Annotated in this window: 48 protein-coding genes and 1 pseudogene (2 of these 49 running past the window's edge); 14 read left to right on the top strand and 35 right to left on the bottom strand. The window is 67.4% G+C overall.

What is annotated here, in order from left to right:
- From BLS66_RS14925 to BLS66_RS14915, 3 genes are all read left to right on the top strand, one after another.
- Positions 1–623, top strand: the 3' portion of a protein-coding gene (locus BLS66_RS14925; protein WP_053461389.1) for a glucokinase family protein. 394 nt of this gene lie to the left of the window's left edge; only the last 623 of its 1017 coding nucleotides appear in the window; the start codon falls outside the window, past its left edge; the stop codon is at positions 621–623.
- Positions 624–771: 148 nt separating this feature from the next.
- The gene (locus BLS66_RS14920) at positions 772–3435 is read left to right on the top strand and encodes a TonB-dependent receptor (RefSeq protein ID WP_057494989.1); all 2664 of its coding nucleotides are present in this window, start codon (positions 772–774) and stop codon (positions 3433–3435) included.
- A gap of 111 nt (positions 3436–3546) precedes the next feature.
- Positions 3547–5904, top strand: a complete 2358-nt coding sequence (locus BLS66_RS14915) for a beta-N-acetylhexosaminidase (protein WP_074726189.1) — start codon at positions 3547–3549, stop codon at positions 5902–5904.
- A 135-nt stretch (positions 5905–6039) separates the two neighbouring features.
- Here the strand turns inward: BLS66_RS14915 and BLS66_RS14910 are convergent, their stop codons facing one another.
- Together BLS66_RS14910 and BLS66_RS14905 are read right to left on the bottom strand one after the other, a co-directional pair.
- Positions 6040–6432: a VanZ family protein gene (locus BLS66_RS14910; protein WP_074726188.1), complete on the bottom strand. Its 393-nt coding sequence runs from the start codon at positions 6430–6432 to the stop codon at positions 6040–6042.
- Entirely contained in the window at positions 6429–7613 is a 1185-nt protein-coding gene (locus BLS66_RS14905; protein ID WP_049466698.1) for a class I SAM-dependent methyltransferase, read from the bottom strand. The genes BLS66_RS14910 and BLS66_RS14905 overlap by 4 nt, the downstream gene beginning before the upstream one ends.
- Positions 7614–7672: 59 nt before the next feature.
- On the opposite strand from BLS66_RS14905, the gene BLS66_RS14900 reads away from it, so the two are divergent.
- The gene (locus BLS66_RS14900; RefSeq protein ID WP_049466695.1) at positions 7673–8410 is read left to right on the top strand and encodes a pteridine reductase; all 738 of its coding nucleotides are present in this window, start codon (positions 7673–7675) and stop codon (positions 8408–8410) included.
- A gap of 58 nt (positions 8411–8468) precedes the next feature.
- Here the strand turns inward: BLS66_RS14900 and folK are convergent, their stop codons facing one another.
- A complete protein-coding gene (gene folK / locus BLS66_RS14895; protein WP_074726187.1) occupies positions 8469–8954 on the bottom strand; it encodes a 2-amino-4-hydroxy-6-hydroxymethyldihydropteridine diphosphokinase in 486 nt (161 codons plus the stop codon).
- A 91-nt stretch (positions 8955–9045) separates the two neighbouring features.
- On the opposite strand from folK, the gene BLS66_RS14890 reads away from it, so the two are divergent.
- Positions 9046–9789 carry a proteasome-type protease gene (locus BLS66_RS14890; protein ID WP_053505139.1) on the top strand — a complete coding sequence of 248 codons (744 nt, stop codon included), beginning with the start codon at positions 9046–9048 and terminating at the stop codon, positions 9787–9789.
- Between the two features lie 1663 nt (positions 9790–11452).
- Here BLS66_RS14890 and BLS66_RS14885 read toward each other — a convergent pair.
- The 4 genes from BLS66_RS14885 to BLS66_RS14870 all read right to left on the bottom strand — a co-directional run bounded on the left by BLS66_RS14885 (position 11453) and on the right by BLS66_RS14870 (position 15800).
- Positions 11453–12964 (bottom strand): ATP-binding response regulator, encoded by a 1512-nt coding sequence (locus tag BLS66_RS14885; RefSeq protein WP_049467923.1) that lies wholly within the window; start codon positions 12962–12964, stop codon positions 11453–11455.
- A gap of 4 nt (positions 12965–12968) precedes the next feature.
- Positions 12969–13409, bottom strand: coding sequence for a response regulator (locus tag BLS66_RS14880; RefSeq protein ID WP_053461396.1), 441 nt, complete (start codon positions 13407–13409; stop codon positions 12969–12971).
- A complete protein-coding gene (locus BLS66_RS14875; RefSeq protein WP_074726186.1) occupies positions 13406–15223 on the bottom strand; it encodes a sensor histidine kinase in 1818 nt (605 codons plus the stop codon). Before BLS66_RS14875 ends, BLS66_RS14880 begins: the two co-directional genes overlap by 4 nt.
- 193 nt (positions 15224–15416) lie before the next feature.
- Positions 15417–15800, bottom strand: a complete 384-nt coding sequence (locus BLS66_RS14870) for a BON domain-containing protein (RefSeq protein ID WP_049467929.1) — start codon at positions 15798–15800, stop codon at positions 15417–15419.
- Between the two features lie 171 nt (positions 15801–15971).
- Here BLS66_RS14870 and BLS66_RS14865 point away from each other — a divergent pair, with 171 nt between their 5' ends.
- Positions 15972–17015, top strand: a complete 1044-nt coding sequence (locus BLS66_RS14865) for an oxidoreductase (protein ID WP_074726185.1) — start codon at positions 15972–15974, stop codon at positions 17013–17015.
- A gap of 231 nt (positions 17016–17246) precedes the next feature.
- Here BLS66_RS14865 and gnd read toward each other — a convergent pair whose 3' ends face one another.
- The 7 genes from gnd to BLS66_RS14830 all read right to left on the bottom strand — a co-directional run bounded on the left by gnd (position 17247) and on the right by BLS66_RS14830 (position 24612).
- A complete protein-coding gene (gene gnd, locus BLS66_RS14860) occupies positions 17247–18152 on the bottom strand; it encodes a phosphogluconate dehydrogenase (NAD(+)-dependent, decarboxylating) (protein WP_057494984.1) in 906 nt (301 codons plus the stop codon).
- 10 nt (positions 18153–18162) lie between these two features.
- Positions 18163–19401, bottom strand: a complete 1239-nt coding sequence (locus BLS66_RS14855; protein WP_143025177.1) for a hypothetical protein — start codon at positions 19399–19401, stop codon at positions 18163–18165.
- A 17-nt stretch (positions 19402–19418) separates the two neighbouring features.
- A complete protein-coding gene (locus tag BLS66_RS14850; RefSeq protein ID WP_057494982.1) occupies positions 19419–20015 on the bottom strand; it encodes a DUF2242 domain-containing protein in 597 nt (198 codons plus the stop codon).
- 191 nt (positions 20016–20206) lie between these two features.
- Positions 20207–22384, bottom strand: coding sequence for a carboxy terminal-processing peptidase (locus BLS66_RS14845; protein WP_049467942.1), 2178 nt, complete (start codon positions 22382–22384; stop codon positions 20207–20209).
- Positions 22385–22607: 223 nt separating this feature from the next.
- On the bottom strand, positions 22608–23618 hold the full coding sequence (lipA, locus tag BLS66_RS14840) for a lipoyl synthase (protein ID WP_049467944.1): 1011 nt from the start codon (positions 23616–23618) through the stop codon (positions 22608–22610).
- A 17-nt stretch (positions 23619–23635) separates the two neighbouring features.
- Positions 23636–24346 carry a lipoyl(octanoyl) transferase LipB gene (gene lipB, locus BLS66_RS14835; protein WP_049467946.1) on the bottom strand — a complete coding sequence of 237 codons (711 nt, stop codon included), beginning with the start codon at positions 24344–24346 and terminating at the stop codon, positions 23636–23638.
- Positions 24334–24612 carry a YbeD family protein gene (locus BLS66_RS14830; protein WP_049467948.1) on the bottom strand — a complete coding sequence of 93 codons (279 nt, stop codon included), beginning with the start codon at positions 24610–24612 and terminating at the stop codon, positions 24334–24336. Before BLS66_RS14830 ends, lipB begins: the two co-directional genes overlap by 13 nt.
- A 354-nt stretch (positions 24613–24966) precedes the next feature.
- Between BLS66_RS14830 and BLS66_RS14825 the strand changes: the two genes are divergently transcribed.
- Entirely contained in the window at positions 24967–26025 is a 1059-nt protein-coding gene (locus tag BLS66_RS14825) for a lipid A deacylase LpxR family protein (protein ID WP_080355554.1), read from the top strand.
- Between the two features lie 224 nt (positions 26026–26249).
- On the opposite strand, the gene BLS66_RS14820 is transcribed toward BLS66_RS14825, so the two are convergent.
- The 9 genes from BLS66_RS14820 to BLS66_RS14780 all read right to left on the bottom strand — a co-directional run bounded on the left by BLS66_RS14820 (position 26250) and on the right by BLS66_RS14780 (position 37989).
- A complete protein-coding gene (locus BLS66_RS14820) occupies positions 26250–27464 on the bottom strand; it encodes a D-alanyl-D-alanine carboxypeptidase family protein (protein WP_074726183.1) in 1215 nt (404 codons plus the stop codon).
- A gap of 100 nt (positions 27465–27564) precedes the next feature.
- Positions 27565–28836 (bottom strand): septal ring lytic transglycosylase RlpA family protein, encoded by a 1272-nt coding sequence (locus BLS66_RS14815; RefSeq protein ID WP_057494980.1) that lies wholly within the window; start codon positions 28834–28836, stop codon positions 27565–27567.
- Positions 28833–29978, bottom strand: a complete 1146-nt coding sequence (mltB, locus tag BLS66_RS14810) for a lytic murein transglycosylase B (protein WP_049468725.1) — start codon at positions 29976–29978, stop codon at positions 28833–28835. Before mltB ends, BLS66_RS14815 begins: the two co-directional genes overlap by 4 nt.
- Positions 29979–30982: 1004 nt before the next feature.
- Positions 30983–32077, bottom strand: coding sequence for a rod shape-determining protein RodA (gene rodA, locus BLS66_RS14805; RefSeq protein ID WP_208596526.1), 1095 nt, complete (start codon positions 32075–32077; stop codon positions 30983–30985).
- A 60-nt stretch (positions 32078–32137) separates the two neighbouring features.
- The gene (gene rodA / locus BLS66_RS14800; RefSeq protein ID WP_057494977.1) at positions 32138–33250 is read right to left on the bottom strand and encodes a rod shape-determining protein RodA; all 1113 of its coding nucleotides are present in this window, start codon (positions 33248–33250) and stop codon (positions 32138–32140) included.
- On the bottom strand, positions 33247–35322 hold the full coding sequence (mrdA, locus tag BLS66_RS14795; protein WP_049470241.1) for a penicillin-binding protein 2: 2076 nt from the start codon (positions 35320–35322) through the stop codon (positions 33247–33249). The genes rodA (BLS66_RS14800) and mrdA overlap by 4 nt, the downstream gene beginning before the upstream one ends.
- Positions 35323–35325: 3 nt before the next feature.
- Entirely contained in the window at positions 35326–35811 is a 486-nt protein-coding gene (mreD, locus tag BLS66_RS14790) for a rod shape-determining protein MreD (RefSeq protein ID WP_049470244.1), read from the bottom strand.
- Entirely contained in the window at positions 35808–36821 is a 1014-nt protein-coding gene (mreC, locus tag BLS66_RS14785; RefSeq protein WP_064239209.1) for a rod shape-determining protein MreC, read from the bottom strand. Before mreC ends, mreD begins: the two co-directional genes overlap by 4 nt.
- A 121-nt stretch (positions 36822–36942) precedes the next feature.
- A complete protein-coding gene (locus BLS66_RS14780) occupies positions 36943–37989 on the bottom strand; it encodes a rod shape-determining protein (RefSeq protein WP_005419402.1) in 1047 nt (348 codons plus the stop codon).
- 283 nt (positions 37990–38272) lie between these two features.
- Here BLS66_RS14780 and BLS66_RS14775 point away from each other — a divergent pair, with 283 nt between their 5' ends.
- Positions 38273–39211, top strand: coding sequence for a carbohydrate kinase family protein (locus BLS66_RS14775; protein ID WP_005411078.1), 939 nt, complete (start codon positions 38273–38275; stop codon positions 39209–39211).
- 144 nt (positions 39212–39355) lie between these two features.
- On the opposite strand, the pseudogene BLS66_RS20955 reads toward BLS66_RS14775, so the two are convergent.
- The 6 genes and pseudogenes from BLS66_RS20955 to ubiE all read right to left on the bottom strand — a co-directional run.
- Positions 39356–39445: pseudogene (locus BLS66_RS20955) on the bottom strand (HAD family hydrolase); the annotation flags it as partial.
- A gap of 36 nt (positions 39446–39481) precedes the next feature.
- Positions 39482–40117 (bottom strand): HAD family hydrolase, encoded by a 636-nt coding sequence (locus BLS66_RS14770; protein WP_074726181.1) that lies wholly within the window; start codon positions 40115–40117, stop codon positions 39482–39484.
- Complete coding sequence (locus BLS66_RS14765) at positions 40105–40836, bottom strand: hypothetical protein (RefSeq protein WP_074726180.1); 732 nt, start codon at positions 40834–40836, stop codon at positions 40105–40107. Before BLS66_RS14765 ends, BLS66_RS14770 begins: the two co-directional genes overlap by 13 nt.
- Positions 40837–41074: 238 nt before the next feature.
- Positions 41075–41845 (bottom strand): hypothetical protein, encoded by a 771-nt coding sequence (locus BLS66_RS20600; protein ID WP_143025174.1) that lies wholly within the window; start codon positions 41843–41845, stop codon positions 41075–41077.
- A 322-nt stretch (positions 41846–42167) separates the two neighbouring features.
- Positions 42168–44099: a M1 family metallopeptidase gene (locus BLS66_RS14755; protein WP_074726178.1), complete on the bottom strand. Its 1932-nt coding sequence runs from the start codon at positions 44097–44099 to the stop codon at positions 42168–42170.
- A 183-nt stretch (positions 44100–44282) separates the two neighbouring features.
- Positions 44283–45044, bottom strand: a complete 762-nt coding sequence (gene ubiE, locus BLS66_RS14750) for a bifunctional demethylmenaquinone methyltransferase/2-methoxy-6-polyprenyl-1,4-benzoquinol methylase UbiE (protein WP_005411082.1) — start codon at positions 45042–45044, stop codon at positions 44283–44285.
- 80 nt (positions 45045–45124) lie between these two features.
- On the opposite strand from ubiE, the gene BLS66_RS14745 reads away from it, so the two are divergent.
- From BLS66_RS14745 to BLS66_RS14730, 4 genes are all read left to right on the top strand, one after another.
- Positions 45125–45577, top strand: coding sequence for a nucleoside deaminase (locus BLS66_RS14745; protein WP_005419409.1), 453 nt, complete (start codon positions 45125–45127; stop codon positions 45575–45577).
- 199 nt (positions 45578–45776) lie between these two features.
- The gene (locus BLS66_RS14740; protein WP_049464600.1) at positions 45777–46037 is read left to right on the top strand and encodes a hypothetical protein; all 261 of its coding nucleotides are present in this window, start codon (positions 45777–45779) and stop codon (positions 46035–46037) included.
- Between the two features lie 74 nt (positions 46038–46111).
- Complete coding sequence (locus BLS66_RS14735; protein ID WP_049464602.1) at positions 46112–46438, top strand: hypothetical protein; 327 nt, start codon at positions 46112–46114, stop codon at positions 46436–46438.
- 77 nt (positions 46439–46515) lie between these two features.
- On the top strand, positions 46516–46938 hold the full coding sequence (locus tag BLS66_RS14730) for a low affinity iron permease family protein (protein WP_049464604.1): 423 nt from the start codon (positions 46516–46518) through the stop codon (positions 46936–46938).
- A gap of 79 nt (positions 46939–47017) precedes the next feature.
- Here the strand turns inward: BLS66_RS14730 and smeF are convergent, their stop codons facing one another.
- From smeF to smeD, 3 genes are all read right to left on the bottom strand, one after another.
- On the bottom strand, positions 47018–48418 hold the full coding sequence (smeF, locus tag BLS66_RS14725) for a multidrug efflux RND transporter outer membrane subunit SmeF (protein ID WP_143025173.1): 1401 nt from the start codon (positions 48416–48418) through the stop codon (positions 47018–47020).
- A 109-nt stretch (positions 48419–48527) separates the two neighbouring features.
- On the bottom strand, positions 48528–51650 hold the full coding sequence (gene smeE, locus BLS66_RS14720) for a multidrug efflux RND transporter permease subunit SmeE (protein WP_074726176.1): 3123 nt from the start codon (positions 51648–51650) through the stop codon (positions 48528–48530).
- A 12-nt stretch (positions 51651–51662) separates the two neighbouring features.
- Entirely contained in the window at positions 51663–52847 is a 1185-nt protein-coding gene (smeD, locus tag BLS66_RS14715; RefSeq protein WP_074726175.1) for a multidrug efflux RND transporter periplasmic adaptor subunit SmeD, read from the bottom strand.
- 208 nt (positions 52848–53055) lie between these two features.
- On the opposite strand from smeD, the gene smeT reads away from it, so the two are divergent.
- Both smeT and BLS66_RS14705 read left to right on the top strand, forming a co-directional pair.
- Entirely contained in the window at positions 53056–53715 is a 660-nt protein-coding gene (smeT, locus tag BLS66_RS14710; RefSeq protein WP_005411090.1) for an efflux transporter SmeDEF transcriptional repressor SmeT, read from the top strand.
- 45 nt (positions 53716–53760) lie between these two features.
- Positions 53761–54753 (top strand): Gfo/Idh/MocA family protein, encoded by a 993-nt coding sequence (locus tag BLS66_RS14705; RefSeq protein WP_074726174.1) that lies wholly within the window; start codon positions 53761–53763, stop codon positions 54751–54753.
- 96 nt (positions 54754–54849) lie between these two features.
- Here BLS66_RS14705 and hslU read toward each other — a convergent pair whose 3' ends face one another.
- The 3 genes from hslU to xerC all read right to left on the bottom strand — a co-directional run.
- Positions 54850–56223 carry an ATP-dependent protease ATPase subunit HslU gene (hslU, locus tag BLS66_RS14700; protein WP_049464617.1) on the bottom strand — a complete coding sequence of 458 codons (1374 nt, stop codon included), beginning with the start codon at positions 56221–56223 and terminating at the stop codon, positions 54850–54852.
- Positions 56224–56326: 103 nt separating this feature from the next.
- Positions 56327–56878 (bottom strand): ATP-dependent protease subunit HslV, encoded by a 552-nt coding sequence (hslV, locus tag BLS66_RS14695; RefSeq protein ID WP_049464619.1) that lies wholly within the window; start codon positions 56876–56878, stop codon positions 56327–56329.
- Positions 56879–56963: 85 nt separating this feature from the next.
- Positions 56964–57349, bottom strand: the end of a protein-coding gene (gene xerC / locus BLS66_RS14690; RefSeq protein ID WP_074726173.1) for a tyrosine recombinase XerC. Its footprint extends 511 nt past the window's final position; the window shows 386 of its 897 coding nt (coding positions 512–897); its start codon lies beyond the right edge, outside the window — the gene reads right to left on this strand; the stop codon is at positions 56964–56966.

The raw sequence follows: 57349 nt of genomic DNA, 5'->3' as shown, positions 1-57349 counted from the left end.
CCAGCGGCGTGCTGCACCTGTGCGGCCCGGACACCGCCGCGCGTGGCCCGACCCTGGTGGTCGGCCCCGGCACCGGCCTGGGCGCCGCGCTGTGGATCCCCACCGCGCACGGCCCGGTGGTGCTGCCCACCGAAGCCGGCCAGCCGACCCTGGCGGCCAGCACCGAACTGGAAATGGCCATCGTCCGCCACATGCAGCGTGATCGCGCCCATGTGTCGATCGAGCATGCGATCTCCGGCCCGGGCCTGATGAACCTGTACCGCGCGGTCTGCGCGCTGCAGGGGCAGGCGCCGACGCTGGCCAGCCCCGATGCGGTCACCGCTGCGGCCATGGCCGATACCGATGCACGCGCGCGCCAGGCGCTGGATGTGTTCTGCGGCCTGCTCGGCAGCACCATCGGTGACATGGCGCTGTTCTACGGCGCGCATGGGGGCGTCTACCTGGCCGGCGGCATCCTGCCGCAGATCCGCGAATACCTGCATGCCAGCACGTTCGTCGAGCGCTATCTGCAGAAGGGACCGATGGGCGAAGCGCTGGCACGCATTCCGGTGAAGGTCGTCGAGCACGGCCAGCTGGGCGTGGTCGGCGCGGCCAGCTGGTACCTGCAGCAGTCCGCGGCCTGACACCGCAACAGGCTTCAACGCAATCGCAGCACGCAGTACGTGGCACGCCAACGCAACGCACGGGACTTCGCCGCCGCCCCGCGCATGTCATCGCAACCGTTATCGAACACCGCCGCCGGCATCCAATCGAGTGATGAGGAGAGACATCATGAACACCCGCAAGACCCTGCTTTCGGCCGCCATCGTCAGCTGCATCGCCTTCAGTGCGCACGCGCAGCAGGCTGCCCCGACCGCCACCGACCTGGACACCGTGACCGTTACCGGCATCCGTGGCTCGATGGAAAAATCGCTGGACACCAAGCGCGAAGCCAATGCGCGCGTGGAAGTGGTCACCGCCGAAGACGTGGGCAAGCTGCCGGCGCACAACGTTGCCGACACCCTGCAGCGCCTGCCGGGCGTCAACATCAGCTCGTCCAGCGCCGATGAAGGCGGCTTCGACGAAGCCGACCGTGTCAGCCTGCGCGGCACCAGCCCGAGCCTGACCCAGACCCTGATCAACGGCCACACCGTCGGTTCGGCCGACTGGTTCGTGCTCAGCCAGGGCAACAACGTCGGCCGCAGCGTCAGCTACTCGCTGCTGCCGTCCGAACTGGTCAGCTCGGTGGAAGTGAACAAGTCCTCGCAGGCCAAGCTGCAGGACGGTGGCACCACCGGCACCGTCAACATCATCACGCGCAAGCCGCTGGAGTTCTCCAAGCCGTTCACCGCGGAAGGCTCGATCGGCCTGGTGCGCTCGGACCAGGCCAAGTCGAACGACCCGCAGTATTCGGCGCTGTTCAACTACAAGAACGACGAAGGCACCTTCGGCGTGATGGTGCAGGGCTTCAGCCAGAAGCGCGAACTGCGCCGTGAAGCGCAGGAAATCCCGGGCGGCTTCTTCAAGATCGGCGCAAACGATCCGGTCGCCAGGACCAATCCGGACCTGATCGGCGTCAACGTTCCGGGCCTGCTGGGTTCGACCCTGTTCGAACAGACCCGCGAGCGCAAGGGCGGCCTGGTCTCGCTGCAGTTCAAGCCGAGTGACAGCCTCACCCTCGGGCTGAATGGTTTCAGCTCCGAGCTGAAGGCGAACAACTACAACCGCAACTTCATGATGTTCGGCAACAGCTTCGCCAAGTCGCAGGCGCCGGATCCGGGCTATGTGGTCAAGGATGGCGTGCTGACCAATGCCACCTACCGGGGCGTGCCGGGCACCGACTACGCGGTGTACGACATGATCTACCGTGAGTCGAAGGCCAAGTCGAGCTATGTCACCTTCGATGCCGACTGGCAGATCAACGACAGCCTGACGGCAAAATTCCAGGCCGGCAGCACCAAGGGCACCGGCGAAACGCCGCGCCAGTACATCGCCGAAGTCACCCTGGCCAACGGCGGCGGCGCCAGCTGGGCCACCCACGGCAATGGCTCGCCGATCGACTGGAACGTCGGCGGCGACATCTCGCCCAACGGCGTGACCAGCTTCGGCACCTGGGGCAACCAGCAGGTCACCGCCGAAGACAAGGAGAAGTGGGCCACGCTCGACTTCAACCAGTACTTCAACGATGGCGGCGTGCTGAGCTCGATCGACTTCGGCCTGCGTTTCGCCGACCACAAGCGCGAAGCACTGTCGCCGGAAGGCGCAACGCCGGGTGACATCTGGAGCGCACTGAAGAACGGCGCGACGGCCAACTATCCCAGCGGCTTTGCCGGTGACATCGGCGGCACCTTCCCGCGCAACCTCTGGTACTTCACGCCGGGCGCGCTGAAGGACGCGGTGACCAACAACTCCACCTGGCTGGCCGGCAATGATGGCCCGACCGGTCGCCACAACTACGGCGCCGAATGGAAGGTGAAGGAAAAGAACTTCGCCGGCTACGTGCAGGCCAACTTCCGCGGCGACTGGTGGAGCGGCAACGTCGGCCTGCGCTACGTCAACATCAAGCAGGACATCGACACCTACAACGCCGTCAGCAAGGCCGCCGATGCCGATGTCAGCAGCCTGTTCGGCATGTGGGAGCGCCTGGCCTTCCAGAACAAGCGCAACCGTGTGCTGCCCAGCGCCAACATCAAGTTCGACCTGGACGACTCGCTGGTGCTGCGCGTCGCCGCCTCGCAGACCCAGACCCTGCCGGACTACTCGGCACTGGGTGCCTCCTCGTACGGTTCGGACCTGAACCGCACCGGCGGCGGCGGCAATCCGAACCTCAAGCCGACCCTGTCCACCAACCTGGACGCCAACCTGGAGTGGTACTTCATGCCGCGCGGCCTGCTGTCGGTGGGCGCGTATCACATGGACCTGAAGGACTACATCGCCTTCGACGTGGTCTCGCGCCAGCTGTACAGCGAACTGACCAACCAGCTCGAGACCTACCAGATCTCCACCCCGATCAATGCCGACGGCAAGGTCACCGGCGTGGAAGTGGCCTACGAGCAGCCGATCGGCGAGTACTTCGGCATCAATGCCAACTACACCTATGCCAACGGCACCACCTCGCATACCTGGTCGGATGGCTCGCACAACCTGCTGGGCACCTCGAAGAACACCTACAACGTGGGTGCCTACTTCGAGAACGAGCGCTTCGGTGCCCGCGTCAGCTACACCCGCCGTTCCTCGTTCCTGATCAGCCTGTCCGGTACCAATCCGTACTACCAGGATGACTTCGGCACGCTGTCGGCATCGCTGAGCTTCAAGGCCACCGATTGGCTGAGCATCAGCCTGGATGGCCTGAACCTCAACAACCCGACCTACAAGTACTACCAGACCGCGGCCATCCCGACCTCGTTCTACAGCAACGGTCGCCAGTACTACCTCAACTTCCGCTTCAAGTACTGATCCAGCGGCAGCAACATCGCCGAGTCGTGCACGCACGCCGGGCCTGGGTCATTCCGGGCCCGGCGTTTTTCATGTATAGCGTTCATCGCACCGTTCCAAGGAGTCGTTCCGATGGTCAAGCCTTCCCGCGCCCGGATGCGCAGCGCGCTGCTGCTGGGCAGCCTGATCGCCCTGCTGCCGGCACTGCCGGCGCTGGCCGCCGATCCAACGCCCGCCACCGAAGCCCCCGGCCCGCAGCTGCGCACCGGCAGCCTGATGCTGATTCCCGCGCCAGCCACTGTGCAACGCGGCCAGGGCAGCGGCATCACCGTGCGCGGCGATACCGTGCTGCTGGCCGAAGGCGAGGCCGCACAGCGCGTCGCCAGCCAGTTCGCCGACCTGCTGGCGCGCAGTGGCGGCCCGCGCCTGGCGCTGGCCAAGGGCAAGACGGCGGCCAGGACCGGTGGCATCCGCTTCCAGATCGTGCCCACCTTCCGCGACAGCGGTGAGAGCTACACGCTGGAAAGCACCGCACAGGGCGTAGTGGTACAGGCCGGCAACGAAACCGGCCTGTTCTATGGCGCAACCACCCTCGCCCAGCTCGCCACCGGCGGCAGCAACGGCGTGCTGCCGGCAGTGCAGATCCAGGACGCGCCACGCTTCAGCTGGCGCGGTTTCATGCTCGACTCGGCACGGCATTTCCAGAGCCTGGACGAGATCAAGCGCGTGCTCGATGCGATGGCCGCGCACAAGCTGAACACCTTCCATTGGCACCTGACCGATGACCAGGGTTGGCGCATGGAGATCAAGCGCTATCCGAAGCTGACCGAAGTGGGCAGCTGCCGCCTCCCGGCCGGCGACGGTGGCATCGATCCGCTCACTGGCAAGGAGCATCCGTATTGCGGCTTCTACACGCAGGACCAGATCCGCGAAGTGATTGCCTATGCCGCGAAGCTGCATATCCAGGTGATTCCGGAAATCGATGTGCCGGGGCACGCGACCGCAGCGATTGCCGCGTACCCGGAACTGGGTTCGATCAATACCCCGCTGAAGCCGATCAGCGAATGGGGCGTGTTCCCCAACCTGTTCAACGTCGAAGACAGCACTGTCACCTTCCTCGAAAACGTGCTGGAAGAGGTGATTGCGCTGTTCCCGGCCAGGTACGTGCACGTCGGCGGCGACGAGGCGGTCAAGGACCAGTGGGAAGCCTCCAGGCAGGTCCAGCAGCGCATGCGTGCGCTGGGCATCAAGGATGAAATGGCCATGCAGAGCCACATCATCAAGCACCTGGAGACCTTCCTGGAGGAGCACGACCGGCGCCTGATCGGCTGGGATGAAATCCTCGAAGGCGGGCTGCCGCCGCAGGCCACGGTGATGTCCTGGCAGGGCACCGAAGGTGGCCTGGCCGCGGCCAGTGCCGGCCATGACGTGGTCATGTCGCCGGTGGGGTACCTGTATCTGGACTACCTGCAGACGGCCTCGCCGAACGAACCTCCCGGCCGCCCGACCCAGGTCAACCTCGGCAAGCTGTACAACTTCGAACCGGTGCCGGCCGAGCTTGCGGCCGACAAGCGCCAGCACATCCTGGGCCTGCAGGCCAACATGTTCACCGAACACACGCGCACCTACGCGCGCCTGCAGCACAACCTGTTCCCGCGCCTGGCCGCAGTGGCCGAGACCGGCTGGAGCACGCCGGAACATCGCGACTTCCGCGATTTCCTCGCGCGCCTGCCCGCGCAGCTGCAACGCTACCGCGCCTGGGGCCTGGCCTACGCGCAGACGCCGTTCGAAGTGGGCGTTGACTACACCGATGATCGCGCGAAGAACTCCGTGACCGTGTCGCTGGCCAACCCGCTGGGCTATGAAGTGCGCTACAGCACCGATGGCCAGCCGGTGACGGCGCAGTCGCCGCTGTACCAGCAGCCGCTGACCGCGCAGCTGCCCGCTACCGTGCAGGCCGCCGCGTTCTACCAGGGCCAGATGCTGGCGGCGAAGCCGACGGTCGCGGCGTTCAGCGCACAATCGCTGCTCAGCCGCCGCAGCGATGAACTGCTCAGCTGCGTGGGCAGCAAAGGGCTGGTGCTGCGCCTGGAAGACGATGGCCCGCGCGAGGGAACGCGTGCGGTGTTCAACGTGGACATCTTCCAGCCGTGCTGGCGCTGGCCGCAGGCGCAGCTGGACGGCATCGGCAGCGTGGAAGTCCGCGCGGGGCGCATTCCGTACTACTTCCAGCTGGCCCACGACGAGCCCAAGCGTCGCTTCGAAAAAGCGAGGCGCGCGCATGGCGAAATGCAGGTGCGTCGCGGCGATTGCAGCGGCAAGGTACTGGCGGAAGTGCCGTTGCCGGCCAAGCCGGATGCCGATGGCTTCGTGACGCTGCGTGCGGCGCTGCCGAAGGGGACGCAGGGCACCGCTGACCTGTGCATCAACTTCACCGGCGACACGCGCCCGGCGATGTGGGTGCTGGATGAGGTCACGCTGGGGAAATGACGGCAGGCCTGTCCGGGTGGGTGCCGACCTTGGTCGGTACCTCGGACAGTTCATCCACGCATGGCGTGGATCTACTGATTCCATCCACGCATGGCGTGGATCTACGGTTAGGTGCCAACCTGCGTTGGCACGACCCTACCCGCGCCAGCGCAGCAGCAGGTCGCGCATGGGGGTCAATGCCGTGCCCATGCCCGCCAGCACGCCCACCGTGTTGGCGATGGCGTCCATCGGATCGGCCATGCGGTCATCGGTAAATGCACCCTGCGCGAACTCGATGCCAATCCCCATCAGCACCAGGCCCACGGCCACCCACAGCAGCGGACGACCGCGACGGAACAGCTGCACCGCGCTGCCGGCCAGAATGAAGTAAGCGAGGACGTGTTCGCCCTTGTCGCCGTTTTCCGGCAGCGGGATCGGCGGCGGCGGGATCAGGCAGACCACGATCACCAGCAGCACCGCGCTGAACCACAGCGCGGTCCACAGCCGCGGCCGCCGCAGCGGCTTGATCAGCGGCAGCGCATCGCTCACAGGCGCCAGCTCAGGTCACCCAGCTCGAAGGCGGGCTCGAAGTCGACGCCGCGCTGCAGCCCGATCGCCTGGAAGCGCTCCCCCATCTCGGTCGGCAGGGTCAGCTTCTTCACCTGGTCGCGCAGCTGGATACGGCCGACTTCATCGGTCCGCTCCTCGGCCAGCGACAGCACCTGGTCCAGGCCGTTGCCGAGCAGGAAGCTGGCCTGGCTGCAGTAGCCCGCCAGCTCGAAACCGCCGTGCATGCCGGCCTCGGCCATCGCGGTGAAATCCACCGACGCGGTGATGTCCTGCAGGCCCGGCCAGCGGTGCACGTCGTTGTGCACGTGGTGGCGGTAGAACGCGCGCACGGTGCCCTCATCACGGTCGTGCTGGTAGAACTCGCCACGGTTGTAACCGTAGTCGATGAACAGCATCGCGCCGCGCTGCAGGCCGCCCGCCACTGCCTGCAACCAGTACGGCAGCTGCGGCAGCACCTCGGAGCGGTAGCCCTCGGCGAAGGGGCGCTCCAGGTAGCGCTCGATGTGGCGCACCGCACCGTTGAGCAGGATGTCGGCCGGCTGCGCGCCACGGATGAAGTTGCCTTCGGCGTCCAGTTCCACGGTTTCCTCGTAGACCTCGCCATCCCGGATGAGGAAGCGCGGCGTCGGCAGCGCGTCGATCACTTCGTTGGCAAACACCACGCCCTCCCAGTCCTCTTCGAACGGGCGGTCGACCCAGTCCACGCGCGCGGCCAGCTCCACCGGCAGGTTCTGCTGCAGCCGTTGCTGCTGGCGCTCGCGCAGGTCGGCGCTGGGTTCAAGGATGGCGTAGCGCGACGGCAGTGCATCAAGTTCCGCCAGGCGCAGCAGCACCGCCTCGGCGAACGCACCGGTGCCACCCCCCAGTTCCAGCAGGCGCGCCTGCGCGCCCAGCTGTGCGAATACCGGCGCCAGCGCATTGGCTACGCTGCCGGCGAACAGGCTGCCGAGCTCGGGCGCGGTGGTGAAATCGCCACTGCCACCAAACTTGCTGGCACCCGCGCTGTAATAGCCCCAGCCGGGCGCATACAGGCACAGCTCCATGAAGCGGGAAAACGGCATCGCCCCGCCCTGGGCAAGGATTTCGGCGCGCAGGGCGGCCGCCAGCTGGTCGCTGTGGGCCAGGGCATCGGCTTCGGGCAGGGGGAAGGTGGGCTGCATGGCGTCTTCGAATGCGGTGACAATGGTGCACAGGATAGCCGAGCCTTGGAGGACCCTCGATGAGCGACACCCACCCCGTGGTCCTGATCACCGGCAGCGCACGCCGGATCGGTGCGGCCATCGCCCGCCAGTTCCATGCCTGCGGCTGGTCGGTGGTGCTGCACGCCCACACCTCCAGCGCCGAGCTGCAGCAGGCCGCGTTCGATTTCGACAACGTGCGCCCCGGCAGCGTGCTGGCCCTGCAGGCCGACCTGCGTGACGCCGACGCCCTGCCCGACCTGGTGGAACAGGCGGTTACCCACTTCGGCCGCCTGGATGCGCTGGTCAACAATGCTTCCAACTTCTTCCCCACTCCACTCGGCCAGGTCACCGCTGAGGCGATGGACGCGCTGTATGCGGTCAACGCACGCGCGCCATTGCTGCTGTCACAGGCGGCGGCGCCCTACCTGCGCCGCCAGCAGGGCTGCATCGTCAATTTGACCGACCTGCACGGCACCGACCCGATGCGCGACCACATCGCCTACACCATGGCCAAGGCCGCGCTGGAGATGGCCACCCGCGCGCTGGCGCTGGAGCTGGCACCGAAGGTGCGGGTCAATGCGGTCGCGCCGGGGGCGATCCTGTGGCCGGAACAGGGCAAGGACGATTTCGCCCGCGAGGCGCTGCTGGCACGCACGCCGCTGGCGCGGATCGGCACGGTCGAGGAGATCGCCGAAGCGGTGTACTGGCTGGTGGCCGAAGCCAGCTTCGTGACCGGCCATACCCTGCGCGTGGATGGCGGGCGTACGGTCAGCTGAGGGATTGCCGGCCAGCGGCCGGCATACCGGTAGTGCCGGCCGCTGGCCGGCAGCCCCATCATTCCAGGTCAACCACCTCGAACACCTCGCCAAACTGCGGGTGCGCGCGCCACAGCGTGGCCAGGTCCAGTCCGCTGACCGGATCGATGAAGTCCGGCGCGATGTCGGCCAGCGGCTTCAACACGAACGCGTGCTTCAGCTCCGGCCGCGGGATGCGCAGGTGCCCCGGCCCTTCCACCACCAGGTCGCCATAGAACACCACGTCGATGTCCAAGGTGCGGTCGGAGAAGCGCGGCCCGCTGCGGTCGCGGCCATGCGCATCCTCCAGCGCATGCAGCCAGTCGTCCAGTTCCTGCAGCGGCAGGCCGGTCTCGATCGCCACCGCGTTGTTGAGGAAGGCCGGGCCATCAAAGCCGACCGCGGCAGTACGGTAGGCGGGCGAGACCTGCAGCGCGCCGAAGCGCTCGCGCAGGGCCGTCACCGCGGCGTGGAGGTAGCGGCGGGGCTGGACGTTGCTGCCCAGGCTCAGGAGCACGGTGGTCATGCGGTTCAGGTGACGGCACTTGGGGGGCGTGGACATGCCGTCGTCACGGCGGCCTGCCTACAATCCGGGACGCACATGATAGGGCACCGACATGACCTATTGCGTTGGAATCGAGGTGGACGAGGGCCTGGTCTTCGCTGCCGACACCCGGACCAATGCCTCGCTGGACGATGTGCGCGTGCATCGCAAGCTGCACGTGTTCGAGTATCCCGGCCAGGCAGCCTACGTGCTGATGGCGGCTGGCAACCTGGCCACCACCCAGCTGCTGGTGTCGCGCCTGGGCCGCGACGCCGCAGAGCGACGCGTGCCCAACCTGCGCGACATGACCCACCTGTTCGAAGCCGCCGCGTATGTGGGCCAGTTGCTGGTGGACAGCCAGGTGCACAGCAGCCACAGCGAACACGGCCATGACGGGGTCAACACCCAGGCCACGCTGATCTTCGGCGGCCAGATCGCCGGCGAGCGGCCCGGGCTGTACATGATCTACCCGCTCGGCAACGCCATTGCCGCCTCGCCGGAGACGCCCTACCTGCAGATCGGCGAATCCAAGTACGGCAAGCCGATCCTCGACCGCATCCTCAGCCCGGCCACGCATTTGGAGGATGCCGCGCGTACGGCGATCGTGTCGCTCGATTCCACCATCCGTTCCAATCTGTCGGTGGGCCTGCCGATCGATCTGGCGCTGCTGCGCGACGGCGAACTGCGCATCGGCCAGCAGCTGCGGCTGGGCGCGGATTCCACGCTGTATGCCGACATCCACCAGAACTGGTCGCGGCGGCTGGAACAGGCGGTGGACGCGCTGCCGCGCTTCCCCTGGGAAACCCTGGACCGGTAGTGCCGGCCGCTGGCCGGCAACCGCGTTGACCCGACCCCAGGGATGCCGGCCAGCGGCCGGCACTACCGTGGCATCAGCCCAGCGCTTCGGCCACCGCGCGGAACACCTGCTGCATCTACTGCAGCTGGAACAGGCGGTGGACGCGCTGCCGCGCTTCCCCTGGGAAACCCTGGACCGGTAGTGCCGGCCGCTGGCCGGCAACCGCGTTGATCCCACCACACAGGGATGCCGGCCAGCGGCCGGCACTACCGTGGCATCAGCCCAGCGCTTAGGCAACCGCGCGGAACACCTGCTGCATCTGCAGCGGCTGGAACAGGCAGTGGACGCCTTGCCGCGCTTCCCTCCCCTGGGAAACCGCCGGACGGTAGTGCCGGCCGCTGGCCGGCAACCGCATTGACCCGACCCCAGGGATGCCGGCCAGCGGCCGGCACTACCCTGGTATCAGCCCAGCGCTTCGGCCACCGCGCGGAACACCTGCTGCATCTGCTGCGGCTGGAACAGGCGGTGGACGCCCCGCCACGCTTCCCCTGGGAAACCGCCGGACGGTAGTGCCGGCCGCTGGCCGGCAACCGCATTGACCCGACCCCAGGGATGCCGGCCAGCGGCCGGCACTACCCTGGTATCAGCCCAGCGCTTCGGCCACCGCGCGGAACACCTGCTGCATCTGCTGCGGCTGGAACAGGCGGTGGACGCCCCGCCACGCTTCCCCTGGGAAACCGCCGGACGGTAGTGCCGGCCGCTGGCCGGCAACCGCATTGATTCCACCGCACAGCGATGCCGGCCAGCGGCCGGCACTACCGTGGCATCAGCCCAGCGCTTCGGCCAGCGCGCGGAAGACCAGCTGCATCTGCAGCGGCAGGAACAGGTAGCCGCGCTTCCCCCTGGGAAACCCTGGACCGGTAGTGCCGGCCGCTGGCCGGCAACCGCGTTGATCCCACCACACAGCGATGCCGGCCAGCGGCCGGCACTACCGTGGCATCAGCCCAGCGCTTCGGCCACCGCGCGGAACACCTGCTGCATCTACTGCGGCCGGAACAGGCAGTGGATGCCTTGCCGCGCTTCCCTTGGGAAACCCTGGACCGGTAGTGCCGGCCGCTGGCCGGCACTACCGCGAGATCAGCCCAGCGCTTCGGCCACCGCGCGGAAGATCGGCTGCATCTGCTGCGGCTGGAACAGGCAGTGGATGCCTTGCCGCGCTTCCCTTGGGAATCCCTGGACCGGTAGTGCCGGCCGCTGGCCGGCAACCGCATTGATTCCACCGCACGGGATGCCGGCCAGCGGCCGGCACTACCGTGGCATCGGCCCAGCGCTTCGGCCACCGCGCGGAAGATCGGCTGCATCTGCAGCGGCTGGAACAGGCAGTGGATGCCTTGCCGCGCTTCCCTTGGGAATCCCTGGACCGGTAGTGCCGGCCGCTGGCCGGCAACCGCATTGATTCCACCGCACGGGATGCCGGCCAGCGGCCGGCACTACCGTGGCATCGGCCCAGCGCTTCGGCCACCGCGCGGAAGATCGGCTGCATCTGCAGCGGCTGGAACAGGCAGTGGATGCCTTGCCGCGCTTCCCCTGGGAAACCCTGGACCGGTAGTGCCGGCCGCTGGCCGGCAACCGCGTTGATCCCACCACACAGGGACGCCGGCCAGCGGCCGGCACTACCCTGGCATCAGCCCAGCGCTTCGGCCACCGCGCGGAACACCTGCTGCATCTGCAGCGGCTTGCGCAGCACATGCACCTCCACGCCGGGCGGGAACGCATCGGCGGGCACGGCCACCGCGGCATCCTCCAGCACCAGCGCCGGCCCGCGATAGCCCAACGCGGCCATCTCGCCCAGCAGCTGGCTGGCCGGCAGCAGCTTGGAACCGGCATCGGCGATCACCAGGGCCGGCATCGCCTCCTGCTGCATCCAGCGCAGCGCCGCCGGGCCGTCGGACGCCAGCTGCAGCTGGTAGCCCTGGCTGGACAACGCATTGCCGAGCAGCGACAGGCGCGTGGCTTCGCCGTCGACGACCAGGATCGACTGGCCACTGCCCAACGCCACCAGCTGTTCGATCGGCTCGCTGCCGTCGCTGGCTTCGTGCATGGGCAAGCGCAGTTCGAAGCAGGTGCCCTGCCCCGGCTGGCTGCTGACATGGATGCTGCCGCCGGCGCCTTCCACGATGCGCTTGCAGGAAATCAGGCCCAGGCCGGTGCCATCGGCCTTGGTGGTGAAGAACGGATTGAACAGGTGCGACAGCGTGTCCGCGTCCATGCCGATGCCTTCATCGGCCACGCAGATGCGCATCCAGTCCACGCCATCGCGCTGGCCGGCATGGCTGGCGGTCAGGCTCAGGCGGCCACCGTTGGGCATCGCCTGGATCGCGTTGAGCGCCAGGTTCAGCATCACCTGCTGCAGTTCGGTGTAGTTGGCGTCGACCACCAGGCCTTCATCCTGCACCTGCAGTTCCAGGCGCACGGCGTCGGGCACGTTGCTGCGCAACAGCAGGGCCACCGCATCGAACAGGCCCTTGATCTCGATGCGCTCGCTCGGCTTGCGCGATCCGCGCACGAACGACAGCATCGATTCGGCCATCTCGTGGCCACGGCGGCCACACTCGGCGATGACATCGGCCAGGTGGTGCAGCTGCGGATCGTCGGTACGGGCCTTCAGAAGGTCCGGCATGATCAGCAACGGCTGCAGGATGTTGCGCAGGTCGTGGCTGAGCCCGGCGGCAAGCAGGGACAGGCTTTCCAGGCGCTGCGCACGCATCAGTTCGGTTTCCACGCGTGCGCGCTCGACCGCACTGCGTGCATCGCGGATCGCACGCGCGACCGCCGAGGGCAGGCGTGCCGGCAGGTGCTTGATGATGTAGTCGTTGGCGCCCTTCTGCAGCGCCGCCACCGCGTTCTCCTCGCCCATGGTGCCGGAGACGAAGATGAAGGGCACTTCCGGCGAGGTCTCGCGCACGATGCGCAGCGCATCATCACCGGAGAACCCCGGCATGCTCAGGTCGGACAGCACGATGTCCGGCTGGAACGCGGCCAGTGCCTGGCGCAGCTCAGCCTCGCTCTCGACGCGCTCGAAACGGGCGTCCAGGCCCGCATCGAGCATCTGTTCGGACATCAGCTCGGCATCTTCCGGTGAATCCTCCACCAGCAGGATGCGCAGCGCCCCCAGGGCGGGACCGGTCAGGGGCATGGGCTCACTCGAGTTCCGGTGCCTGGTTGATCAACGCCCAGAACTTGCCCAGGGTCTGCACTGCGCCGAAGAACTGGTCCACATCCACCGGCTTGACCACGTAGGCGTTCACGCCCATGTCCCAGCTGCGGGCCAGATCGCTTTCCTCGCGCGAGGACGACAGGATCACCACCGGCAGGCGCTTGAGCTCCTCGTGCTCGCGGATCTGCCGCAGCACTTCCAGGCCATCCATGCGCGGCATCTTGATGTCCAGCAGCAGCACCGCCGGCAGGCCTTCCTCGCGCTCGGCGAAGGCGCCGCGACGCAGCAGGTAGTCCATCACTTCCACGCCGTCTTCGACGTGCACGATGGGATTGGCCAGGCGCGCCTCTTCCAGGGCATCGATCGCCATTTCGGCGTCGGCCGGGCTGTCTTCGGCGAGAAGGATGGTGCGCAGAGTGGTCATGCAGAAGGCCCTTGTTTGTCCGCGTCGTTCGCGGGAGGCAGGTAGAAGTGGAAGGTGGCGCCGACGTCCGGCTCGGCCTCGGCCCAGATGCGGCCGCCATGGCGGGTCAGCACGCGGCGCACGCTGGCCAGGCCGATGCCGGTGCCCGGATAATCGCTGGCCTTGTGCAGGCGCTGGAACACACCAAACAGTTTGCCGGCGTAAGCCATGTCAAAGCCTGCACCATTGTCGCTGACCGTGAACTGATGGCCGCCATCGGGCTGCGGCTGGTAGTCCACGCGGATCTTCGCCGGTTCACGGTTGCCCGAGTATTTCACCGCGTTGCCAAGCAGGTTCAGCCAGACCTGGCGGATCATGTTCTCGTCGCCCACCACGATCGGCAACGGCGCGATGCTCCACTCCACCCGGTGCGCATGACCGCTGTTCTCGGCCTCGGTCTGCAGGTTGGCATCGAGCATGGCGCGGGTATCGGCCACCAGCGACTGCATGTCCACGGCCTGCTGGCGCATCGCCGCACGGCCCAGGCGCGAGTAGACCAGCAGGTCGTCGATCAGCGCCGCCATGCGACGGGCGGAACTGGAGATCACCTCCAGGTAGTGGCGGCTCTTGTCATCGGCAGCATCGCCAAGGTGGCGCGACAGCTTGTCGGAGAATCCGGCCACGTGGCGCAGCGGCGCGCGCAGGTCGTGCGAGACCGAATAGCTGAAGGCTTCCAGCTCGCGGTTGACCTCGGACACCTGCGCGACCTTGCCTTCCAGCTGGCGGTTCAGCTCTTCCACGCGCAACTGCACTGCGCGCTGCAGGGTGACGTCGCTGATGGTCAGCAGCACCACCTCGTCATCGGTGTCGGGCAGCGGCATGCGGCGCGCATTGAGCATCATGTAGCGCACCATGCCATCGGCGGTACGCTGCTCATGCTCGAAGTCCCAGAGCTCGCGGCCACGCGACAACACATCGGCCAGGCGCTGGCGCACCACCGTATCCCGCCAGGCGCCGTCGCCGAGGTTTTCCAGCAGCAGGCCATCGGCACGCTCGTCCTGCAGGTCGTACAGTTCGGCGAACGCCGGGTTGTGCAGCTGCACGCGCAGGTCGCGGTCGAGCAGCACGATGGGTTCGCGCACGGTCTGCAGTACCGACGCCGCACGCGCGGCCGAGCGCAGCGACTGGCGTTCGGCATGCAGGCGGCGGCCGATCTGCCGCTGCAGCAGCCACAGCACCAGGCCCAGCAGCGCCAGCTGGATCACCAGCGAGCTCCACGCGACCAGTTCGGTCTGCTTGCGCTGGCGCGCGGCCTGCTCTGCACGCCGTGCCAGCAGCGTCTGCTCGCTGGCCTGCAGTTCTTCCACCAGGCCCCGGATCGGGTACCGCGTGCTCAGGTCCTGCACCAGTTCGCGCTGGTCGCTGTTCGGTTCGGACCGGGCCAGTTCGCGCGCCACCGCCAGGCGGCCGTCCAGCATCGATTCGATGCGGCCAATGCGGATCAGCTGCTCGGGGTTGTCGCGGGTCATCCGCCCCAGCTCGGCCAGCCGTCCGGGAATGTCGTTGGCCTTGGCCATGCGCTCGCGCAGGCCGGGCGCATCCACGCCCTTGGACAGGGTCAGGGCGGCCGATTCGACGTCGCGCACATCGGCCTGCAGCTGTTGCAGTGCCACGCCCACGGCCTGGGTATGGTTGACCCAGGCCATCGCCTCTTCGCTGTCCTGCTGCAGTTTGCGCAGCGTCAACCACGGCACCACGATGATCGCGGCAGCCGCCAGCGCCAGGGCCGGCAACCGCCAGCGGTCCCAGATGTCGTCACTGAAAACCAGCGCCATAGTTCCTCGTCAGCACGGCCGCGGAGCGGGACCCGGGGCGGAGCCCGGCTGCGGCGGAACCGGCAATATAGCGCAGGCGGTCACAACTCTGGAGCCGGAAGCGCGGCAGGCTGAACGGGCTCACGCAGCCGGCCCCATACGCGAGTGGGCGCCCCTTGCGGGGCGCCCACCCTGTTCAACGCGTGGTGGCTGTTCAGCGCTTGGCGGCGGCGCTGACCTTCAGCGCGGCGGCATCGACGCGGGTCACGCCCTTGATGCCCTTGGCGGTATTGACTGCCTTGTCCTTCTCCGCCTGCGTGGCGACGGCGCCGCTCAGGCTGACCACGCCGTTCACGGTTTCCACCTTGATCTCGGTGCCCGGAACGTTGCTGCTGGCCAGCAGGTCAGCCTTCACCTTGGTGGTGATCCAGGTGTCGGTCACCGGCTCATTGGAGTCATGGCGATCGGCATGGGTGGTCGGGTGGGCACTGGTCGGCGGGCTCTTCGCGGCCGGATCCTTGGCGAATGCGGCCGAGGAGGACATGGCCAGGCCCAGCGTCAGGGCCGAGGCAATCAGCGTGCGGGTCGTATTGCTCATCGTGTCGTACTCCTTCGGAATGTGCTGCCAGTCTGGACAAGCGCACGTGGAGCAGGCGTGGCGTTGCGGTCATGCTGCCGTGAATCGGCAGCCCGGCGATGCCAATGGTTCAGTTTGGGCTCGTCCGCCATCGTCGTTTACCCTGCCCTTCCCCATTGCCGGAGCCCTGCCATGCGCCCCGACCTGCAACTGGCCCTGATCGGTTACGGCTTCGCCGGCCGCGTCTTCCATGCGCCGCTGATCCAGCACACGTCCGGGCTGGCGCTGCACAGCATTGTCAGTTCACAACGCGACACGCTGCTGCGGACGTTCAGCGATGTGCACGTGCGTGCCACGCCGCAGCAGGTATTCGATGATCCGGCCGTGGATGCCGTAGTGATCGCCACGCCCAACGAACAGCATGCGCCACTGGCCATCGCGGCGCTGGCGGCAGGCAAGCATGTGCTGGTCGACAAGCCGTTCGCACTGGACGTGGCCGAAGCGGAAACGGTGCTGGCTGCGGCACGCGACGCCGGGCGCATCGCCACCGTGTTCCAGAACCGGCGTTTCGATGCCGACTTCCTCACCCTGCAGTCGCTGCTGGCCGAAGGCACCTTGGGCGACGTGGCCGAGTGCCACGCGCACTTCGACCGCTACCGGCCACAGGTGCGCGACCGCTGGCGCGAACAGGACGGGCCCGGCAGTGGCCTGTGGTACGACCTCGGTCCGCACCTGCTGGACCAGATGCTGGTGCTGTTCGGCTGGCCCGACGCCATCGATGCCGATCTGGCCGTGCAGCGCGAAGGCGGCGGCGGCATCGATTACTTCCACGCGATACTGCACTACCCGCGGCATCGGGCGATCGTCCACGCCGGTTCACTGGTGGCAGCGCAGACGCCGCACTTCAGCGTGCATGGCAGCACCGCCAGCTGGATCAAGCACGGACTGGACGTACAGGAGGCGCAGCTGCGCCGCAGCGTTGCGCCGGGCGCACCGGGCTGGGGCATTGATCCGCGGCATGGCGAGCTGGTGCGCTGCGATGCCGAAGACAACGTGCAGCGCAGCACCGTCGACAACCTGCCCGGCGACTACCGCCGCCTGTATGCACAGTTCGCCTCGGCGATGCACGGTGACGGCGAAGCCACGGTCAGCCCGGTGCAGGCCCTGCAGCTGATGCGGTTGCTGCAGGCCGGCATGGACAGCGCGCGCGAAGGGCGGCGGATCGCGTTGGGGTGATCGGCAGGGCTGCGCCCTGCACCCGCAGAAGCGGTAGTGCCGGCCGCTGGCCGGCAACCTCAACAGCAACAGCAAAAGGCGGCTATCCGTGAGATGGCTCTTGTAGAGTCGAGCCATGCTCGCCTGGCTGCATGGGTCAGAGCCCTTTCCTGCGGAAAGGGATCCGACCCCGATCTGCCTGGGGTCGGATCCCTTCGGCAACGCCGAAGGGCTCTGACCCCACCGCAGTGCTTACGACTTCTTGATCGCGTGCCCGCCGAATTCATTGCGCATCGCCGACAGCAGGCGGTCGGTGAACGAATTGGATTCGCGCGAACGCAGGCGTTCCAGCAGCGACAGCGTGATCACCGGTGCAGGCACGTCCAATGCGATTGCTTCGGCTACGGTCCAGCGGCCTTCACCGGAATCCTCGACGTACGGTGCGATGCCATCCAGCGACGGATTGCGCTTGAGGGCTTCGGCACTCAGGTCCAGCAGCCACGAACGGACCACGCTGCCGTGGCGCCACACCTCGGCGACCTGGGCCAGGTCCAGTTCCATTTCCTGCTTGCGCTCCATCAGCGCGAAGCCCTCGGCGTAGGCCTGCATCATTCCGTACTCGATGCCGTTGTGGACCATCTTGGTGAAGTGGCCAGCGCCGGACGGGCCGACACGACCCCAGCCCCGGTCCTCGGCCGGTGCCAGCGTGCGCAGCAGCGGTGCGATCTGCTCCACCACCGACGCTTCGCCACCGACCATCAGGCTGTAGCCTTCCTGCAGGCCCCACACGCCACCGCTGGTGCCGCAGTCGACGTAGCCCAGATCGTCCTCGGCCAGCGCCCTGGCGCGGCGGATCGAGTCCTGGTAGTTGGAGTTGCCGCCGTCGATGACGATGTCACCTTCGGCCAGGTGCGGGGTCAGCTGGCCCAGCGTCTGGTCGACGGTTTCACCGGCCGGCACCATCAGCCACACCACGCGCGGCACCGGCAGCGCGGCCACGGCGGCGGCCAGCGAATCGACCACCTCCAGGCCCGCCTCGGCGGCGCGCTCGCGGGCGCCTTCGCCCGGGTCGTAGCCGACCACGCGGTGGCCGCCGCGATGCAGGCGCTGGGCCATGTTGGCCCCCATGCGGCCAAGGCCGATCATTGCAATGTCCATTGTTTCACCTTCAGTTGGGGTCTAGGGTCAGGCTGCCTGGCCTGCCGGTAGCCGCGCAGTGGCGCAGTTGCGCCTCGCGCCAACGCCGGTAGAGCGTGGTGTGCAGATTGTGCACCGCCAGGTCGATCGAAAACGGGGTTCGCGGGTTGCGGTCGAGCAGCCGGGCGATGTGGTAGCCGATGGGACGTATACCGCGTGGATGCACGTAGATCACGAACTGCTGGTAGAACGGATCGTCCAGCAGCTGGTCCATGCGTGCCAGCGCCGCGTGGTAGCGCGGCGCCAGCCGTGCGCGCAGCTGTGGATCGCGCTCGTACAGCAGCCGCTCGAAGTAGCGCTGGCCGGTACGCGGTATGTCCTGCGCCAGTGCCCACACCTCGGCATTGCGCTGGTCATACCAGGCCAGTCCGCCGTGCGTGGCCAGCGCCCGCGCAGCATCCTCGCCCACCTCGACCACCACGAAGTTCTCGGCCTGGTTGCTCAGGTCGTCCAGCGTGCCTTTGTCGTACACATGTTCGATGAAACCGGGCACGCCGACGAACGCCTGCCGTCCCATCGCCGAGGTGCGCACTGCCTTGCCATCAGCGAAGAAATCACCCGCGTGCGCGCCAAGCAGAATGCTGTCGGTCCGGTGGAGCGCGAGGAAGGTGCCGATCGACAGTTCATCCGCCGCAAAGCCGGCGTCGAACGCAGCGTCGCCGTACAGCTCGCGCTGGGTGGCCAGCTGCGCAACCTGGCGACCGACACCGCATTCGGCACGCACGGCCCCGCTGTAGAACGCCTCCAGTGCGCGGCTGTTGCCCGCACTGGGCATGAAGCCACGGCCGAGGCTGCGCGTGCGCTGCCACCCCTGTGCCGGCGCACCGCGCACGCCGAAGCCGATCCAGCCCAGCTGCAGGCCGGAGAACCGGAATCCGGGATTGCCCTCAAGCGCCTGCGTCGCACGCCGCGTGGCTGCGCCCAGCTCGAACGCGTAGGCGCAGACCGTGGCCGGATCATCCAGCAGCTGCTGCAGCAGCGCCTGCCGTGCGGTCGGGGCGAGGGCCGCTGGCCAACGCACCTGCAGATCGCCGGCGGCCTGCGCCGCAGCCAGCGACGCACGCGTGCACACTGCGCCACCGTGTAACTGCGGTGCACTCACGGCCGCGTCCTCGAAGCGCCAGCCCAGCCGTTGCAGCAGGCCCTGTGCACAGTCCAGCGACGGCGCTGCCACGACCCACGATGGCACCAGCAGCAGGGCCACGCTCAGCCACCTGCCGCGCACGCTCAGCCCTGGTCCGTCGCCGCCGGTGCGGGTTCCGGCGCTGTGGCCGGTGATGGCGATGGCGAAGACGCGCCCGCTGCAGCGGGAAGGTACTGCTGCAGGCGCTGGAAGAAGCGGCGATAGAACTCGGCATCGGTGACCGTGCTGCTGGCCACCTTCACCAGCGAGTCGTCGTTGCTGCCGAACGGCAGCGACACCGAGCCCAATGCGCCCACGCCGACACTGGCCGACGTCGGGCTCTTCTTCAGCGCGTAACGGTCCTGCACCGCGCTGACAAACACCAGCGCCTGGCCGCCACGCGGCGCACACGAGATGCGCAGCACCAGCTGCTCATGATCGTCCTCGCGCGGCTGGAAGTTCTTGTTGCCTTCCACCTGGGCATCATCGGCACGGGCGATGGCATAGCCCTGGCTGAGCAGCGTGCGGCGCGCCGCCTCGCAGGCCTCCGCAGGGCGTCCCTCGACGGTACGCGAGAAGGTGTCGCCGGAGTCGAAGGACTCGCGCAGCACGGTGCTGTCGGCGGCGCGGCCACCACAGGCCGACAGGATCAGGGCGCTGGCACAGGCGACGGCAGCGCTGGAAAGACGGGAGGCCCGCATGGGTGCTCCTGCGAGGACGGTAGCAGCAAGGGTAGTCCCGCCGCCGTGTGCGGCAGGTCGACATCGCCGCCCATGTTGCTCCCGGTTCATGCGTCGGCAGCGCCACGGACGCGGGTCCTCAAACAGACGGGACCCCAGACAGAAAGGGGCCGGCAATGCCGGCCCCTCGGGGATCGCGTGGGACGCCCGGTTCAGTCCGCCCAGCGACCCGCGCCGGTGGACTGCGGCAGCACCTGTGCCGACAGCGGGCGGTCGTTGGCCAGCAGGTTCACCGCGTCGGCCAGGATCGACGCCGACTCGCGCAGCAGCGGGTCCGGGCGCTTCTCGGCAGCCTTCTCGCGCGCCGCATCCTTGACGATGTCACGCTCGTTGCCGGTCAGGCCATCATCGCTGCTGTCATCGGCCAGCGGGTCCAGGGCCAGGCCCAGTGCCTTGCGCTGCACCTGGCGCTCCTTGCGCTGGGCATCCTGGCGCTCACGCTCGGCGCGGCGGGTGGCCTCGTTGAGCGAGATGTACTTCTTGGCCGCCTCGGCACGGAACTGCTCCACGTCCTCGTTCCACCACTGGAATTCCTTGTCGGTCGCGATGCGCGCGTCATGACGGGTTTCCAGCTTCGGCAGCAGCGGCGCGAAGTTGCCGTACTGGGTATGCGGCACGGCCGCGATGCGGGTCCACGGCAGTGCGTTGTCGTAGGTGCTTTCGCCGAACTCGGTGGCATCGACGCTGGCCGGGAACGCCAGGTCCGGCACCACCCCCTTGTGCTGGGTGCTGCTGCCGCTGATGCGGAAGAACTGGGCGATGGTCAGCTTGACCTGGCCGAAGCGCTGGGTTTCGCCGCTCGGCCAGCGATCGAGGTCGACGATGTTCTGCACGGTGCCCTTGCCGAAGCTGGTTTCACCGATCACCAGGCCACGGCCGTAGTCCTGGATGGCACCGGCGAAGATCTCCGAAGCCGAGGCCGAACCGCGGTTGATCAGCACCGCCAGCGGGCCGTCCCACGCCACGCCCTGGTTGCGGTCGCTGTTGACGGTGACGCGTCCGCCGGACTCGCGCACCTGCACCACCGGGCCCTGTTCAATGAACAGGCCGGTCAGTTCGATCGCTTCATCCAGCGAGCCGCCCCCGTTGTTGCGCAGGTCCAGCACCACGCCGTCCAGCTTGTCGTTCTTGAAGCCGGCCAGCAGCTTGGCCACGTCGCGGGTAGCCGAGGCGTAGTCGGCGGCATTGCGGCGACGGCCTTCAAAGTCCTGGTAGAAGGTCGGCAGCTTGATCACGCCGATCCTGCGCGCCGGTTCGCCGTTGGCGGCCGGGATGCTCATGGTCTCGCCCTTGGCGGCCTGTTCGGCCAGGCGCACCTTCTGGCGGGTCAGCACCAGCGTGTGGTGCTTGCCGTCCACGCCCTCGGCGGCCGGGATGAACTCCAGCTTGACCTGGGTATCCTTGGCACCGCGGATCTTGGCCACGACGTCGTCGATGCGCCAGCCGATCACGTCCTCGACCGGCCCGGACTTGCCCTGGCCCACGCCGACGATGCGGTCGCCCGGTTTCAGGGTGCCGTCCACTGCGGCCGGACCACCGGCGATGATCTCGCGGATCACCACCATGTCGTCCTGCCGCTGCAGCTGCGCACCGATGCCTTCCAGCGACAGCGACATCGCCTGGTTGAAGTTCTCGGCGGTGCGCGGGGTGAAGTAGTCGGTGTGCGGATCGACAGCGCTGGTGTAGGCGTTCATGAAGAACTGGAAGACGTCCTCGCCCTTCAGCTCATTGACCGACTTTTCCAGCGTGGCATAGCGCTTGTCCAGCGTCTTGCGGATGTCATCGGGCTTCTTGCCGGCCAGTTTCAGGCGCAGCCAGTCATTCTTGACCGACTTGCGCCACAGCTCGTCCAGCTCGGCGCTGCTGGCCGCCCACGGCACCTTCTTGCGGTCGTACTCGAAGCGTTCGTCGGTGGTGAAGTCCGGCTCCTGCTTGAGCAGCTTGCGCGCATAGGCCACGCGTTCGCCGACCCGTTGCTTGTAGACCGCGAACACCTGGAACGCCGGCTCCAGCTCGCCACCACGGATGGCCGAGGAGATGTTGGCTTCGAACGGCGCGAAGCGCGCCACGTCGGCCTGGGTGAAGTACTGCTTGGCGCCGTCCAGCGTTTCCAGGTAGCGCTTGAACACGTCCTTGGAGGTGGCCTCGTCCAGCGCGCGCGGGCGATAGGCGTAGCGGCTGTCGGACAACAGGCCGTACACCAGCTTGGAGGTGGTCACCTGATCGGCGGTGGCCGCGGCGGGCAAGGCAGGCGAGTCGGCCTTGGCCGCCAGCGCCAGCGGCGCGACCAGCGCCAGGGCCATCAGGAATGCGGGGGCTTTGAATTTCATTGACGTGCTCGAAGGCGCCTTGCCAAGGGAGAGACTGCGGGGTGTTCAGACACCGCGACAGTGCCGAAAGTTGCCGGGTTTGTCACCCGGCCGCGCTCGGTGGAAAACCAGCCTAGCCGGGCCGGTGTAGCAAATTGTGAATGCAGGCGAAGGCGTGCGCGCGCCCACCAGGGTGGTGGTGGCATCCCTTGGCAGCGCCGGGCCATGTCCCGGCGGCAACCGCTTACCGGACGCCGGCGCCCTTGGCCTGGACGTCGGCGTGGTACGACGAGCGCACCATCGGGCCGGATGCCACATGGCTGAAGCCCAGCGCGTAGCCGTAGTCTTCCAGCGCCTTGTAGTCCTCGGGGGTCCAGTACTTCAGCACCGGGTGGTGATGCGCGGTCGGCTGCAGGTACTGGCCGATGGTGATCATGTCCACATCGTGCGCGCGCAGGTCACGCATCGTGGCCTTGATCTGTTCGAAGTCTTCGCCCAGGCCCAGCATGATGCCGCTCTTGGTCGGCACGTCCGGGTGCTGCGCCTTGAAGTTCTTCAGCAGGTTCAGCGACCACTGGTAGTCCGCACCCGGGCGCACGTTGCGGTACAGGTCCGGCACGGTCTCGATGTTGTGGTTGAACACATCCGGCGGATTCTGCGCCAGGATCTCCAGCGCACGTTCCATGCGGCCCTTGCCGCGGAAGTCCGGGGTCAGCACTTCGATGCGGGTACCCGGCGACTTTTCGCGGATGGCGGTGATGCAGTCGACGAAGTGCTGGGCACCGCCGTCGCGCAGGTCATCGCGGTCGACGCTGGTCACCACCACGTACTTCAGGCCCATGTCGGCCACGGTCTGGCCCAGGCTGGCCGGTTCGTTGGCATCCGGCGGCTTCGGGCGGCCGTGGGCGACGTCGCAGAACGAGCAGCGGCGGGTGCAGACCTCGCCGAGGATCATGAAGGTGGCGGTGCCGTGCCCGAAGCACTCATGGATATTCGGGCAGCTGGCTTCCTCGCAGACCGTCACCAGGCGGTTCTCGCGCAGCTTGGCCTTCAGGTTCTGCACCGCATTGCCCGAAGGAATGCGCACGCGGATCCACGACGGCTTGCGCAGCACCGGCGCATCGGCGAACTGCACCGGCGAACGGTTGATCTTGTCACCGCCCAGCTGCTTGACCCCGGCCTGCAACGGCGCGGCGGACGGAGAATCGCCCTGCACGATCTGCAGGGGAATGGAACGGGCGGTGGTTTCAGTCATGGCGGTTCCGGGGGCGGTCAGGCGGCCGCAGAAAGATCGGGCAGTTCGGGCGTGTGCTGCAGCAGCAGGCCGAACTGGCGGGCCAGGTGGTCCAGCAGCACCGGCTTGACGGCCTCCATGCCGGAGGGGCCGCCCAAGTCTACCACCGAGGTCACCTGCAACCCCTGATAGCCACAGGGGTTGATGCGGTGGAAGGGTTCCAGGTCCATGGCCACGTTGAAGGCCAGCCCATGGAAGGTGCAGCCGCGCCGCACGCGGATGCCGAGCGCGGCGATCTTGGCGCCACCGACGTAGACGCCCGGGGCGCCCTCGCGGCGTTCGGCACCGATGTTCCACTCGGCCAGCGTATCGATGAGGGCCTGCTCGATGCGGCACACGTAGTCGCGCACACCAATGCCCAGCCGCGGCAGGCGCAGCAGCGGATAGACCACGATCTGGCCGGGACCGTGATAGGTCACCTGGCCGCCGCGGTCCACGTGCAGCACGGGGATGTCGCCCGGCGCCAGCACATGCTCGTCCTTGCCGGCCTGGCCCAGGGTGAACACCGGATCGTGCTCGACCACCCACAGCTCGTCGGCATCGGCGTCGCTGCGCTGGTCGGTGAAGCGCTGCATGGCGCGCCACACCGGCTCATAGGCCTGGCGGCCAAGGTCACGCACCACCGCCGGACGCGGCGCGCGGTGTTCCGGGGCGGCCTCGGCCGGGCAGCTGTCGGCTACAGCGTCCACTTCACTTCCGGGTGGTCGCGCAGCGCCTGGTGGGCCAGGTCGTACTGTTCGCGGCTCTCTGCCTTGAACACGATGCGGACGGACACGTACTTGCCGTTGGACGAATGCTTCCAGCTGATGCGTTCGTTCACCACATCGATGCCGGCAGCCAGCAGCAGGCGGGGGAGCTCATGTTCCAGGCCGCGGTTGGCCGCGCCCATGGCGCTGAGCTCGAACTGGCCGGGGAACTGGAAGCCGTGGTCGGGGTTGTCGGACTTGATTTCCATGGGCCCATTATCGGGCCGCAGGGCAACAAACCCAAGAGTATTCATCAACATCAAAGGCGGTACCGGCGGCCTGCTGCGTTGCAGGTGGCACCCACACCGGCGCTGCCATGCCCAACGGCAGCTGACCGCGATTCCTGCGCCGGCGCAGGCCGCGACGCCGCGCCGCACGCCTGGCGCCGGCCTTCACGCGAGGCCCGCGGCGCCTGCGCGGGTAACAAATTGTGTCCGCTGGACAATGTTGTTTTCGGAACAGACAAGTGATCCGGACGCGCTCGTTCCGGCGCGCGGGCGCGAGTACCGTGGCGTTGCAGAAAACGACAGAAAACCATCCCCTTCCCCATGAGCATTCCACCCATGCATCGTGTCGCAGTCCTTGGGCTGGCCGGCCTGCTGGCCACTGCCCTCCCCCTTGCCGCACAGGCGGCTGAACAGTGTGGTCCGGACGCCATGCGCGACCACCCGCCCCAGGTCAATTTCCGCGTCGACAACGACCTGTTCGGTGGCCGCCACCAGGACCAGGGCTACACCAACGGCGCGCAGCTGACCCTGGTCTCGCCGAACCTGGTCGACTACACCGATGACCCCTGCCTGCCGCGCATGGCGCGCTGGGTGAACCAGTACCTGGAAGGCCTGCACCCGGGTCGGTTCGAACAGCAGAACATGATCTTCAGCATCGGCCAGGGCATCTTCACCCCCTCCGACCCGGCCCGCCGCGACCTGATCAAGGAGGACCGGCCGTATGCCGGCGTGCTGCTGGCCAGCTTCGGTTTCAATGCGCGCAGTGGCGACCGCCTGCAGACCACCCAGCTGGCGGTGGGCGTGGTCGGCCCCTGGGCACAGGGCAAGCAGGTGCAGGATGCGGTGCACGACCTTCTGGGCGACAAGAAGTTCGAGGGCTGGGACAACCAGCTGCACAACGAACCGGTGTTCATGCTGACCCACGAGCGCATGCGGCGCTGGCCGGCCGATGCCAGTGTCAACGCCGGCGGCTGGGGCTGGGATGCGATCAGCCACTACGGCGGTGCCATCGGCAATCTGGAGACCAAGGCCAATGCTGGTGGCGAGCTGCGTTTCGGCTGGAAGCTGCCCGACGATTTCGGCAGCACGCCGTTGCGCCCGGCGGGCGAGAACACGGCACCGACCCGCGGTGGCCGCCCCAGTGGCTGGTCCTGGCACCTGTTCGTGACCACCGACGCGGCCTGGATGATCCGAGACATCACCCTTGACGGCAACACGTTCCGCAGCAGCCACAGCGTGGACAAGCGCCATGTGGTGGCACAGGGCGGCTACGGCATCGCGGTGATGCGCGGGCGCTGGAAATTCGCGATGGCGCGTTACCACAGCACCCGCGAGTTCGATGGCCAGCGCCAGTCACCCGTGTTCGGCAGCTTCACCATCAGCCGCGCGCTGTAGGCGGGCAGGCTGCCGGTAGTGCCGGCCGCTGGCCGGCTGCCGGCAGATCCGGATGGGTTGCTGCGGAGCCGGCCAGCGGCCGGCTCTACCCCCCGTCCCGGATGGGTTGCTGGGAGCCGGCCAGCGGCCGGCTCTACCCCCCCCGCGTGCGGGGGGAAGCGGCCTCCCGAAACAGAAAAGGCCGGCATTTGCCGGCCTTTTCGTTCACCACGCCGGGGCGTGGATCATTCCGATTCCCACCACATCCAGAAGCTGTCCCACAGGCGCTTGAAGAAACCGGCCTGTTCGACGGCGGCCACAGCCACCAGCGGCGCTTCGGCGATGACCTTGCCATCCAGCGTGACCTTCACGGTGCCGATCTGCTGGCCCGCGGTGAACGGTGCCTCCAGGGTCTTGGGCACGTCGATGCTCGGCTTCAGGTCGTTGTAGCGGCCGCGCGGCACGCTCACCAGCATCGGCTGGGCCACGCCCAGCTGCACCTTGTCGGTGGTGCCCTTCCAGACCTTGTGCTCGGCCACGGCCTTGCCCGGCTCGTACAGGCGATGGGTCTCGAAGAAGCGGAAGCCCCAGTTCAGCAGGGCCAGGCTGTCATCGGCACGCTGCTTTTCCGACGCACCGCCCAGCACCACGGCAATCAGGCGCTGGTCGCCACGCTGGGCCGAGCTCATCAGGCAGTAGCCGGCTTCGGAGGTGTGGCCGGTCTTGATGCCATCCACGCTGCCATCGCGCCACAGCAGCAGGTTGCGGTTCGGCTGCTTGATGTTGCCGACCTGGAATTCCTTGATCTTGTTGTACGCGTAGGTTTCCGGGTAATCACGCACCATCGCGCGGCCCAGCAGTGCCAGGTCGTAGGCGGTGCTGTGATGGCCTTCGGCGGTCAGGCCGTGGGCGTTGACGAAGTGCGAGTCCTTCATGCCGATCTTGGCGGCGTAGCTGTTCATCAGCGACGCGAAGGCTTCTTCGCTGCCGGCCACATGCTCGGCCAGGGCGATCGCGGCGTCATTGCCGGACTGGATCGCCATGCCCTTTTCCATGTCTTCCAGGCGTGCGGTCTGGTTGACCGGGAAGCCGCTGTAGCTGCCGTCGGTACCCGCGCCACCCTCGCGCCAGGCGCGCTCGCTCATCATCACCTGGTCATCTGCACGGACCTTGCCGTTCTTGACCTCGGCGGCAACCACGTAGGACGTCATCACCTTGGTGATGCTGGCCGGGGCCAGCTGCTCGTGGATGTTCTCGCCGGCCAGCACCTGGCCGGTGGCGTAGTCCATCAGGACCCAGGCCTTGGACACGCTCGGCGCCGGGGCCGGCGGGGTCGCGACGGTGGCCGGGGCAGCGGCGGCAGGCGCCGGGGTGGCCGGGGTCGGCAGCGGCGTCTGGGCGGAAGCCAGGCCCACCACCAGGGTGGCGGCCAGGGCGGTGGCGGCGGAACGGAAATTCATTGGACAGCAGGCTCCAGGGGACGGCCAGGAATGGAGGGTGGAACGAAGCGGCCATTGTAAGGCCGGGCGAGCCTGGGCCGGCAGCACCAGCCCGGGCGGATCAATCCTTGACGATCTGCGGCGAACCCAGGCCCAGACCGGCGATGCGGCCGACAAGTTCCGCGGCACTGGCATGGTCGCTGGCGGGAACGCGCAGGCGGAACAGGGTACGGCCACCGGCGGCGATGTCGCTGATGGTCGCGCCGACAATGCCGGCCGCGTTGAGCTGGCCCATCGCGCGGTTGGCATTGTCGCGGCTGGAGAAGCTGGCGACCTGCACCATCACCGCGCCGACCACCTGCTGCGACAGGCTGGGGGCTGCTGCGGTGGCGGGCACCGTACGCACTGCAGCCGGCGCGACCGCGCGCGGTGCGGCGCTGGCGACTGCCACCGGCGCCGTTGTGGTGCTGCGCACCGGCGGTGCGCTCGGCGGCAGGCTGCTGACCGCCACGTCCGGCACCGCGCTGGCCACGCCCTGGGTGGTGGCCGGCTGGCCACGCGCAGGCGTGGCGTCGGCCGGCAGGCGCTTGACCAGGCGATCGATGTCGCTGTCGGCGGTGGCACGCGCGGCCGGTACCGGGCGCGCCCCGGCCACCGCGACCGCGGTTTCGGCGGCACGGCGCTCGCGGCGCGACGGCTTCTGCGCCAGCAGGTTGCTCTCGCCCGGCTGCAGCGCACGCACTTCCACGTTGCCGGTGCCGCGCTGGGTGATGCCCAGGCGCACTGCGGCGGCATAACTGAGATCGACCACGCGGCCGTCATGGAACGGGCCACGGTCGTTGACGCGCACGATGACCGATTCGCCGTTGTCCAGGTTGGTGACGCGGGCGAAGCTGGGCAGCGGCAGTGTCTTGTGCGCGGCGGTGAACTGGTACATGTCGTAGACCTCGCGGTTGGAGGTCAGGCGGCCATGGAACTTGGCGCCGTAGTACGACGCCGTGCCGCGCTCGACATAGTTGCGGGTGTCGTCGAGCACCTTGTACGACTTGCCCAGCACCACGTAGGGCGATTTGTTGCCGATCGCCGAACGCTCTTCGGCGGTCACTTCCGGCTCGGGAATGCAGGCGACGTTGGGAATGTAGTCCGGGGTGCTGTCACGCACGCCGGGTCTGTACAGGCCGCCGGCGGTGTAGTTGCCGCGCGTGTTCGGGTCTTCCTTGGCCGCCGCATACGGCGAGCCCTCCGGGCAATGTGCCGGGCGCGCGCCGCGGCCCTGCACCACCGTGCCGCTGGGTTTGCCACCGTGGCCGGCCGTGGCCGGCTTCTTCGGCGCGCTGCTGCAGGCGGCCAGCGCGAAGACGATCAAGCTCGGGACCAGCCATCTGATGTTCATGCCGGGGGCAGCTCCTGTCCGGCGATGGCCTGGGACAACTGGAACACGGCCATCGCGTACATCTTCGAGAGGTTGTAGCGGGTGATCGCGTAGTAGTTCTGGAAGCCCAGCCAGTACTGCTTGCCCGTGCTGCCTTCCAGCGTGATCGGCGTGGCCGTGGCGCCCGGCTGCACCGGTGCGCTGGGCTGGTAGCCGCGCTGCGCCAGATCGGCCAGCGACCAGGTCGGCATCCACTCGGTCGGGTTGAATTCCTCGCGCCCCGGGGCCAGCGTGGCCGGTACGGCCACCTGGCCACCCCGGACCCAGCCGCCCTTCTTCACGAAGTAGTTGGCGATGGACGAGAACACATCGTCATAGCTGGTGAACAGGTCACGACGGCCATCGCCATTGCCGTCCACGGCGTAATCCAGGTAGCTGGACGGCATGAACTGGCCCATGCCCATCGCACCGGCATAGCTGCCCTTGAGCGTGGTGATGTCCAGCTTCTCCTCGCGGCCCAGCTCGAACAGCTTGGCCAGTTCGTCGCGGAAGAACAGCTCGCGGCGCACTTCGCGTTCCAGCTTGGCCGGGTCGCCACTGCGCGGGTAATAGAACGCCAGCGTGTACAGCGCATCGAGCACGCGGTGGTTGCCGGCATTCCTGCCATAGCTGGTTTCCACGCCGATGATCGCCACGATCACTTCGGCCGGCACGCCGGTGCGCTGCTGCACGCGATCCAGTTCGGCGCGGTGTTCGGCCAGGAACGCGCGGCCGCCATCGATGCGCGCCTTGCTGATGAACATCGGCCGGTATTCATTCCACGGCTTGACCCGTTCGGCCGGGCGCGACATCGCGGCGATGATCGGTTGGCGCACCTGTGCCTGGTCGAGCACGCTGCGGATCTGCTCCGGCTTCAGGCCATAGCGCTTGGCGGTATCGGCGATGAAGCGGTCCCGCGCGACCTCGAACGGGACCGGGGTGAGATCGACTGGCGGCGCGGTGGCGGCGGTGGCTTCAGGCGCGGCCTCGGCCGGGCCATGGGCCTTGGCGGCGGGCTGGCGCGGCGTGCTGCTGGCCTGGGGCGAAGACGGTGGGGACTTCGGCTGGGTCGCGCAGGCGACCAGGCCGAGGGTGAGCATGCAGGCCAGAGTGCGTCGAATCATCGTCGCAGGTTAGCAGGTCATGGATGAATTAAAACCCCTAACACCATGAATCACAACGATTTGCCCGCGTTCAGCGGGAAATGTGAAGACGTCGTGATCGGGCTTCCCCATTCAGTGAGAGGTTGCCGGTTGCGTCCCCATCCCCGCAGACGCAACCGGCGACCGGATCCGGTCGGTACCTGCGCGGCTGCCGCTCCCCAGTGGCAGTACCCCGCGCTCCCTGTACCCGTTGGATCAGTACTGCTTCCCGCCCGACGCCCCCTCGCGCTGCAACGATTGACGGCGCGCCGTGCCGAACGGGCCGCCATTGTGCAGGCCGATTACGACAAGTCCATTGATCAAGATCAACGCGGTGTAAAAGTGTGAACCAGCTAACGTTTTTTGCGGACTTTGGTCGGTGGGTGTATTGCTTCGCATTGTTGTGAGAACGCTTCCACAACAGGCACTGCGCAGCGTCAGAGAGTTTCCAGCCAACGGCGCAGCCCCTCGTGGGTGGAGTCTGGGTGGTCGCAGAAAGCCGGATTGCTGAGGGCTGGCCGGGTGGGTGGGCAGTGCGGGGACGCCGTGAACCCATCCATGGGGGCTTGGCCGCGGCATCCATGCCGCGGACACCCCGCACTGCCCACCCACCCGGCCGCTGACAGTTGTCGGGCGCGTTCACCCACGGAGAAGAAAAGAGAAGATCAAAAGCAAAAGCGGTTTGGCGGGTCGCTTCATTGCCTTGTGTGGAGCCGAGCCATGCTCGGCTCACGAGCAAGCGCAGCGCCGCGACCCGCTTTTGATTTTCTCTTGCTTCTCCGTGGGTGGCAGACCGCCAAAATCTGTCAGAGGGCGGTCGGGTTGGGTACGCGGGGGTGTCAGCCGCATGGATGCGGCTGCCAAGCCTCCAGGGACGGATTCACGGCGTCCCCCGCGTACCCAACCCGACCGGCCTACCCGCGGCTTCTGCTTTCCGCGACCACCCAGACTCCACCCACGAGGGGCTGCGCCGTTGGCTGGAAGCGCTATCCCCCGTGCACGGGCCGGTGCCCACGCACCGCCATCACCAACCCGATGCCGGCCAACAGCGAAACCGCCGAGGTCCCGCCGTAACTGATCAGCGGCATCGGAATGCCCACCACCGGCAGCAGGCCGGAAATCATTCCACCGTTCACCAGCACGTAGACGAAGAAGGCCAGGCCCAGGCTGCCGGCCAGCAACCGCGCATGCGTGTCGCGCGCGTGCACCGCAATCCACAGGCAACGCCCCACCACGAACAGATACAGCGCGAACAGCGTCGCCACGCCGACCCAGCCGAACTCTTCGGCCAGCACCGAAAACGCGAAGTCGGTGGTGTATTCGGGCAGGAAATCCAGCGTGGCCTGGGTGCCCTGCCCCCAACCGCGTCCCTGCCATCCCCCGGAGCCGATCGCGATGCGCGACTGCAGGATGTTCCAGCCGGTGCCCAGGGGGTCGGCCGCCGGATCGAGGAAGGTCAACACGCGGTCCTTCTGGTATTGCCGCAACAGCCCGAACCACGCCAGCGGCGCGGCCACTGCCAGCCCCGCCGCACCGGTCGCCACCCAGCCCCAGTGCAGGCCTGCCAGCAACAACGCGAACACGCCGCTGGCGGTGACCAGCGTGGCGGTGCCGAGGTTGGGCTGCATCAGGATCAGCAGCGCCGGCGCGCCGATCAGCACCGCGGCGATCAGTACCGTGCGTGGCGACGGCGGCAGCGGTTGCCGGTGCAGGTACCAGGCCATCATCAGCGGCAGGCTGAGCTTGAGCAGCTCCGACGGCTGCAGGTAGAACACGCCGAGGTTCAGCCAGCGCTGCCCGTATTTGCCGGTACCGATCACGTACACCGCCATCAGCGGCAGCATCGACAACGCATACAACGCCGGTGTCCACGCGCGCAGGCGCAGCAGCGAAACACGCGACAGCAGCCACATGGCCAGCAGTCCACCGGCAAAGCGCGCCGCCTGTCCGGCCACCGGCCCGGACACACTGTGCAGCACCGCCAGGCCCGCGCCCATCAGGATCAGCAATGCGATCAGCAACGGCAGATCGATCGTGCGCACTGCCTCACGGCAGCCGCCAAGCAGTCGTTTCCATTCCACGCGCAGCACGCTAGCAACGGGCGCTTGCGTGAAGCTGTCAGGGTGTTTTCGCTCCCGGACTCAGCCGTAGCCGCCGTGCACCGGGTTGTGGCTGCGCACCGCCATCACCAGCCCGAAGCCAGCCAGCAGCGACACCGCCGAGGTACCGCCGTAGCTGATCAGCGGCATCGGCACGCCCACCACCGGCAGCAGGCCGGAAATCATCCCGCCGTTGACCAGCACGTAAACGAAGAACGCCAGGCCAGTGGCACCGGCCAGCAGGCGCGAATAGGAATCGCGCGATTGGCTGGCAATCCACAGGCAACGCCCGATCACCAACAGGTACAGCGCCAGCACAGTGGCCACGCCGATCCAGCCGAACTCCTCGCTCAGCACCGAGAACGCGAAGTCGGTGGTCTGCTCGGGAATGAAGTTCAGGTGCGACTGCGAGCCCTCGCCCCAGCCCTTGCCGTCGAAGCCACCGGAACCGATCGCGATCTTCGACTGGATGATGTTCCAGCCGGCGCCCAGCGCATCCATCTCCGGGTCCAGGAACATCATGATGCGGTCCTTCTGGTACGGCCGCAGCAGCCAGAACCACGCCACCGGCGCGACTGCGGCCACGCCGCCCACGCCCAGGCCCACCCACCACCACGGCAGGCCCGCCAGCAGCAGCACGAACACGCCACTGGCGGCGATCAGCACGCCGGTACCGAAGTCCGGCTGCAGCATCACCAGGCCGGTGGGCACGCCGATGATGACCAGCGCGGTCAGCACCGTGCTGAAGCGCGGCGGCAGCGGCATCCTGTGCAGGTACCAGGCCACCATCATCGGCAGGCTGACCTTCAGCAGCTCGGCCGGCTGCAGGTAGAAGAACTTCAGGTCCAGCCACTGCCGGCCGTACTTGCCGGTGCCCAGCACGAACACCGCCAGCAACGGGATCATCGAGATCGCGTAGATCATCGGCGTGGCCGAGCGGATGCGCAGGATCGAGACCCGCGAGATGCCCCACAGCGCGGCCATGCCCACGGCGAAGCGCGCGCCCTGGGCCATCACCAGGCTGTCGCCACCGGCGCTCTTCAGGGTGGCCAGGCCGATCAGCATCAGCGCGCCCAGCGCCAGGCACAGCACCCAGTCCAGGGTGCTGAAGAAGCGGCGCAGCATGTCGCCGGCCCAGCGCAGGAAGACGCTCATCGTGCAGGCTCCGCGTGGGTCGGGCGTGGCGTGGCCGGCAGCGCGGCCGCCGCCGGTGCATCCGGTTGCGGTGCGGGCGCGGGCGCCGGCGCGGGCACGCCGATCAGCACCGGATGGTCCCCGAGCTGCGCGGCGGCAAGGTCGCCTGCCTGGCGCGCGCCCGCGTCCTCGTTGTCGAACGCGGTGGCGCCGATGGCCGTGGTGCCGCGCTCGCTGTCCAGCGGCTGCATGCCCTCCGGCATCTTGCCCAGCAGGTAGGCATCGAACACCTTGCGTGCGATCGGTGCGGCGGCCGAGCCGCCGTAGCCGCCGCCTTCCACCGCCACCGCAATCGCGATCACCGGGTTCTCGACCGGCGCGAAACCCACGAACAACGCGCGGTGGCGCAGGTGCATCGGCAGGCTCTTCGGATTCACCGCAGCGGTGCCCTTGCGGCTGATGACCTGCGCGGTGCCGGTCTTGCCGGCCATCACGTACGGCGCACCCACCGCCACGCGCCAACCACTGCCGCCAGGCCGCATGGTCGCCATCATGCCCTCGCGCACGGCCTGCACGTTGTTGGGGTTGGGACTGATCGGCTTGCTTTCGCCGGCCGGCATGGCCGTCCAGTCACTGTCGAATCCTTCGCGCTGCTGGATCACCAGGTGCGGGGTGCGCAGCTGGCCATCGGCCAGCGCGCTGACGCCGCGCGCCAGCTGCAGCGGGGTCACCTTCCAGTCGCCCTGGCCGATGCTGATGTTGACCGTGTCGCCCGGGAACCAGGCTTCCTTGCGGGTCTTCCGCTTGTAGGCCGGCGACGGCAGGATGCCGCCGATTTCGCCGGTGAGGTCGATGCCGGTCGGCTGGCCGAAGCCGTAGTACTCCATGTAATGGTCGAAGCGCTCGATGCCCAGGTCCAGCGCCAGCTTGTAGTAATAGGTGTTGACCGACTCGGCGATGGACTTGCGCAGGTCGGTCCAGCCGTGGCCGCCACGATGCGCATCACCCCAGCCACGGGAAGTGCCGGGCAGGTAGAACATGCCGGTGGACAGCACCTTGTCTTCCGGGCGGCGCACGCCCGAATCCAGGCCGGCCAGGCCGATCAGCGGCTTCAGCGTGGAACCGGGGGCAACGCCACCGAGCACCAGGCGGTTGAACTGCGGCCGCGACGGGTTTTCGTTCAATGCCTTGAAGTCGGCATGGGAAATGCCGTTGACGAACAGGTTCGGATCGTAGGACGGCAGGCTGACCATCGCCAGCACTTCGCCGGTGCGCGGGTCCATGGCCACCGCCGAGCCTTCCTGGTCGCCGAAGGCAGCGACCATGGCGCGCTGCAGGTCGGCGTCGATCGACAACCGCAGATCGGCACCGGACTGCGCGGCAACGCGGCCGATGGTGCGGATCGCGCGGCCCTGCACATTGGTCTCGACCTGTTCGTAGCCGACCCGGCCACGCAGCTGCTGCTCGTAATAGCGCTCCAGCCCGGATTTGCCGATGTGCGTCAGCGCGGCATTGCCTTCGCCGAGGATCTCCAGATCCTTGTCATCGACGCGACCGACGTAGCCGATGATGTGCGCGAACAGATCGCCATACGGATAGCGCCGGGTCAGGTAGGGTTCCAGCTCGACCCCCGGGAACCGCCAGCGGTCAACGGCAAAGCGCGCCATCTCCTCGTCGCTCATGCGCAGCTTCAGCGTGACCGGCAGGAACTTGCGGCGCGCCTTGCGCGACTTGTTGAACGCTTCCAGCTCTTCCGGGCTGATGCTGATGATCTTCGCCAGCCCTTCCAGGGTGGCGTCCATGTCCTTGACCTTGTCCGGGGTGACGTCCAGGCGGAACGCCGGCACGTTCTCGGCCAGCAGGCGGCCGTTGCGGTCGTAGATCATGCCGCGCCCGGGCACCACCGGCCGCGGCTTGATGCGGTTGGCTTCCGAGCGCGTAGCGTAGACATCGTGGTCCAGCACCTGCAGCTTGAAGTACCAGCCGCCCAGGCCCAGCAGGCAGACCAGCACGCCCAGGAAGCCGAGCGCCGCGCGACGGCGGAACTGCTCGGCTTCGGCGTGCGGATTCTTGACCTGGCGGCGCGGAATCATGGCTCAGCGCCCGCGCTTGCCGAAGCGCACCGCGTCCAGCAGCACGAACACCAGCGGCCACAGGCCCATGCCCAGCAGCGGCGCCCACCAGTACGACCACGGCAGGGTCGGTTCGCCCACCAGGATGTGCACCAGCGCGCTGACGATGCGGTCGTTGAACAGCAGGCCACCGATGGCCAGCATCTGCTGCGACATCGGGAAGAAGCGGATGCGGGCGCGGAAGCGCTGCAGGATGAAGGCCAGCATCACCAGCCGCAGCGCCTGTTCGCCGAGGACACCGCCGTACAGCAGGTCGGCGACCACGCCGCTGGCGAAGGCGATGCCCAGGCCGACGCGCTCGGGCGCTTCGATGACCCAGTACGCCAGCACCAGCGCCAGCCAGTACGGGCGCAGCGGCTGCAGCAGCGCCGGCAACGGCAGCAGGCCCAGCAGCAGCGCCACCACCAGGCTGGCCGGCAGCACCCACGGGTTGTCGCGCAGGCGGCTCATCGCTGCGCCTCCGGCGCGGTCGGTTGCCGGCCAGCGGCCGGCACTACCGGGGCGCTGACCGGAGCTGGCGTCGTTGCCGCTGGCGCGGTCCCCACAGGCACGGTGGCGCCGGTGGCCGGGCCACCCGGGGCGGTTTCTTCCAGCTGCAGGCGCAGCTCCGGCGGAATGCGGATTGCCGCGCCCGGGCGCAGCAGCAGCACGTCGCGGCCGCGGTCGAGCTGCGCCGCCGGCTTCAGTTCGCCGACCAGGAACGCATGGGTGTCGTCCGGGCGCAGGCCGGTGATGGTGCCGACCGGGAAGCCGGCCGGGAAACGCCCGCCAAGACCGGAGGTAACGATCTCATCGCCCACTTCCACCCCGGCGCTGAGCGGAATATCGCGCAGCTCCAGCGTGTCGCCGCGGCCGTAGACGATCAGGCGCACGCCGTTGCGGGCCACGGTGACCGGCACCGCGTGGTCGGGATCGGTCAGCAGCAGCACGGTGGAGGTGCCGCCGGTCACGCTGATCACCTGCCCCATCAGGCCGCCGGCGTCGATCACGGCCTGGCCGACGTGCACGCCTTCGCGGGCGCCAGCGTCGAGCACCAGGCGCTGCTTCACCGGGTCCAGGTCGATGTCCAGGATCGGCGCCAGCTGCACGTCCAGGCCGCTGCGCTCGGCCACGTTCAGCAGTTCGCGCAGCTGCGCGTTGTCCAGCGCGGCGGTCTGCAGGCGGGTCAGGCGCGCGTTGGCCAGCAGCAGCTGGTTGCGCAGTTCGCGGTTCTCGGCGACCAGCTGGGTATGGCTGGCGGCGGAATCCTTGACCTGGTTGCCGAGCTTGCCGGGCAGGCCGGCCAGGGCCCACACCGGCTGCACCAGGCTGTTGGCCTGCTCGCGCAGGCGCGCCAGCCAGCCGGCCTGGTCATCGAGCACGATCAGGGTGATGGCCAACGCGAGATAGGCCAGCAACCGCAGGGGGCTGGCGGCATCACCGGATCGGGAGGCGACGGGAGGACCGGCGTAGGGCGGCACGGCAACGATTCAACTGGCAGAAGGCGGAAGGGAAACACGCGGACGCCCCGCCGGTGCCGGCCCGCCTTCACGGCGGGCCGCACCCCGGAAGGGCGCGGCGGGCAGGAACGGCCGGGACGGCTTATTCCGGCGCAAAGAACTCGTTGCCGTGCATGTCCACCAGCTCCAGCGCACGACCGCCGCCGCGGGCCACGCAGGTCAGCGGATCGTCGGCCACCTGCACGTGCAGGCCGGTTTCCTCGGAAATCAGGCGATCCAGGTCGCGCAGCAGGGCGCCACCACCGGTCAGCACGATGCCGCGCTCGGCGACGTCGGCGCACAGTTCCGGCGGGGTCTGCTCCAGCGCCAGCTTGACCGCGCTGACGATGCCCGACAGCGGTTCGTGCAGGGCCTCGAGTACCTCGTTGGAGCTGATCTTGATCATCTTCGGCACGCCCTCGGCGAGGTTGCGGCCGGAGATTTCCATCTCGATCACTTCCGCCTGCGGGTAGGCGCAGCCCAGCTCGACCTTGATGCGCTCGGCGGTGGCTTCACCGATCAGCATGCCGTGGTTGCGGCGCACGTAGTTGGTGATCGACTCGTCGAAGCGGTCGCCGCCGATGCGGACCGAGGCCGAATAGACGATGCCGTTGAGCGAGATCACTGCCACTTCGGTGGTGCCGCCGCCGATGTCGATGACCATCGAGCCACGGGCCTCGGTGACCGGCATGCCGGCGCCGATCGCGGCGGCCATCGGCTCTTCGATCAGGAACACGTCACGGGCACCGGCTTCCTCGGCCGATTCCTTGATCGCGCGGCGCTCGACCTGGGTCGAACCGGCCGGCACGCAGACCAGCACGCGCGGGCTCGGGCGCAGCACGCGCGACTTGTGCACCTTCTTGATGAAGTGCTTGAGCATCGCCTCGGTGTAGGTGAAGTCGGCGATGACGCCGTCCTTCATCGGGCGGATGGTGGTGATGTGGCCCGGGGTACGGCCGAGCATCTGCTTGGCCTCGGCGCCCACGGCTGCCACCGAGCGGGTGCCACCGATGGCACGGTCCTGGCGCACGGCCACGACCGACGGCTCGTTCAGCACGATCCCCTGCCCGCGCACGTAGATGAGGGTGTTGGCCGTGCCCAGGTCGATGGACAGGTCGTTGGAGAACATGCCACGGAGTTTCTTGAACATCTGAGGAAGGAGTCCTGAGGGGTGTCGTGCCCGCCGCGGGATGGCGAAAAAATGGGCAGAAATCGAGGCCGACAAGCCTAGCAACCCGCCTGCCGCCGAGCAAGGAAAAAACTAGCTGAACCCGCGTCTTCACAGGCTTTCGGCCTGATCGGGCATCACCCGGTTCTGGCCCTGAGCGGCACCAGCGGGTAACCTTTGCGCCGTCGGGCGCCCAAGGGCGCCGTTTGCTTGCCCGCTGAACCGGGCCGGCCCACCCCAAAATTCACCGCATAGGCTTACATCGATGTCCGCTCTGATCTGTGGTTCTCTTGCCTTCGACACCATCATGGTGTTCCCGGACCAGTTCAAGAATCACATCCTGCCGGACAAGGTGCACATCCTGAACGTGTCTTTCCTGGTGCCGCGCATGCGCCGCGAGTTCGGCGGCTGCGCCGGCAACATCGCCTACAACCTGCACCTGCTGGGCGGCCAGCCGATCCCGATGGGCACCGTGGGTTCGGACTTCGGCCCGTACCGCGAGTATTTCGAAGGCCTGGGCATCGACCTGTCGCGCGTGCGCGTGATCGATGAGCTGTTCACCCCGCAGGCGTTCATCACCACCGACCACGACAACAACCAGATCACCGCCTTCCACCCGGGCGCGATGATGCGTTCCTACGAGAACCATGTGCGCGGCGTGCCGGGCGTGACCCTGGGCCTGGTCGGCCCGGACGGCCGCGAAGGCATGATCCAGAACGCGCAGGAATTCCACGAGGACGGCATCCCGTTCATCTTCGACCCGGGCCAGGCCATGCCGCTGTTCAACGGCCCTGAGCTGCGCGCCTTCATCGATCAGGCCGACTACGTGGTGGTCAACGACTACGAGTCGAACCTGCTGCAGGAGCGCACCGGCTGGGACGAAAAGGAGATCGTCAGCCGGGTCAAGGCCTACATCACCACCCGCGGCCCGAAGGGCGCGGTCATCCACACCCCGGAAAAGAGCTACGACATCCCGCCGGCGCACGAGCGCCGCGTGGTCGACCCGACCGGCTGTGGCGACGCCTTCCGCGCCGGCCTGATCTACGGCATCCAGAAGGGCTACGACTGGCTGACCATCGGCCGCATGGGCAACCTGATGGGCGCACTGAAGGTCGAGCATCCGGGCACGCAGAACCAGCGCTTCACCTTCGATGAGTTCAACGAGCAGTTCAAGCAGCAGTTCGGTTACGCGCTGGGCGCGTAAACCGAACTGCCCGCGCATTCCACCTTATCCCCGCGCCTTCGGCGCGCCCCCTTGAACAACAAGGGGGCTTTCCACCCGATGCGCTGCTGGGAATGCTGTTGGTAGGTGTCGACCTTGGTCGACACTGCCGGCCAGCGGCCGGCACTACCCCTTCTGCTGCCAGGCCGCCAACAGCGCGCGGCAATCGGCGAAATGCCAGTCGGCCCGGCCCGGCCATGGGTGTTCTGGTAGGTGTCGACCTTGGTCGACACTGCCGGCCAGCGGCCGGCACTACCCCTTCTGCTGCCACGCCGCCAACAGCGCGCGGCAATCGGCGAAATGCCAGTCGGCCCGGCCCGGCCATGGGTTCTCCGGCAGATTGACCAGCACGGTGTGCGTGCCTGCGGCACGGCCGCACTCCAGGTCGTAGGCGTGGTCGCCAACCATCACCGCCTCCGCCGCTGCAACGCCCCAGCGCCGCAGGTGCTGCTGCAGGCCATCCGGCGAGGGCTTGGGCACCGCTTCATCACGGCCGACGATGTCGGCATCATCGAACAGTTCCCCGACCCCGATCGCCTCCAGCGTCAGCTTCGCCAGCGCATGGTCGTTGCGGGTCAGGATGCCCAGCCGGCACCCCGCGGCCGCCAGCGCGCGCAGCAGCGTCACCGCGCCCGGCGCGGGCAGCGCGTCCTCGGCCAGCGCGCGCTCATGATCCAGCAGCCACGCGCGCTTGGCCTGCGCCGGCGCGTCCGGCAGCGCCGCGATATGGTCGAGGATGTCTTCCTCGGCCGCGATCTGCAGCGCACGGCGGATCGCGGCGAAATCATGCACGGCCACCGTCAGCGTGCCGTCCATGTCGAACACCCAGTGCCGGATCGCGGACAACGCGTGCACTGCGCTGCCCGCCGCCCCCGTCACTGCCACCACTGCGGCATGCGGCTGGCGTCGACGCCACCGGTTTCGAACACCGCCGTGCGGGTGCCGCCGGCCTTGACCGGGAACTCGATGCTGATCGACTTGCCCTTGCGCGCCAGCTTCCACAGCGCCTTCTGGTCGGTGATGAACAGGGCGATGGCTTCATCGGTCTTCGGGCGCCACGCGGCCATCGATACCGGCTTGCCGTCGTCGACGGTCACCTTCACCGTGCACTGCGGGCAACGGAAATCACCGGCCTGCAGCACCAGGTAGGCGTGCCGCTTCCACTCCGGGTGATCGCGGAACACCAGCTGCACCGGCTTGGCGCCGCTGCCATCCACGTCCACCCGTTCCTTGCTGTATATCTGCGCCGACACCTGGTTGCCCTTGCTGCCCACCGGGATCTGGTTGTACTGCCACAGCGCCTGCATGCGGCGCAGGTCGCGCGCGGCATCGCCCTTGGCCTTGACCTCGTCGAAGCCGGCGGCGATGCGCTCGGCGGCGGCGGTGTCCTTGTACTGGTCCAGCAGCGAGGCGCCATGCAGGCGCGCGCGTTCCCAGTCCTGCGCGGCCACGGCCATGTCGTACTGCTTGGCCACGTCTTCGGCCTTGGCTTCCTTCTGCGCCTGCACGGCGGCCGCGGCGGCTTCCTGCGCCTTGCGCTCTTCCTCGGGGTTGCTGCAGCCGGCCAGCGCGAAGGCACATGCAGCGGCCAGGATCAGTCTTTTCATTGCGTGCTCCCAATCGGTGAAGACGCCTGCCGGCGTGACCGGGACACTTTAGCAACCCGTGGTGGATGGACGCATGCCCGTGAACGGGAGTGGCCGGCAACCAGGCACGTTGCCTATCCCTCTGATCACCATCTCGTTCCAGGAACCCACCGGTGCAAGCCCACTCTTTTCTGCGAACACCTCCCCATCGGTGACATTCACCTGCCGCTTCTGCCCATCGCGACGTCAGGCAAGCATCTCATCGCTGGAGGCCGCAACCATGACCTGCCTTCCGCGCAGCGGACACAGTGCGAAAACCGGAGCCACTGGCTGAACGCCAGCCTTGAAAGGACACCCCAGGAGGAAGCCAGAAGGGTCGCCAACCCGGAATGATCACCAGTTCATGCCATGTGCCATTACTTTCCAGGGAGGCTTCGCGCGCCTTCTTCTCCGCAGACGTAACCTCAGTGGGGCCGCCTCCTGCTGAAGGGGTCGAGTGGATGGTGTCCAGTTTCCAGAGTCGGATACGCTCATGACCTTCAGGGGTCCGATCGCTGGAGACCTCGTATCTTTCGACGCCGTACGCCCATGGAAACTCGACTTTGGTTTTACGCGCCTTGCCAACGCCGTTATCACCCCGCACTTCAGCGGCTGCACTGGCTACCATCGAGATTCTGCGGCTCAGCTCAGCGTACATCCATGTTACGGCAGCCAAAGCCTCCGGGTCGTCGCCCCTACTGGGCAACCCCGTCCTAACCGGGTTGAACCAAGGCTCTTGCCCGCAAAGCACGATGGCCACAATCCCCCTTTCTCCAATCCACGCCGTCTGGTCACCATTTTGATAGAGACGCAAACTGCCACTGAACGTGGGGATGGACTCCCCAGTGGAGTACTTGATGAGATTTGCGGACTTGAACAGCAACGCTTCTGCAGGCGATGCGGTAGAGACTGCGGGTGTGGCAAGGAGAAGTGCTGCGAGAGCCAGACCGCTCAGAACCGGGATCGCGGCGGGCCGCATGTATTTTTGCATTGACGTTTTCATGGGAATGCCCCTCGCCTGCGACGCTGCGGAAACCGGCCTGATGGAATTGAAGATTGCATACCTGTGGGATATGCAATGGACTGCACTGCATCCAGCGGCTGGCAACCAGCCCCGTTGATGCAAGACAGAATGTTCAAGCTCAGGTCCAGGGAAATCCATACAACAATCTTCAAAAACTCTTGCAGACACCCATCACGCAGACCCAACGCCTCCTTCCGCCTTCATGAACGTGACACCGCGACCGATGGTTGCAACCACAAAAAACGGCAGGTTTCCCTGCCGTTTTTTTGTTCCGCACCAACGCCGACGATTATTTGCCGGCGCTTGCCTTGGCCAGCATGTCCTGCACCGAGGCGGTGGTGATCGGGTGGTAGCCCGGCTTGGCCCTTTCGAAGGCCTGCTTGGCCAGCTCCAGCCCCTTCGGGGTCTTCACCAGTTCGGCGTAGATCGGCAGGATCAGCTTGCGACGGCCGACGCGCTCGATGAACGCGGCAGCACCTTCATTGGCCTGCTCGTAGCCGCTGCGGATCGCCAGCGGGTACCAGCGCATGGCGATTTCGCCATTCGGGGTGCCAGTGAAGTGGAACGCCTTGTCCAGCGTGGCCAGCTTGTCCAGCGGCTGGGTCGCGCCCAGGCCGTCGATGAAGCGCACCCATTCCTGCGTGCTCCAGTCGGCGATGACCTGGCTGCTGGGCACGGTGCCGGCGCTGGCGAAGGCAATGCGCGCGGTATCGACGCTGCTGAAGTTGCGCGACTGCGCCTTGGCCGCAAACGCCGGGATGCCCGGCTCGTCCAGCCACGCCTTCAGTTCAGCCTCGGTCACGGCCGACGGATTCTTCGGCAGCAGGTTCTTCTTCATGTACGCGACGAACTGATCGGTGTTCGCGCTCTGGAAGGCGTGGTCATCGAACCAGCCGCGCAGGAACGGATCGAAGGTCTCGCGGCCGAAGCGCTGTTCCAGGAACTCCAAGAACCATGCACCCTTGACGTAGGCGACCTGGCTGAGCGCTTCGTCGGGGTCGCGCTCGTTCAGCGGCGGCAGCGCCAGCGCCTGGTCGGCCGGGCTCATGTCCTTCACTTCAGCCAGCAGGTCGGTCTGGTCGATCTGCTTCTCCATCTCGGCCATCTCCTTGCCGTACAGGGCTTCGGTGATGCGGCCCTGGACGTAGGTGGTGAAGCCTTCATTGAGCCAGATGTCCTTCCAGCTGGCGTTGGTCACCAGGTTGCCCGACCAGCTGTGCGCCAGTTCATGGGCGACCAGCGAGACCAGCGACTTGTCGCCGACGATCACGGTCGGGGTGGCGAAGGTCAGGCGCGGGTTTTCCATGCCGCCGAACGGGAACGACGGCGGCAGCACCAGCATGTCGTAGCGGCCCCAGCGGTATTCACCGTACAGCTTCTCGGCGGCACCGATCATCTTCTCGGTGTCTTCGAATTCCTTGGCGGCCTTGTTGACCATGGTCGGCTCGGCCCAGACGCCGGAGCGGCCGGAGATCGGCTCGAACACCAGGTCACCGGCGGCGATGGCCAGCAGGTAGGACGGAATCGGCTGCGGCATCTTGAAGGTGTAGTCACCGTCACGCGCGGCCTTCGGATCGTTGTCGGCGCTCATCAGCACCATCACGTCCGGGCGCGAGACCACGTGCGCGCTGTAGGTGAAGCGCACGCTCGGGGTGTCCTGCAGCGGCACCCAGGAGCGGGCATGGATGGCCTGCGACTGGCTGAACATGAAGGGCAGCTTCTTGCCCTCGGTCATCGACGGCGCCAGCCACTGCAGGCCCGAGGCGGTCGGTGCGGTGTGGTAGGTCACTTCCACCTTGGCCGGCTGCTCCGCGGCCTCGATGGTCAGCTTGCTGCCGAACACCTTGTCGGCCGGGGCCAGTTCGAACTTCAGCGGGCTGCGCGCGCCATCGGCGGCGACGGCCTCGACCTTGGACACGGTCAGCTCGCGGGTGTCGAGCACCAGCTGGCTGGCGTCCTTCTGCTTCCACTCCAGCGTATAGGTGGCGGTACCGCCGATCTGCTTCTGGTCGAAGTCCAGCTTCAGATCCAGCGCGATGTCCTTGATGACGACCTTGTCCGGCTCGGCGTACGAGCTTTCGTCGTGGCTGCGGTTTTCGGCGTTCACGGGGGCGGCGGGGGCCTTTGCGGCAGTCGGGGCGGCGGCGGGCGCGGCCGCCTCCTGGGAGCAGCCGGCGGCCAGGGCCACGGCCAGCGGAAGGAGCATCAGCGGATTACGCATGAATCGGGACCGTTACGGGGATCAAACCCCAATGGTACCTCCCTCCGGCCGCGCAGGCGTTGCGCGGTGCGGGGTAATGGCAGCCCACAGCACCGGTAGTGCCGGCCGCTGCCCGGCATCCGCACGGACGATGACCGGGCACGGGGATGCCGGCCAGCGGCCGGCACTACCCGGACACCGGGCTTACAGCTTGTAGCCGGAGTGGATCGAGACGATGCCGCCGGTCAGGTTCTTGTAGTGGCAGCGCTCGAAGCCGGCCTGCCCCATCATCGCCTTCAGTTCGTCCTGCGGCGGGTGCTTGCGGATGCTCTCGGCCAGGTACTGGTAGCTGTCCGAATCGTTGGCGAACAGCTTGCCCAGCTTGGGCAGGATCTTGAACGAGTGGAAGTCGTAGATCGGCTTGAACCAGTCCGCCGTCACTTCGGAGAATTCCAGCACGCGGGCCTGGCCGCCCACCTTCAGCACGCGGTACATCTCGCGCAGGCCGGCGTCCTTGTCGGTCACGTTGCGCAGGCCGAAGGCAATGGTGACCAGATCGAAGCTGTTGTCCGGGAACGGCAGGGCTTCGGCATTGCACTGCACGTAGTCCAGGCCCAGCACCAGGCCGCGGTTGGTCAGGCGGTCACGGCCGACCGACAGCATGCCGGCGTTGATGTCGCCCAGCACCACCGAACCCTCGGCGCCGACGCGCTCCTTCAGCAGGGCGGCGATGTCGCCGGTGCCGCCGGCCAGGTCCAGCACGCGGTCGCCCGGCTTCACCTGCGCGGTCGCCACGTAGTAGCGCTTCCACGCCCGGTGCACGCCCAGGCTCATCAGGTCGTTCATCAGGTCGTAGTTGCGCGCGACCGAGGTGAACACCTGGCCGACCAGCTTCTGCTTGTCCTTGGCGGCGACGTCGCGGAACCCGAAATGGGTGGTACCGGCTTTGTAGGGGGATTCGCTCATGCCCCCGATTATCGCACCGCCGGGGGCCAGCGGCACCCCCTGCCCGTATCATGGCGGGCCACGACTTACCGGAGCCCCACATGATCACCACGCCCGACTACCAGGCCCTGCTGCAGACCGCCATCGCCGAAGCCCGCCAGGGCCTGGCCGAGGGCGGGGTGCCGATCGGCGCGGCGCTGTACCACAACGACGGGCGCCTGCTCGGCTGCGGCCACAACCGCCGCGTGCAGGAAGGTGATCCGTCGGTGCATGGCGAGACCGACGCCTTCCGCAAGGCCGGCCGCCAGCGTCGCTACCAGGACACCATCATGGTCACCACCCTGGCCCCGTGCTGGTACTGCTCCGGACTGGTGCGCCAGTTCAACATCGGCACCGTGGTGGTGGGCGAATCGCGCACGTTCCAGGGCGGCATCGACTGGCTGCGGGAGAACGGCGTCAACGTGATCGACCTGGACAACCAGGAATGCGTGGACCTGCTGGGTGATTTCATCAGCCGCCACCCGGACATCTGGAACGAAGACATCGGTGAATGAGCAGCGCAGCGCCTGCCGTTCCACCCGTTTAATGAACGCTTCAGTGCCGGCACCTTCTAGTGCCGGCAGCGTTTGCGGCCATCACTGTGACCGTGTGCACAGTCAGAGAGCGGGCCTGCACACGTTGCGGTAACACTCGCCACCGCCAACACGCCTACGGTGGGGTTCACCGGGGCTCCTTTCCCCGGCGGAGCCAGCCATGTGCGCGCACGCCGTACGCCCTACGCCAGACCCGATTCTTGCCCCGATCCGCGACCGCCTGCAGCACCAGTTCGCGCTGCATCGGCGCGGTGCATTGTTCTGGACCGCCTACCAGGGGCTGCAGCTGGAACTGGCGCGCAGCCATCCGCTGGAGCATGAGCGCCTGTGCAACGCCATGGCCGACATGGCCGAAGACCTCGGCGCCGTCGAGCACGCGCAGCTCATAGGCAATCGCAACGCCGGCTCCACATCCCGCTGACACGGCATGCACCGGCGCATACGCCACACTGCGATCACCCCCCACTCCCATCCACCTCAACCGATTGGATCGACATGCACGCTGAAGTTCCCGCCATTCCCCCGGTCATCAACGTTGACGCCGAGCTTGATCACTGGCGCCGCCAGCATGCCGACGGCGCGCTGCCGCACAACTCGTTCGGCTCCTACGTGCCGTGGATCAAGTTCGCCTGTGATTCGCTGATCACCCAGCCGCGCGCCAGCAATGCGCAGCGCGACGAGATGTTCCAGACCCAGTACGCCCTGCAGATCATGCCCCGCCTGAGCGAAGCCCAGGCCCGCGAATTCGTCGACCGTTGCTGGCAGCACGTCTACCAGAGCAGCCCGGTACGCCTGCAGGACGCGCCGCGCCTGCGCGCCTGAGCTGCGGCGAAGCGGCTGCACGGTCCCTGCACGAGCCACTACCGATCATCCTCGTCACCTGAGTGGGACGGACGACGATGAAAGCACGCAACCTGTTCAACACCATCGCCAAGAAGGCCGCGGCAGCCACCGGCTCGCCCTGGACCTTCCTGGCCGCCGTGACCATCGTAGTGGTCTGGGGCATCAGCGGTCCGGTGTTCGGCTTCAACGACACCTGGCAGCTGGTGATCAACACCGGCACCACCATCATCACGTTCCTGATGGTGTTCCTGATCCAGCACACGCAGAACGCGGACACTGCCGCGATGCAGATCAAGCTGGACGAGCTGATCCGCGCGACCAGCGAGGCCAACAACGAGCTCCTGGACCTGGAAGAACTGGACGAGGAGCGGCTGGAAGAAATCCGGCGCGAGTACGAGCAGATGGCACGCGAAGCTGGCGACGCGCTGGCGCGCGTCCGCGCCTGCCACGCCGCGCGGCGTGACGACGAAGCGGTCTAGCCCTGTAGTGACACTGCCGGCCAGCGGCCGGCACTACCCTCGATCATCAAGGTAGAGCCGGCCGCTGGCCGGCTGTCCTTCAGCCGCGCTCGTGCCAGCCACCGCCCAGCACCTTGTACAGGGTGATGCGGTTGGACTGCTGCGCCAGCTGGGCCTGCAGCTGGGTCTTCTGCGCGTTGTAGGCGGTGCGCCGTGCGTCGAGCAGGGTCACGAAGCTGTCCAACCCGGCGTCATAGCGCGCCTGCGACAGCCGATTGGCCTGCTCGGCCGCCTCCACCAGGCGCTGCTGCGCGCTGACCTGCTCGTCCAGGCTGACGTTCAGCGCCAGCGCGTCGGCGGTTTCGCGGAAGCCCACCTGGATCGCCTTCTCGTACTGCGCCAGCGCGATATCGCGGTCGGCATTGGCGATGGCGAGGTTGGCGCGCAGCTTGCCGCCCTGGAAGATCGGCAGGGTGATCTTCGGCAGGAAGCTCCACACGCGGGTGCCGCTGTCGAACAGGTTGGACAGTTCGGTCGAGCCACTGCCGATGCTGCCGGTCAGCGAAATGCTCGGGAAGAACGCCGCACGTGCCGCGCCGATGTTGGCGTTGGCGGCCAGCAGCTGGTGCTCGGCGGCCATGATGTCCGGGCGCTGCAGCAGCACGTCGCTGGGCAGGCCCGCCGGCGGCGGCGCCAGCGCGAGCAGCTGCGGGCCGATGCTGTCCGGCAGCAATGCCGGATCCAGCTGGCCACCGGCCAGCAGCGCCAGCGCATTGCGGTCCTGGGCCAGCTGCCCGCGCAGGCGCGCGGCATCGGTGCGTGCGGTCTCGACCAGGGTGCGGGTCTGGGTCAGCTCCAGGGCGGAGCTGCCACCGCGTTCGTGGCGTGCCTCGGCCAGGCGCAGCGAATCCGCGTAGGTCTTCAGCGTGGCCTCGGCAATCTTCAGCTGCTGCGCATCGGCACCATAGGTCAGCCACGCGGTGGCGGTCTCGGCGACCAGGCTCAGCTGCGCGTTGCGGCGGTTGGCGGCCACGGCGAAGTACTGCTGCAGCGCCGCTTCGCTGAGGTTGCGGACGCGGCCGAACAGGTCCAGCTCGAACTCGGCCACGCCAACACCGGCGGTGAACTGCTCGGTGACGCCGGCGTCGGTGCCCTGGCGCTGCATCTGCCCGGTCACGGCCACGCCGGGCACGCGGTCGGCGCGCTGCACGCGGTACTGCCCCCGCGCGCGTTCAACGTTGAGCACGGCCACGCGCAGGTCGCGGTTGTTCTGCAGCGACTGCTCGATCACCTGCTGCAGGCGCCGATCAGTGAAGAAGTCGCGCCAGCCGACGGCGGCGACATCGGCGACCTGGCCCTGCGCGGCCTCGGCCGGCCACTGCGCCGGGATGGCCGGCGCGACGGCGGTGTCCTTCGGCGCCAGGGTGGAGCAGCCGGCGAGCGCGAGCGCGGCGGCAATGGAGAGGAACAGGGATGCACTTTTCATGGGAATGGCTTCCATCGGTACTGCCGGATGGCAGGAGGTAGTGCCGGCCGCTGGCCGGCAACCTCGTTGGATTCACATCAAGCAAGCAGTAGGTGCCGGCCAGCGGCCGGCACTACCGATTCGCTTACGTCGCGGACTTGCGCTTGAACACGCGCTGCACCACCACGAAGAACAGCGGCACGAAGAACACGCCGAGCACGGTGCCGACGATCATGCCGCCCAGCACGCCGGTGCCGATCGCCTGCTTGGCGCCGGAGCCGGCACCGCTGGAAATCGCCAGCGGTACCACGCCCATGCCGAAGGCCAGCGAAGTCATCACGATCGGGCGCAGGCGGTCGCGCACGGCGTGCATGATCGCGTCGACCAGGCTGGCGCCCTTCTCCAGGTTTTCCTTGGCGAACTCGACGATCAGGATCGCGTTCTTGCTGGTCAGGCCCACCGTGGTCAGCATCGCCACCTGGAAGTAGATGTCGCGCTCCAGGCCCTTGAAGGTGTTGGCCAGCACGGCACCGAGGATGCCCAGCGGGGCGGCCAGCAGTACCGCGGTCGGCACGCTCCAGCTTTCGTACATCGCGGCCAGGCACAGGAACACGATCATCAGCGACAGCGTGTACAGCAGCGGCGTCTGCGAGCCGGCCTGGCGCTCCTGGTAGGACATCGCCGTCCACTCGATGCCGAAGCCTGCCGGCAACTGCTTGGCCAGCTGCTCGATTTCGGCCATGGCATCACCGGAGGCAACACCCGGGGCCGGTTCACCCTGGATTTCCATTGCCGATACGCCGTTGTAGCGCTCCAGGCGCGGCGAGCCGTAGTCCCAGTGCTTGGTGGCAAAGGCGCTGAACGGCACCATCTCGCCCTTGTCGTTCTTCACGGACCAGAGATCGAAGTCCTCCGGCACCATGCGGAACGCCTGGTCGGCCTGCACGAACACGCGCTTGACGCGGCCGCGATCGACGAAGTCATCGATGTACGAACTGCCCCATGCGGCCGCCAGCGTGCCGTTGATCTGGTCGATCGACAGCCCCAGCGAGGTTGCCTTGGCTGCGTCGATGTCGATGCGGAACTGCGGCGTGTCTTCCTGGCCGTTCGGGCGCACGTTGGCCAGCTTCTTGCTGCCGGCGGCAAGGCCAAGCAGCTGGTTGCGCGCGGCCACCAGTGCCTCGTGGCCCTGGCCACTGTTGTCCTTCAGGAAGAAGGTGTAGCCCGAGGCGGTACCCAGTTCCGGAATGGCCGGCGGCGGGAAGGCGAAGATGAAGGCATCCTTGATCTGGCCCAGTGCCGCCATCGCGCGGCCGGTGATCGGCATCACGCCATTGTTGGCGTCACGCTCGCTCCAGTCCTTCAGCTTGACGAACGCCATGCCCGCATTCTGGCCCATGCCGGCGAAGCTGAAGCCCTGCACCGAGAACACCGAGTCCACCGCGTCCTTCTCGTTCTGCAGGAAGTGGTTTTCCAGTGCCGCGATCGATTCCAGCGTGCGCTCCTGGGTGGCGCCGACCGGCGCCTGCACCAGCGCCATCAGCACGCCCTGGTCTTCGTTGGGCAGGAACGAGCTGGGCAGGCGCACGAACAGCACGCCCATCAGCACGAACAGCGCCGCCACGATGCCCATGAAGCGCCACGGACGGTGGATGATGCCGCGCACGCCGCGCTGGTAGCGTTCGCTGGTGCGGTCGAAGCCGCGGTTGAAGCCATTGAAGAAGCGACCGGCCAGGCCACGGTGGGCGACGTGGTGCTCGCCCTTCTTCAGCGGCTTGAGCAGGGTCGCGCACAGCGCCGGGGTCAGCACGATCGCGACCAGCACCGACAGCGCCATCGCCGAGACGATCGTGGCCGAGAACTGGCGGTAGATCACGCCGGTGGAGCCGCTCATGAAGGCCATCGGCACGAACACCGCCGACAGCACCAGGCCGATGCCGACCAGCGCACCGGTGATCTGGCCCATCGACTTGCGGGTCGCTTCAAGCGGCGACAGTCCTTCCTCGGACATGATGCGCTCGACGTTCTCCACCACCACGATGGCATCGTCCACCAGCAGGCCGATCGCCAGCACCATCGCGAACATGGTCAGCATGTTCACCGAGAAGCCCAGCATCGCCAGCACGCCGAACGTACCCAGCAGCACCACCGGCACCGCGATGGTCGGGATCAGGGTGGCGCGGAAGTTCTGCAGGAACAGGTACATCACCACGAACACCAGCACGATCGCTTCGATCAGGGTCTGCACCACGCCCTTGATCGACACGCGCACGAACGGGGTGGTGTCGTACGGGACCTCGGCCTTCAACCCGGCCGGGAAGAAGCTCTTCATGTCCTCCAGCGCAGCGTTCACGCCTGCGGCGGTGTCCAGCGCGTTGGCGCCGGTGGCCAGGGTGACCGCCAGGCCGCTGGCCGGCTGTCCGTTGTGACGGGTGACGAAGTCATAGGATTCGGCACCCAGTTCGACACGGGCAACGTCGCCCAGGCGCAGCTCGGCACCGTCCTGCGCGCCGCGCACGATGATGTTGCGGAACTGCTCCGGGGTCTGCAGGCGCGACTGCGCGTTGATGGTGGCGTTGAGCTGCTGGCCCTTCACCGACGGCGCACCGCCGAGCTGGCCGATCGCCACCTGGGCATTCTGCGCCTTGATCGCAGCGGTCACTTCCGGCACCGACAGGCCATAGGTATGCAGCTTGTTCGGGTCCAGCCAGATGCGCATGGCGTACTTGCCACCGAACACCTGGATGTTGCCCACGCCCGGCACGCGGCTCAGGCGGTCGACGACATTGGAACCGACGTAGTCGGCGATGTCGTTGGCGTCCATGCTGCCATTCTCGGACACGAACGCGATGACGTTCAGGAAGCCCGAGCTGGACTTGGCCACGTTGATGCCCTGCCGCTGCACTTCCTGCGGCAGCAGCGGCATGGCCAGCTGCAGCTTGTTCTGCACCTGCACCTGGGCGATGTCCGGGTTGGTGCCGCTCTCGAAGGTCAGGGTGATGGTGGCCTGGCCGTTGGACGAGCTGTTGGAGGAGAAGTAGATCAGGCCATCAAGGCCCTTCATGTTCTGCTCGATGATCTGCGTCACCGAGTCCTCGACCACCTTGGCCGACGCACCCGGGTAGGTGGCGCTGATTTCCACCGCCGGCGGTGCGACGTTGGGGTACATCGAGACCGGCAGCTTGAACAGGGCCAGGCCGCCGGCGAGCATGATGATGATGGCGATCACCCACGCAAAGATGGGTCGATCGATGAAAAAGCGTGCCATGGGGTTCTCCGCTTACTTCGCGTCGCCGGCCGGGGCGGCAGGCTGGGCGGTCGCTGCCGGCGTGGCCGGAGCTGCGCCCTTCTCGGTGGCCTTGACCGGCATGCCGGGGCCGATCTTCTGCAGGCCTTCGACGATGACCCTGTCGCCGGCCTTCAGGCCGTCCTCGACCAGCCACTTGTCGCCGACCGTGCGGCTGACCTTGACCGGGCGCACTTCGACCTTGTTGTCCTTGCCGACCACCATCGCGGTGGTGTCGCCCTTCGGGTCGCGGGCGATGCCCTGCATCGGCACCAGCACCGCATCGCTGCGCACGCCGCCGCCGATCACCGCACGCACGTACATGCCCGGCATCAGCAGGCCGTCCGGGTTGTCCACCTTCACGCGCAGGCCGAAGCTGCCGGTGGTCGGATCGACGCTGACTTCGGAGAACTCCAGCGTGCCCTTGTGCTCGAAGGTGCTGCCGTCTTCCATCAGGATGCTGACCGGGAGGGTCTGGTTGTCCTGCAGGCGGCCGGCAGCCAGTTCGCGGCGCAGCTGCAGCAGCTCGGCCGAAGACTGGGTCAGGTCGACATAGATCGGGTCCAGCTGCTGCACCGTGGCCAGCGCATTGGCCTGACCGGCGCTGACCAGCGCACCCTGGGTGACGCTGGACTTGCCGATGCGGCCGCTGATCGGCGCAGTGATGCGGGCGTAGCCCAGGGTGACGTTGGCCGCATCCAGCGAGGCCTTGGCGGCACCGACGTCCGCTTCGGCCTGCTTCTGCGCGGCCACGGCGTTTTCCAGGTCCTGCTGGCTGACCGCATCGACCTTGGCCAGCTCGGTGATGCGCCTGGCGCTCAGGCGGGCGGCATTGGCGGTGGCTTCGGCACGGGCCAGCTGGGCGCGGGCGTTGTTGGCCTGGGCGCGGTAGCTGGCGTCGTCGAGCTGGTACAGCGGCTCGCCGGCCTTGACCATGCCGCCCTCGGTGAACAGGCGCTTGGCGACGATGCCATTGACCTGCGGGCGCACTTCGGCAACCAGGAAGGCATTGGTACGGCCCGGCAGTTCGCGGGTCAGGCCCACGGTCTCGGACTTCAGGGTGACCACGCTGACCTCGCCCGGGCCCTGCTCGGGGGCCTGGGGTTGGCCGCCACAGGCAGCCACGGTCGCAGCGATCGCCAGCGACAACGCAATGGGTCGGATTCGGCTCAGCAACATGACGGAAAGGCTCTCAGGGGAAGGAATCTCAAAAAGCGCTGATATCGACCGATCGGGCCGGCAGGCAACGCGCTCCGGCGTGCGGCGGCAGCCACGGGCGGCCTGCCAGGTACACGGCGGGAATGATGGGAGCGAAATATACATACATGCTTGTTTGTTTGTAAACAGGTACAATTCAGCCACGTTTCACCCGCACTCGTACCCATCCATGGCCCGCAAGACCAAAGAGGACACCCAGGCAACCCGGGAAGGCATCCTTGACGCCGCCGAAGCCTGCTTCCATGAACACGGCGTGGCCCGGACCACGCTGGAGATGATCGGTGCCCGCGCCGGTTACACCCGCGGCGCGGTCTACTGGCACTTCAAGAACAAGAGCGAGGTGCTGGCCGCGATCGTCGAACGCGTGCACCTGCCCTTCATGCAGGAACTGGAGCGCACCTCGACCGACCAGCGCGATACCCCGGTGCACGACCTGCGCGCGGTGATGATCCACTCGTTCATCGAGCTGTCCGAGGACGAGCGCCTGCGCAAGACCATGGAGATCATGCTGCGCAGTGATGCCTCGGCCGACACCCGGGTACTGACCGAAATGCAGCAGGCCGGCTTCCGTGATGCGCTGGACCGGATGGAGCGCGCCCTGCGCCGCGCCCGCGACCTGGGCCAGCTGCGCGAGGGTGCCGACCCCAAGATCGCCGCACGCATGCTGCACGCGACCGTGCTGGGCGTGCTGCACGGCGCGATGGTCGAACCGGACCTGATGGACCTCAAGCGCGATGGCATGCTCGCGCTGGACATGACTCTGGCTGCCTACGTGAAGGACGGCGTGTTCGTTCCCGGCACCGTCCCCGAGCCGCTGCCCGAGGCGTGAACGAGGCTGCTCCCATCACTGCGGCACCCCTGCAAGGGTAGATCGATGATCCTGGACAACGTGGTGTGGGGCTTCATCGGCTGCGGCAGCGTCACCGAGAAGAAGAGCGGTCCGGCGCTGGCCAGTACGCCCGGCTCGCGGGTGGCGGCGGTCATGCGCCGCAATGCCGCATTGGCCGAAGACTATGCGCGCCGCCACGCGATTGCGCGCTGGTACGCGGATGCCGATGCACTGATCGCGGATCCTGAAGTGAACGCGGTGTACGTCGCCACCCCACCCTCCACGCACATGCAGTACGCATTGCAGGCGATCGCCGCAGGCAAGCCGGTCTACATCGAAAAGCCGATGGCAATGGACCATGGCGAATGCGAACGCGTTCTGGACGCCAGCGCGCGCTGCGGCGTGCCGGTGTTCGTGGCTTATTACCGCCGTGCCCTGCCCCGTTTCGCGCAGGTGAAGCAGCTGCTGGACAGCGGCGCGATCGGTACGCCGCGCAGCGTGCGCGCGACCCTGCACCGGCCGCATTCGGCGGCTGCCGCATCGCCGGATTTCTGGCGGACCAACCCCGCCATCGCTGGCGGCGGGCTGTTCGTCGACCTGGGCTCGCACACGCTGGACCTGCTCGACCATCTGCTGGGGCCGCTGAGCGATGTACGCGGCCTGGCCAGTTCGTCGACCGGCGCTTACGCCGCCGAGGACAGCGTCTCGATGTGCTTCCGCATCGGGCCAGGCGTGCATGGCATCGCGCAATGGAGCTTCTGCGCGTTCCGTCGCCAGGATGAGATCGAGATCACCGGCGACCGTGGCCAGCTGCGCTTTGCGACCTTCGAGGATGTACCGGTGGTGCTGGAAACCGAAGCGGGCGTGCAGGCCTTCGACATCCCGAACCCGCCGTCGGTCCAGCAGCCGTTGATCGCGCGCCTCGTGGGCGAGCTGCGTGGCAGCGGCCGTTCGCCATCGACCGGCGCCACCGCTGCGCGCACCAGTGCGGTGATCGACCAGGTGCTGCGGGACTACCGCACCCGGCCATCGCGCTGACCGCACAAGAAAAAGGCCGCCTTGCGGCGGCCTTTTCTGTTGCAGCGGGCGGGGCCAGAGCCCTCGCCGCGGCGAAGGATCCGACCCCATCGGGCGTTACAGGATGTAGCGGCTCAGGTCCGGATCCTGCACCAGCTCGCCCAGGTGCTTGTCCACGTAGGCGCTGTCGATCGCCAGGCTTTCACCGTCACGGTCCGGTGCCTCGTAGCTGAGTGAATCCAGCAGGCGCTCCAGCACGGTGTGCAGGCGGCGGGCACCGATGTTCTCCTGGCGCTCGTTCACCTGGAAGGCGATCTCGGCCAGGCGGTCGATGGCATCGGCGGTGAAGCTGACCTTGACCCCTTCGGTGGCCAGCAGTGCTTCGTACTGCTTGGTCAGCGCGGCCTTCGGTTCGGTCAGGATGCGCACGAAGTCATGCTTGCTCAGTGCACCCAGTTCAACGCGGATCGGGAAACGACCCTGCAGTTCCGGAATCAGGTCGCTGGGCTTGGCCAGGTGGAACGCGCCCGACGCGATGAACAGGATGTGGTCGGTCTTGATCGTGCCGTACTTGGTGGACACGTTGGAGCCTTCCACCAGCGGCAGCAGGTCACGCTGCACGCCTTCGCGCGATACATCACCACCGCCCACGTTGTCACCGCGCTTGGCGACCTTGTCGATCTCGTCGATGAAGACGATGCCATGCTGCTCGCAGGCTTCGATCGCGGCGGTACGGATGTCGTCCTCGTTGACCAGCTTGCCGGCCTCTTCCTCGACCAGCAACGGGCGCGCGGCCTTGATGGTCAGCGTGCGCTTGTGCGCCTTGGCGCCGCCGCCGAGGTTGGCGAACATCGACTTCAGCTGCTGGCCCATTTCCTCCATGCCCGGCGGGGTCATGATGTCCATGCTCACGTTCGCGGCCAGGTCCAGCTCGATCTCGCGCTCGTCCAGCTCGCCGTTGCGCAGCATCTTGCGGAACTTGATGCGGGTCTCGTTGTCCTGCGCCGACGGCTCGTTGCGCGCCACTTCCGGATCGAAACCGATGCCACCGCTGCGGCGCGGCAGCAGTGCATCGAGGATGCGGTCTTCGGCGCGCTCTTCGGCCTGGGTGCGCACGCGCACCTTGGCCTGTTCGCGATACAGCTTGACCGCGGTATCGGCCAGGTCGCGGATGATCTGCTCGACGTCCTTGCCGACATAGCCGACTTCGGTGAAGCGGGTCGCTTCGACCTTCACGAACGGCGCGTTGGCCAGGGTGGCCAGGCGGCGCGCGATCTCGGTCTTGCCGACGCCGGTCGGGCCGATCATCAGGATGTTCTTCGGCATCACTTCATTGCGCAGCTCGGGCACCAGCTGCATGCGGCGCCAGCGGTTGCGCAGGGCGATGGCCACCGCGCGCTTGGCGTCGTGCTGGCCGACGATGTGTCGGTCCAGTTCCTGCACGATCTCGCGCGGGGTCATGGTGGCGGAGGAAACTTCGATCTTCGACATGGATGTGCTCACGGATTCTTTGTCGGTAGTGCCGGCCGCTGGCCGGCAACCAGGCACGCGTGCGGGGGAGCATGAGGTTGCCGGCCAGCGGCCGGCGCTACCCTCACAGCTCTTCGACCACCACGTTGCGGTTGGTGTAGATGCAGATGTCGCCGGCGATGCCGATCGCTTCGCTGGCAATGGTGCGCGCATCCAGTGCGGTGTGCGCCATCAGCGCGCGCGCCGCAGACAGCGCGTACGAGCCACCGGAGCCGATGGCGATGATGCCGTCCTCCGGCTCGATCACATCACCGGTGCCGCTGATGATCAGCGAGGTTTCCTTGTCGGCCACCGCCAACAGGGCTTCCAGCTTCCCCAGGCGACGCTCGGTGCGCCAATCCTTGGCCAGTTCGACCGCTGCGCGCTGCAACTGGCCGTGCTTCTCCAGCTTGGCCTCGAACAGCTCGAACAGGGTGAAGGCATCGGCCGCGGCGCCGGCGAATCCGGCCAGCACCTGGCCGTCGCGGCCAAGGCGGCGCACCTTGCGTGCATTGCCCTTCATCACGGTGTGGCCCAGCGTGACCTGGCCGTCGCCGGCAATGGCCACGTGCTCGCCGCGACGGACGCAGACGATGGTGGTGGCGTGGAAAACGTTGGGGTTCTGACTGGGGTCCATGATGCCTCCGGGGTGACAGAACCAGAGGTGGGGACTGCGCTGCGCCCTTCAAGCCACCCGCGACCGGCTGCCGCAAGGGCAACGTTCAGCTTTCTCCGCTGCCGTCGTTGCTGCGTCGGCGCTTCGCGCGCGGGTGCGCGGCGTCGTAGACCTTGGCCAGGTGCTGGAAATCGAGGTGGGTATAGATCTGCGTGGTGGCGATGTCGGCGTGGCCCAGCAGCTCCTGCACGCCGCGCAGGTCGCCGGACGATTCCAGGATATGGCTGGCGAAACTGTGCCGCAGCATGTGCGGGTGCACCTGCTTGAACAGGCCCTGGCGCTGCGCCAGCTGGCGGATGCGGATCTGTACCGCACGCGGGCTGATCGGCCCGTTGCGGCCGGGAAATACCGGCGAAGCCGGGCCGCCACCACTTTCCGCGCGCCAGGCCTGCAGCGCTTCGCGCGCCGGCCGGCCGAACGGCACCCTGCGCT

The organism is Stenotrophomonas pavanii (assembly GCF_900101175.1).
Taxonomy (GTDB): domain Bacteria; phylum Pseudomonadota; class Gammaproteobacteria; order Xanthomonadales; family Xanthomonadaceae; genus Stenotrophomonas; species Stenotrophomonas pavanii.
The sequence above is the reverse complement of the archived record's forward strand: the minus strand, read 5'-3'. Positions and strand labels throughout refer to the sequence as shown.

What these genes read in the sequence shown, in the direction of transcription:
- BLS66_RS14920 (WP_057494989.1), top strand. Translation starts at nt 772, where the DNA reads ATGAACACCCGCAAGACCCTGCTTTCGGCCGCCATCGTCAGCTGCATC.
- BLS66_RS14915 (WP_074726189.1), top strand. Translation starts at nt 3,547, where the DNA reads ATGGTCAAGCCTTCCCGCGCCCGGATGCGCAGCGCGCTGCTGCTGGGC.
- BLS66_RS14905 (WP_049466698.1), bottom strand. Translation starts at nt 7,613, where the DNA reads ATGCAGCCCACCTTCCCCCTGCCCGAAGCCGATGCCCTGGCCCACAGC.
- BLS66_RS14900 (WP_049466695.1), top strand. Translation starts at nt 7,673, where the DNA reads ATGAGCGACACCCACCCCGTGGTCCTGATCACCGGCAGCGCACGCCGG.
- folK (WP_074726187.1), bottom strand. Translation starts at nt 8,954, where the DNA reads ATGACCACCGTGCTCCTGAGCCTGGGCAGCAACGTCCAGCCCCGCCGC.
- BLS66_RS14890 (WP_053505139.1), top strand. Translation starts at nt 9,046, where the DNA reads ATGACCTATTGCGTTGGAATCGAGGTGGACGAGGGCCTGGTCTTCGCT.
- BLS66_RS14885 (WP_049467923.1), bottom strand. Translation starts at nt 12,964, where the DNA reads ATGCCCCTGACCGGTCCCGCCCTGGGGGCGCTGCGCATCCTGCTGGTG.
- BLS66_RS14880 (WP_053461396.1), bottom strand. Translation starts at nt 13,409, where the DNA reads ATGACCACTCTGCGCACCATCCTTCTCGCCGAAGACAGCCCGGCCGAC.
- BLS66_RS14875 (WP_074726186.1), bottom strand. Translation starts at nt 15,223, where the DNA reads ATGGCGCTGGTTTTCAGTGACGACATCTGGGACCGCTGGCGGTTGCCG.
- BLS66_RS14870 (WP_049467929.1), bottom strand. Translation starts at nt 15,800, where the DNA reads ATGAGCAATACGACCCGCACGCTGATTGCCTCGGCCCTGACGCTGGGC.
- BLS66_RS14865 (WP_074726185.1), top strand. Translation starts at nt 15,972, where the DNA reads ATGCGCCCCGACCTGCAACTGGCCCTGATCGGTTACGGCTTCGCCGGC.
- gnd (WP_057494984.1), bottom strand. Translation starts at nt 18,152, where the DNA reads ATGGACATTGCAATGATCGGCCTTGGCCGCATGGGGGCCAACATGGCC.
- BLS66_RS14850 (WP_057494982.1), bottom strand. Translation starts at nt 20,015, where the DNA reads ATGCGGGCCTCCCGTCTTTCCAGCGCTGCCGTCGCCTGTGCCAGCGCC.
- BLS66_RS14845 (WP_049467942.1), bottom strand. Translation starts at nt 22,384, where the DNA reads ATGAAATTCAAAGCCCCCGCATTCCTGATGGCCCTGGCGCTGGTCGCG.
- lipA (WP_049467944.1), bottom strand. Translation starts at nt 23,618, where the DNA reads ATGACTGAAACCACCGCCCGTTCCATTCCCCTGCAGATCGTGCAGGGC.
- BLS66_RS14830 (WP_049467948.1), bottom strand. Translation starts at nt 24,612, where the DNA reads ATGGAAATCAAGTCCGACAACCCCGACCACGGCTTCCAGTTCCCCGGC.
- BLS66_RS14825 (WP_080355554.1), top strand. Translation starts at nt 24,967, where the DNA reads ATGCATCGTGTCGCAGTCCTTGGGCTGGCCGGCCTGCTGGCCACTGCC.
- BLS66_RS14820 (WP_074726183.1), bottom strand. Translation starts at nt 27,464, where the DNA reads ATGAATTTCCGTTCCGCCGCCACCGCCCTGGCCGCCACCCTGGTGGTG.
- BLS66_RS14815 (WP_057494980.1), bottom strand. Translation starts at nt 28,836, where the DNA reads ATGAACATCAGATGGCTGGTCCCGAGCTTGATCGTCTTCGCGCTGGCC.
- mltB (WP_049468725.1), bottom strand. Translation starts at nt 29,978, where the DNA reads ATGATTCGACGCACTCTGGCCTGCATGCTCACCCTCGGCCTGGTCGCC.
- rodA (WP_057494977.1), bottom strand. Translation starts at nt 33,250, where the DNA reads ATGAGCGTCTTCCTGCGCTGGGCCGGCGACATGCTGCGCCGCTTCTTC.
- mrdA (WP_049470241.1), bottom strand. Translation starts at nt 35,322, where the DNA reads ATGATTCCGCGCCGCCAGGTCAAGAATCCGCACGCCGAAGCCGAGCAG.
- mreD (WP_049470244.1), bottom strand. Translation starts at nt 35,811, where the DNA reads ATGAGCCGCCTGCGCGACAACCCGTGGGTGCTGCCGGCCAGCCTGGTG.
- BLS66_RS14780 (WP_005419402.1), bottom strand. Translation starts at nt 37,989, where the DNA reads ATGTTCAAGAAACTCCGTGGCATGTTCTCCAACGACCTGTCCATCGAC.
- BLS66_RS14775 (WP_005411078.1), top strand. Translation starts at nt 38,273, where the DNA reads ATGTCCGCTCTGATCTGTGGTTCTCTTGCCTTCGACACCATCATGGTG.
- BLS66_RS14765 (WP_074726180.1), bottom strand. Translation starts at nt 40,836, where the DNA reads ATGAAAAGACTGATCCTGGCCGCTGCATGTGCCTTCGCGCTGGCCGGC.
- BLS66_RS20600 (WP_143025174.1), bottom strand. Translation starts at nt 41,845, where the DNA reads ATGCAAAAATACATGCGGCCCGCCGCGATCCCGGTTCTGAGCGGTCTG.
- BLS66_RS14755 (WP_074726178.1), bottom strand. Translation starts at nt 44,099, where the DNA reads ATGCGTAATCCGCTGATGCTCCTTCCGCTGGCCGTGGCCCTGGCCGCC.
- ubiE (WP_005411082.1), bottom strand. Translation starts at nt 45,044, where the DNA reads ATGAGCGAATCCCCCTACAAAGCCGGTACCACCCATTTCGGGTTCCGC.
- BLS66_RS14745 (WP_005419409.1), top strand. Translation starts at nt 45,125, where the DNA reads ATGATCACCACGCCCGACTACCAGGCCCTGCTGCAGACCGCCATCGCC.
- BLS66_RS14740 (WP_049464600.1), top strand. Translation starts at nt 45,777, where the DNA reads ATGTGCGCGCACGCCGTACGCCCTACGCCAGACCCGATTCTTGCCCCG.
- BLS66_RS14735 (WP_049464602.1), top strand. Translation starts at nt 46,112, where the DNA reads ATGCACGCTGAAGTTCCCGCCATTCCCCCGGTCATCAACGTTGACGCC.
- BLS66_RS14730 (WP_049464604.1), top strand. Translation starts at nt 46,516, where the DNA reads ATGAAAGCACGCAACCTGTTCAACACCATCGCCAAGAAGGCCGCGGCA.
- smeF (WP_143025173.1), bottom strand. Translation starts at nt 48,418, where the DNA reads ATGGAAGCCATTCCCATGAAAAGTGCATCCCTGTTCCTCTCCATTGCC.
- smeE (WP_074726176.1), bottom strand. Translation starts at nt 51,650, where the DNA reads ATGGCACGCTTTTTCATCGATCGACCCATCTTTGCGTGGGTGATCGCC.
- smeD (WP_074726175.1), bottom strand. Translation starts at nt 52,847, where the DNA reads ATGTTGCTGAGCCGAATCCGACCCATTGCGTTGTCGCTGGCGATCGCT.
- smeT (WP_005411090.1), top strand. Translation starts at nt 53,056, where the DNA reads ATGGCCCGCAAGACCAAAGAGGACACCCAGGCAACCCGGGAAGGCATC.
- BLS66_RS14705 (WP_074726174.1), top strand. Translation starts at nt 53,761, where the DNA reads ATGATCCTGGACAACGTGGTGTGGGGCTTCATCGGCTGCGGCAGCGTC.
- hslU (WP_049464617.1), bottom strand. Translation starts at nt 56,223, where the DNA reads ATGTCGAAGATCGAAGTTTCCTCCGCCACCATGACCCCGCGCGAGATC.
- hslV (WP_049464619.1), bottom strand. Translation starts at nt 56,878, where the DNA reads ATGGACCCCAGTCAGAACCCCAACGTTTTCCACGCCACCACCATCGTC.